This is a genomic window from Bradyrhizobium erythrophlei (genome assembly GCF_042430365.1).
Classification (GTDB): Bacteria; Pseudomonadota; Alphaproteobacteria; order Rhizobiales; family Xanthobacteraceae; genus Bradyrhizobium; species Bradyrhizobium erythrophlei.
Window position 1 is genome coordinate 1 of sequence record NZ_JBHMET010000145.1, and the last position, 43,936, is coordinate 43,936.

Below are 43,936 nucleotides of genomic sequence, written 5' to 3' on the forward strand. Positions count from 1 at the left end.
TGCAAGACCGCTCACCGCCAGCTCGGCGAAACCACTTGCAACGCACGGCCGGACCATACAAACGGGTCAATCTCGACATTCTTGCAGTTGGCTAGCCGCGTCCGATCTACCCCCGCTTTCAGACATACCGCTGCACTGCGCCAACTGAAGCGATGGGCACAAGGGCGGAAGTGGCGGTCGCAGGCTGAGGGACCGTCCTTCTCTCTGGAACCGTTGATCGCGCCTTTGGAAAAAAAGGGAAGCGCGCTGGCAATCTTCAAACCAGTTCAGAGGCGAAAGCACCGGTGCCCCGCAGGGTTCCAACCTGCAAGCAGATCGCCAGAAGTGATAGGATAGTGATAAAGGTCGGTCGCCTCGCGGGCGACCATTGCCCGTATGGGGGAGCCAACGATGCCTCCTCTTGATACTGCGGTGATCGTTCTCACTGGCATCGCTTTTCTTGCAGCTTTCGTAAATGGCGCGCTCGGCTATGGGTTTTCCTCGCTCACCGTGCCGGTGGCTCTCGTTTTCTATGCAAACCGCATGCTGAATCCCGCCGTCGTCCTGGTTGAGGTGGCCACCAACTTCTACGTTCTATTCATCAATTTGAACGGCGTTGCCGCTGTATGGAAGAGGGTGTTTCCAATCATCACCGGGCTCCTGCCCGGCATCGGAATCGGAGCCTTGGTTCTCGCTACACTTCAGCCAGGCTGGATCAAACTCGGGACCTACGCACTCATTCTGCCCCTCATCCTGATTCAGGCAGCCGGTTGGCGGAGGCCAATTCGGCAGACATGGTGGGTGGGTCTTCCCTTTGGAACTGCGCTGGGCATCCTGTATTCGGTCACCACCATCTCCGGACCGCCGCTGGCGATCCTGTTCAACAACCAAGGTCTGGTCAAAACCGAGTTTCGGGCCGGTCTCGCATTGGTTCGCGTGGCCGAGTCGAGCGTGACCGCCATCGTCTATTACCAGCTTGGCCTGTTTACGGCTGAAAGCGGGAACATCTTATGGGTGTTTGTTCCCTGCGTTGGCGTCGGGGTACCACTCGGCGCCTATGTCATCCGCCATCTGGATGCCGAGACGTTTCGTCGAATATGCATGAGCTTTGATGCATGGGTCGTGGGCTTCGGTTTCTCGCGGGTATTAATCGAGCTAAATTTGATGGAAAGCCCGTGGGCCTACGTCGTTTTGATCCTCACATTTTTGATCGACACCTATTTATTGTACATCTTTTTCACACGAAGAGCGGCCTCAAGGCGATCGCAAAGAACTTTGCTTACGCCCGCCGCTCCGAGTGGGCCGGATAATCGCATCGCTTCGGACATGACCGAACCTCCCCGTGACCCGTTTGCTCCCGCTTAGCACCTTGCTCGGTTACGTTGTCGCGATCCTCGCTGTCGCCATGCTGGTCTTCGCCGAAGCGCTTTCGCTGTCCTTCGAATGCTGGCCCTGACAGACGGCATCATTGCCGCCCGGTCCCCTCAACGAGCGGCCTCTAAAACTGGTTCCGACGCCACCTTGTCGAACCGCAGAATAAGAATGTGCGAACCGAACCGGACCTCTTCGGCGGGAATCCCGAAGGCCGACCATTTCTGCCGAAAGCCCTCCTCGGGCTCCTGCTTTTCCTGACCATGGCGCCCGTACACGATCCACGCGCGCTCCCCTTCCTCAGCGCGCTGCGCAGCGTCGTCCGAGTTGGATGCGTACACTGGAATCCTCGAATCGAGCCGAAGTCGCTCAGCATAAGAAGCGAGGACGTATTTGACCGCTTGGTTTTGCGCAACGATGACATCTTGCGGGCGTGAATTGTCCACGAGAAACGCTACCGCTCGGTCCCAGCGCGGTTTGGTCTCCGCCTTGTAATAAGGCGCAAGGCTTAGCGCGCCGCCTCCCGCAACCACCACGGCGATCAGCAGGAAAAATCTCGTCGGCAGCCTCGCCGCTCCAATACCCGCGAGCACAAAAAACGGACCGGTGCTCCACATCAAATACCGTGGCACCAACATCGGCTGGAACGCGGACATGACCGAAATCGCAACCGGCATCGCCAAAAAGGCAAGCCCTACCACCGTCAGCGAGCGCGGATCGGTCTTCAATCGCCATGCTCCGATAAGGGCAAACACCGCAACCGCCGCGCCGAATCCCGGGAACGGTGCCGGCAGCAGGTCGAAATTCATCATATCCGATATCCGAAACAGATAGAGTGCAGAGACCACCGACCAGATGGTTTCGTAACTGGCCTTGGGTATCCATCCAACGCCACTCAGCGCGGCCCCCCGATTTGATAGCAACATGATGATCAAGCCCGGGAGCCAGATAAGCAGGATGATGGCCTGCGCCCATGCCCAATTTCGCAATAACTCCCTTCGTTCGGATGCCGCGCGGTGGGCAATCACCAACAAGGCCATATTTGACGCCAAGAGCCAGGGGACCGCACAGTTGTGCACGAGGAGCGCCCCGAGTGTGCCGAGCACGTAGGCCGCCCATGCCCCCCGCTGCGCTGCCGGCCGGCTCAAGGGCAGCGCAGATGCCACAGGTGTGTGCGCGATGCGGACCAATCCCCAGATCGCAATGAGCACCAAGCAAGAGATAAGCGTGAACGAGCGAGCCTCCTGGCCGAACTGCACCTCAAATGGTGATAACGCCATCAACAGTCCCGCCACGAGGCTCGCTTGCGGCCCACGTATTTCGGCCGCCAGTCGCGTGACGAGGAATGTGCAGGCTGCTCCAAACAGGGCGGACGGGATTCGTAGTGTCCACGCATCGATGTTCGCCGAGGCGAATGGATAAAGCAGCAGAAAATAAGTTGGATAATGCTTGTGTTCGAACGCGTCGATGACGAGTCCAGCAAACGGAAGGTTTGCCCGGTTCAAAGTGATTATCTCGTCGAACCAGAGAGGTTTGTCAGAGAGGCCATAGAGCCGCAGCACCAGCGCGAGAAACGCCAACAACACGGCCAACGCGACAGTCGCTCGAACCGGTTTCACGTCGATGAGCTGTGTGGCCAACGGCCAAGCGGCGGCCCTCTGGTCGGCTATCGAGATCCGCGGCTCATTGGTGAATGCCATCCCTCTCCCCCCGCCCGGCGAGCATACCTAAAATGATATCACGCCTCGAACACGCGGCGGCAAGTGGGATCACGTTCGGGAAGGCTGGGATCGTTTCCGCCTCGGCCACGATGTCTCCTGTGGGTCACTAGCAGAGATCACAGGCTTGCCTAGCCTTGGTTCGCTCTACGCCCGAAAGCCGACGTCGAAGCCTCCGAACCGCAGAATCCAAGGGTTCGCTTTTGGTGCGTCTCCGATAGACCGGCGCCGGGCAGCGATCGATAGTCGCACTTGGAGTTACGTCGTTGTATCGAGGTGGCGCCCCTCCCCTCTACTGAATTTCGCGACACTTTTTTCAGGCGCTTGCGAGCTGCACGTCGCGCCCTGGGCTCCTGAAAATAAATACTCGCTTGTGCCCAGGGGCCTGGCCTATCGACTTCCAAACTTGCCATAAGCGCTTGAGTTATCGATCTTGTTTGTCAAGAGACGGCGACACGCCTTGCTCACTTGGAGTGAAATTCTCGGCGGGATGAGAAAAAAAAATCCCTGAATGAAGGTGGGGCCGGTCCGCTTGCTGAAAGGCCGCTAAGGAAATGACCACCCCCCACCCCTTATCAACACCAGCTACTTCGCGCACACCGATTGCTCTCGTCAGTGCTCGGCAGGTGGCTTTTTGTATTTAATTCCGAGATTTTACGTGTGAACCAGGGAGCCCGGTCGTCAGGGAGGGCCTCTAGACTTTTGGCCACCCCCGGGCCCTCCGCGTTCGCCCCATTCACGATCGTGCTGCAAGGCGCGCCGCAAGCACCGCGTTGCAAAGCGTCTCATCATCCAACCTGCCCTGGCGCTCGAGCTTCGAAAGCCGTTGACGCTGGTTGTCATTCATATCGCCTAGGACGAGCCATCCATCGTACCCAATCCTTTGAGCAATTCGATGTTGTACGACTTCCAGAGGCTCTTGCTTTGCCTGGAAAGCCCTTAGGCGTGCTTCGGCGGCCTCAAATGAGGGTTTTGCGTGTGGATGTTTATATGAAGGTTCTATGGAAGGTTTGCTCCGCAAGCTCTGCGGTGCGGCGCCTCGGCTTTTTGCGGTGTGGTCAGACCGCGAACTGCGCGAAAGCGAAGCAGCTTGTGTCCCGTCAGCTTGGTCGGTTAGCATGGCCAGGCGATAGCGATAGCCAGCATACTGGCCGCGCCGCTTGGGCATTATTTCGCGTTCCAACAGCTTCATTTTTTCAAGCGCCTGGGAGTGGCGCTGTACGGAATCAACAGACTGTTCCGTGTCGGTTGCCAAGCGCTCCTGCGACGGCCAGCATACCCCGTTCGGATCGGCATAGTTGGCGAGCGCCAGCAACATGGCTTTGCGCCTGGTCGAGCCCGTTGCCTGCTTGATCGCCCAGGCGGTCGCTTGCCAGCTCATCGGCTTTCCCCCGACGCGGCGTAAATGGCGGCAAGTACTTCCTTCCTTTTGCGGAAAGTGCCGAGAGCCTGGTCGTAGCGGTCGAACGCCTCGAACAGCCTTTTGTCGAGACGAACGAAGCGGCCAAGGCGCTCACGCCCAAAGTAGACCGAGTACTCTCTAGGCTCTTGGGCGTTGGAATGAGCGGCTGTGGTTGATCCCTTGGTCACGGCCGCCGCTCCACGGATCCGCCGCAGGTATTTGCGTTGATCCAGGCGATTAGATCGCGGCGGCGATAGCGAACAGCACGGCCTACTTGGACGAAAGGGGGGCCTGCAAGGCGGATACGCCACGACTGGAGTGTCCTGACAGATAGGCACAACAAGTCGGCCGCAGCCTGTTCCCTGAGCAGGGCGTCGGGATCTTCATTGCTGTTGAGGGGCATTGTCATAACTGCATCGGTTTCGATGCAGTTAGACTGGCTACGGTGGAGACCCGAAAATAGCCGCCGCGATTTCGAAGTGCGGTGATTAGAACTGCGACGGTTTACGCTTGGGTCCGGGGCGAGCCCACAGATAGCGCTGCTCTTCGCTTAACTTGCCAAGCGCGAGAGCCCGGCATCTGTCAAATTCCCGTTTGCTGAGCTTGTTCGGCCATCTCGCACTTGCCGTTGCCCAGAGCTCATCATTCGTCAAGGGAGCGGCCGTCGGATCTGACATGATCGACATGAGCCAATCTATGCACTCAGTCCGCGATTTACTTTTGGTTTGGATCTGCTTTCGGGCCTTCGTCGGTTCTTCGGCATACAGCTGTGAGACGACGGGTTGATCCTTCGGCGGATGCTCGTCAGGTAGCTGGAGCCAAACACCCGTCCAGACGGCTACGGGACGATGGTCCCGCATCTCGCAAATCGCACTATTCTTGACATCTATAACGAGATCCGTGCGCCTCCACTGGCCAGTGCCGACGGGTCCCTCGACGCCCGTGGCGGCGAAAGTCCCAACCGCAATGATCTCGCCGCGGGCAAGGCGACCGACAAGCGCCGCGATACGATCAGCTAGCCGCTCCGAAGCTGCGGTTTCCAGCTCAGATGGGGTCGGCAACGGTCGGTCTAAGAATACAACAGGCGAGCTCACAAACGCGTCGGCGATACTCTCAGCAGAGACATGCAAAGGCCAATGGAAGTCGACATAAGCGCCTGGAAACTGCCCCTCTAGGAACACATCCGAATTGCTCCGACGTATTTCTGAGAGTCGCCGACCTAATCCGGCAATCTCGACATCCTCCAAGACATACTTACGAAAGCCGCCAGCCAGTGTCAGGCCGTCCAATGGATCCGCCGAACCTTCGATCCCGTCCGGCGAGTTCGTTTGCTGCAACAACACCGCTTAACCCCGAATCAGAGACCAAGTGAATGAATCAGGGAAACGATATTCCAAAGTGACACGAGTGCACAGATTACGCTCCTATGCCATGCGATGCGCCTCTCTACCGTTTCATGTGAAAGGGTTGGACGAGCGCGCCCGACTACGCCGAATAGCGGCGTATGACTGTGCATCACCACGACGATCTAGCCGAAATCGCCGCCATTTTGGCCGCTGGCCTCCTGCGTGTTTTGGAGCGGAAGTCCAGTCAAATTTTACCGCGTGGGGCAAAAACTCAGCTCGACTGTGAGCCGCTGTCTCGGGGTGATGTCGCCCGTAAGAGCGAGGTTATCACCCCGTGAAAGAGACCGTTTTGTCGCAGCTGGCGGCCCTGAAAGGCGCCCCCGCCGACGTTCTGAAAGCCCGCTGGCGCGAACTCTTTGAGACCGAGCCGCCCGCCTATAACCGGCGCTTTCTGGAGAGCCGGCTGGCCTACCGGATCCAGGAACTGGCCTATGGCGGGCTCCGCCGTGAGACCCACGAGCGCCTCGAGGCGATGGCCAAGCAGTATGCCAACCAGGAGCCGGCTGAACGCAAAGCCCGGCCCGTCTTGCGCCCAATCGCCGGGACCAAGCTGATCCGGGAATGGCAGGGCGTCGAGCACTGTGTGACCGTCCGGCACGAAGATTTCGAGTACCTGGGCCGCCCCTACAAGTCTCTCTCCTCTGTCGCCCGCGAAATCACAGGCACCAAGTGGAATGGCTGGATCTTTTTCGGCCTGAAGAATCTTCAGGGCCGCAAATGAGTCTCCGCAACCGCCCAAAGAATGGCGAGAAGCGCCTCGCCAGCCCGTTTGAGGCACTCTCCTCCGGCCCCGCCTCCACTGTTCGAAAAGTTCGCTGCGCCATTTACACGCGCAAGTCCAGCGAGGAGGGCCTCGACATGGACTTCAATTCGCTCGACGCCCAGCGGGAGTCCTGCGAGGCTTACGTGATCAGCCAGCGGGCCGAAGGCTGGTCCCCGGTTTCAGACCGCTACGATGATGGCGGTTTCTCAGGAGGTACCCTCGAGAGGCCAGCCTTGAAGCGGCTCCTGGCTGACGTCAAATCCGGCCGGATCGACGTGATTGTCGTGTACAAGATCGACCGGCTTTCCCGCTCGATGCTCGACTTTCTCAACCTCGTTGAGCTGTTCGAACGCCACGGCGTCACCTTCGTTTCCGTGACCCAGTCTTTCAACACCAAAGATGCCATGGGGCGCATGGCCCTGAACATCCTGGTGACTTTCGCGCAGTTTGAGCGCGAGCTGATTGGCGAACGCATCCGCGACAAGGTCGCAGCCTCCCGCAAGCGCGGCAAATGGATGGGTGGTTGGACGCCACTTGGCTATGAGGTTCGCGACCGCAAGCTGTTCGTTCATGAGCCTGATGCGGGACGCGTGAGAGCTATCTTCCGACGGTTCGTCCAGCTGAAGTCCGCGACACTATTGGCGCGCGAGCTTGTCGCGGCCGGCGCGAGGAACCGCTATGGCCACCTGTTGGATAAGGGCGTCCTCTATAAAATCCTCAACAACCGGGTCTACATCGGCGAGGCCGTCCACAAGGGCACCTCGTACCCCGGCGAGCACGAGCCAATCATCGATCGCAGGCTCTGGGACCAAGTCCACAGCATACTGAAGGAAAGCCCACGCAAACGCGCAGGCAACGCCCGCGCCCAAACCCCAGCACTCCTCAAAGGGCTCCTCTTCGCTCCTGACGGTGCAGCGATGTCGCCGACCCACACCCGGAAATCAGGACGGCTCTACCGGTATTACATCAGTCAGACCGCTATGAAACGTGGCGGATCGGACTGTCCCGTCAGATTGGTACCGGCTGCCGAGCTTGAACGGATCGTCGTCGACCAGGTCCGTCTCCTTCTTCAGACGCCTGAAGTTATCGTTCAGACCTGGCGCGCCGTTCGCAAGCAGCGCAAAGACGTCAACGAGAATGACGTTCGCAGTGCCCTAATCGGATTTGATGATCTCTGGAGTGAGCTGTTTCCCGCAGAACAGGCTCGTATCGTCGAGCTGCTCGTCGAGCGCATTGATCTGGGGCCCGACAAGCTCGACATCACCCTGAAGATTGAAGGGTTGACCTCGCTCGCCCATCAGCTGAACGCGCAACCGATTTTCCAACAAGCCGCCGAATGACCCGACCTGCTGCCATCACGATAGGCCCGTTCGGCCGCCCAAAGCTCAGCCGCGACGGCCGGACCATGGTCGTGAGCATACCGATTTCCCTCCGCCGGCAGGGAGGCCGCAAGCAGGTCGTAACTCCAGCCGAGGCTCCGCCGTGGTCACCATCTCCAACACGCGTCGACAATACGATCATCAAGGCGCTCGTTCGCGCCCATCGCTGGCGCGGCATGCTCGAGTCAAACCTATTCGCTTCAGTGCGGGAATTGGCCAAAGCTGAGAAGATCAACGAATCCTACCTCTGCCGAGTGCTGCGGCTGACCTTGTTGTCGCCGGCGCTCACCGAAGCCATTCTCAATGGCCAACAACCAGAAGGTCTCGACCTCGCGCGATTGCTCAAGTCGCTCCCGATCGAATGGGACAAGCAAGAGGCGACGTTTCGGAAGTAAGCCGTCCTTGGCAGCCGTCTCGCCCTAATAGGCAGTGAACCCATAAATCGGCCGAGCTGACGGCTCGCGAGAGTCCGCTATGCCCCGGCAGCGATCAAAGTCCGCATCGCAGCGAAATGACGCGATGGGCCCACTTGCGGACATCGGGTGCGTGGCTGGCATGCCTGGCCTATGGTCGCGGAATCGGTAAGCTAGCGTTCCAGCAATATCCTTGCTCATCTGATTGAGCAGCCAATTCTTGGTTTCGATCCAGTCTTTGAGGTTTCGGTCTGGGGATACTTGATGGATTGTCGCAGTAGGCGACCATCTCTCCGTCCTCGGTAAGACCCCAAAGCTCGTTCAAATTTGGGCCGCAAGATTACTCGAACCATGAGTGGCCGCTCTTCAGCGATCCTTCCAAATTCTGATTTGGTGATTCTCAGATCACGTAGTGGTTCTAGGCTCTATGCAATTAGGTCCATAGTTGCGAACTCGCCAGAAATTCAGGATAATAAGGATAAGCTGACGAGGGAATGTCTTCGCAACCAACTGTTCAGCGCGCAAATAAGGGTACGGTCCCGTCGTTAGCTGCGCACAGGCGCACACACTCCGGGCGGCTACATATTGCATCGTCCTCCGCGATTATCCTGTCGCAGGAGGCAGGATGATTTTCGCACGGCGGCAACGCTTTCCATCTTGCGAGTGCCCTTCTCTTTAGGTCGAAGCATATTGCGGTGCTGGCCGTTGGTTTTTTTGCTGGCGAAAGTTGGGGCGACGGCGGCACTACAATCAGCTTACGCTTAAGCGACCCAGTTTGCGTCCTAGGAACCCGGAATTCGCACTTTGAATTAGGGTCCGGTTCAGGAGCAAAAATGCCTTTGGCAGTTTCTCTACACACCAATAGTTGATTCGCAACGTTGCAGCCTACGACATCGCCATCACGCTTTCCTTCGCACGAATTTGTCTGCGCATTAAGTGGGAGTGCACTGATTGCAGATAGAGCGAGCGCGGCCAGCCATGTAAACCGAATATTGGTCATTCGCCCCCCAGACGGCATCACGTGTGGCGATTATAGCAGGGATTTTGCACTCGACGAAATTGGCTTTAAAGGCATGTCCGTAGCAGCAAGTTTAAGATCACCGAGGTCCGCCTTGGGTCATTCGCGACGGGGCCGGGCCAGCAGCAAGTCCGGCAATGTCCCTTATGCCGCCGGAAGCGGAAGTAAATTCAGAGCATTAGCAGGACCGCGACCGGCCATTGCGGGTTGGTGGCGCTGCCCGAGACGTGATTCAAGCTCCAAACCGGAGCCTCGAAACATGCGCTACGAACTCAGCGACTACGAATGGACCGCCATCAAACCGATGCTGCCGAACAAACCGCGTGGGGTTCGGCGTGTAAACGACCCTCGCGTGCTCAGTGGCATCTTCTGGGTCCTCCGCTCAGGTGCTCCCACAAACCATGTTACTCGCGGATCGTGGATACGACGCGGACTGGATCAGGGAGCTTGCCCGCCAGCAAGGAGCATGGGCGAACATTCCGCCGAAGCGAAATCGCAAAGACCCGATCTGCTTCAGCCCGTATCTGTATCGCGCGCGGAACTTGATCGAACGGTTCTTCAACAAAGCAATGTCGGCGTGTCGCAACCCGATATGACAAACTCGCAGCCAACTATCTGGCGTTCGTCAAGCTCGCATCAATCCGAATTTGGCTGTGTGCTAATGAGTCCACGCCCTAATCGGGTCTGGATATCGGTCCGGATTCGCCCGTCGAATGTTACGGAATTCGGCCGAAGCCGCGCTGCGGGAACTGGTGCCCAGGAAAGGATTGCATAGGCAGGTGATAAAACTACTGAAATTGTTACGATAGTTCAACAGGCGCCCAACATTGTTACACACTGTCGTACCCCAGCGGTCGCCGCAGTCGAGATACTGGGCCTCCGCTAACCTTCAAGGTTCAGTCCTAGCTCGCGCGGCTTGCGGCCGACCGGTCAGGGCGCGATGAAGGGGGCCCTCGACCTAGCTCGACGATCAAAAATGGTCCGTGCCGAGTTGGACGCCATTTCTTTCCGCCACAAGGCGGACGTAGCCGCGATTTACCTTCTCCGGAAATTCATACCAAGAGTTGCGCGACTTCTCCAAAATTCGCCCGTGCCGCTGATCTGTTAGCTTGTAGAGGCGGTCGCGATATTTTTCGTAAGTCAGTGGCGCGCGCTTTTCTTTGATTTTTGGGTCAAAGCTCTCCTTACGAAGGCGGTCCTCCATCATGGGAATGTAAGAATTCTCATACATCTCGCGACTTTGTCGCTGCATATGCGTGCCCGCTGCCGCGGACCAGAGGACCTCTTCGTAATCGAGAGAATTTTTTGTTTTCTGTATTGCCAGCTTGTACGCAGTCTTCAGGGGCGACTCCGCTTGCTCCATCGCTCCCATCACAGCGACATGAAAATCGTCGGAGGTTACGCGTGGGTCGCGAGGATGCTTATCGAAGGCAAGCCAGAAAAGGTTCTGAGCAACAAGATGGATGTAATAAGGAAAACCATCGCTAATGTGGCCCACGCGAACCAAATGCTCTTTCTCGACTTGAAAGCCGAGTGCGTCGGCCGCACGCGTAACTATACGCCAACGTGCATCGTGAGATATCTGATCAAGCTCTATGGGATGTAGAGGTCGATTGGAAGAGAAGTGCCCGCTGGTAAGCTCGTCGAGCGTTTTGCCAATACCACAGAACATGAATCGGACATTGACCGCCTTATCATGGATGCGCTTGATCAGATCGGAAAACCGTCGCTTTACCTGATCATCTTTGATCCGATCGAATTCATCGACTACGATTATCGGTTCGCCGTACCCTGAAAGTTGAGCGGCTTCGCCGATCATATCTGCCGCCTCATTGATCGTTTCGACCTTCTCGGGGATGATCCAGGTGCCTCCGCCGCCCTTCACCTCGTACTTCAAGAAAGCCAAGTTGATTCCGGCCGATTGCTGAAAATCGGTCTGCCGCTTGAGTACGCTTGAACCGAGGAAGGCCCTGCAAATATCCCGGACCAAGTGATCGAAAGTCGCATCTTCGTCGCAGCCGACATAGGGCGGATAGGCTTCAATCTTCAGAAACGCCTTGGCTGCGCTGACTGCGAGGGACGTCTTGCCAATCCCGCGTTCGCCATGGATGAACGCATGCATCCCCTTTGAATTCAAGGCTCGGCTAATCTCGCGCAATTTCGCGTCGCGGCCCTGCAGAGAACTTACGTCCTCGATGGGTATACCTGGGACGATTAACCGCTTCAGAATCCCCCTAAACTCCTCTTCGTCGGCGAACTTCGTGCCTGTATCCGGCAGCGCCTTCATCGTTGTGCCCCGAGCCCATAAGAAGAATCGTGGACTAATGATGGGCATTTGGCCTGCCACCCGCAATAGGTGCCGATCCGAAGCCCTCAGCAAATAGTAAAAAAGCTCGAATCAGTTTCATCAACGCTCCCTGCTCATCAGGCGCAGAAGGCAGACCGAAGCTCGGGCAAAGCCCGCTTCGCGATTGCACTACATCTTGAAGACCGGGGCACCTTTCCTAAGACCTCTTCGGCGCTGCCGCAGAGCGCTCGCAACCGCCACGCGGCCAACAAACTTGGGCAAAAAGTTTAGCTTTAAAAACGCCTTCCGGTTGCATACCTTGACGGTCGGGGGCTCGGAGCATGTCTAACATTTCAAATGGAGCAGTACGGCCGTTTCAGCTGCTTAGAAATCCGTTTTTCGTTCTTAGAGTTGACCCGACCACGCCGTTAGACCGAATTTTTGAAGCGGTCGAAGACGCATTAGCCGACGGCGAAGTGCCCGAAGACGATATTGTGGCAGCTCGCGAGGCCCTCATTAATCCCCGTCAGCGTACCGGCGCGGAACTCTCGTATCTTTTTGATAGCCCGCCAAGTCACGTCGCTCGTCTTGTAGCCGCTCTGAATGACTCGGCACCTTCAGCAATTCTGAAAGAAGCTGAAAGAACGGCTCCGCTTTCAAGATCGAATTTTCTCGCTGAAGTTTCCGCTCGCACGTCAGCATCAAGTGACGTACTTTTTTCGATCTTGGATGCGCACGCCCAAATCTCTTCACCCGACCTCTTAGCAAAGATTCAGTCTGTGCGGCGTCAAGCCGGCATTGTGAGCCCCTCATTGGAGGCAGTCGAGGAGGCACTCAGTATACTATACGAGCAACACGTCAAAGCCATGCTAGCCGGCCTCAAGAATGCCGACAGCGCGGCCGCCCCTCTCCGTGAGTGCACGAAGCGAATTCTAGCCGTATCTGACGAAGACCGGCTGCAAGCATTAGACAGATTGTTGCGAGCATATGCTCAGTTTGCCTCGTCGGAACTGGGCGAGCTTGAAGAACATATCACCGCACTTGCTGAGCAATTAAAGACAAGGCAAGCAACGACCGGAGATATCGGCGAGCTGTTGGACCATCTTCGACGATGGCTCAATTTGGCGCAGCCTTTGATTGACTCAGAGGCTCAAAAGGGACGGGATGAAACACGTTCTCGCCAACTTTATTTCACGATTCGAAACCTCTGCATTGATCGCGCAAACGAGCATAGCGATTTTGCTTCAGCGCTCGCAATCTCCGAGGTGGCCTCTGAAATATTTAGATCGCTTCCTAGAGCGTCCGAGCAGCTGGCCGAAGATGCTCAGTTATTGAAGGAGAGAATCACCGAAGGAAAAATTGCGCCGCTCAAGAAATTTATAGACGGCGTATCGAAATGGACCATTGCCGCCGACCTTGAGAACGGCGGCTTCGGCCCCTCTGCAAAAGGAGCGGCTCACGACATTTGGAATCTGTTTCTGGCCACGTTAGCGGAACTAAAGGATTCGAATTTCGCCGATCTACCCTGGATATTGGTACGCGGCCTCGCGATCGCTCTAAACAATGAGGAAAACTCTCCAGTAGCTGCGAAGGCAATCATTGAGCAGCTTCTTCGTTTGTCCCGCGACATCATCCCCTCAACGGACCTCATTGAAAAACTTCGCGACGACCTTCGCGCCGTCACCAAAAATGCGAACGAGAAGCGAGTATTGAAGCTCGTAGAAGGCGGAAATACTTCGGCTGCGCTGCGGGGCTTAGATGAGGTTCTTCAAACCGATTTGCCGCCTGAAGATCGCGCTCTGTATAGCCAGCTCAGAAGCAAGCTACAAAGCCAACGAAATGTCCGGTTTGCGAAGTGGGGCTTCTTCGGCTTGATAGCCGTCGTTTTTATTGGCGCGAATCTGTCAAATAATTCCGGGCCCTCTAGCCAACGCCCGGTCCCGCCAACACGCCCAGTTGAAGCGCCCTTACCGCCCTATCAGGCCCCGCGCCCCAGCAGCGATACTTTTCCGGCTCCTACTAGGATACCGCCCTCCCCTGCGGAACAGACTGATCTGTCAGAAGTGAAGCCTCCGATTGGGTCGGGCAGTCTCCTCACCAGATCGAACATCCGATACTGCCGATTCCAAAAGGCCAGACTAAAGAGCATTGAAGGAGATCTACGCAATTCCTTTGAGACGGAAGAATTCAATAAGCTAGCCGATGATTACAACGCGCGTTGTTCCAACTTTCGATACTACGAAAGCGACCTACGTATCGTTGAGGAGGAAGTGAGAGGTAGGGCAGCGACGCTAATCCAAGAGGGTAGCAGAATATCGGCTGCTTGGCGCTCGCGCCCAACGCCTTCAAATGTTCTTGGACAGGACTCCTCACCGTTCGATGCGAAGACTGTCACACCGACCGCACCAACAACGCAGCAGCCTCGAGAAATCCTTGGAGTGCCCGCTTCTAGGCCGGCGACATCCCCGCTAGACGACGTAGCAACAGACTTACTCGACCTCGACATAGCGAACGCGGTTCAAAAACGTCTTCTAGAACTGGGATTCTTTCGAGGACCGGTGAATGGAGTATGGGGACCCCAATCGCGCAGTGCATTAAGAGCCTTCAAAATGGCCAACGGTCTGCCGACTGACGACATCTACGATGTTCCCACGGCCGGAAGATTAAGTTCGACCGCCGCTATCCGTGCGATGCCAGGAGGCAAACCCACGACACCCGCCGAGCCAATACAAGAATCCTACTATGCTCCGCGTGGGGGCGCGACCGTCAATCCGCTTAACCGCAACGACGCCGCGCGTATACATAACAAACTGCGCGAGTTGGGGTACTACCGCGCGAGCAATAACAACCTCTGGAGCGCCGCGTCGAGAGGCGCTCTAAGGGAATTCAAGATGAGAAATGGTCTCGAAGCGAATGACGTGTGGGATATCGACACCGAGCAACGACTCATGGCGGCCACCGCCCCGAGTACGCCTGCCGATATAGAGGCTGCTTTTTCGGCCGTCGTTGCAGGCGCCTGGACCACCGATCCTCGGGCGTGTCAGGGCGCAACTGGGGGCTCGGATGCGCTCATAGTGACAATGACGACAAAGGGCGCCGAAACGGACGGGGCACGATGTGATTTCCAATCTTTCACAGGGTCCGGCGTCACCTGGAAGGTTGCGGCGGTCTGCACAGTGTCCGGCGAAACCAGAAAAACGACCATCAGTCTCACTCGTTCGAACGATGCCCTGACGTGGTCAAGCCCTAATGGCACGACCAAATATTTGCGTTGCCCAAGCTGAGAGGATCTCATTATGCCACTCCGCGAAAATGATCTCGTCGAACTAGCGTCAGAGTATTGGAAGTTGGTGCGAGCATTTGAACGAAGCATAGCGCTGACTCCGGACGCGCATCACAATCGCCTCTGTGCGCAAGCTCGATATTCTAACGGAAGGTTAGACACGATCCTCGACCGAGCGGGGATCAGGATCGCCACATTCGATGGCGCTGAATTTGAAATCAATCTGCCCGTCACTGCGGTAAACGCTGAGGACGTGAGTTCCGAAACGACGTGCATCATAGAGCGCACTCTTGAACCCACGATTCTTGTGAATGACCAAGTCGTGCTCACGGGCAAGGTTTTTCTCGTAGAGAAGGATCAGCAATAATGTATTTAGGTATTGATCTAGGTACGTCGAACTCAGCCATCGTTGGAAATAGTGGCGGCGAACTTCGTCATTTCAAAACCCCCGAAGGCACAGATGTGCTTCCGAGCGCGATCATGTTGGATCGTCGGGGCGGAATGTTGGTTGGCAAACGAGCCTATGACCAGGCAGCCTTTTCACCCGAGAGCGTAGCGCAAGGCTTTAAGCGCTTAATGGGAACGTCGAGTCCCATTCGCTTCGCGAACGGCACCACGATGACAGCCGAGGAAGCTAGTTGTGAGGTCATAAAGACCCTATTGGCTCAGGCTCGGATGAACGCCGGTGACTTCAGTATTGAGGGCGCCGTTGTTACCATCCCCGCCGCTTTCAACCAAATGCAGTCCGAAGCGACCATGCGTGCGGCCGCTGCTGCGGGCTTAACCCAAGTAGCTTTGCTACAGGAACCCATTGCCGCCGCTATGGCTTCAATCGCCCGTTCTTCTAACAAGAATGGGCAATTCTTAGTGTATGACCTTGGTGGAGGAACCTTCGATGCTGCCATCGTCCAAACAATATCAGGGTCCGCTACCGTCATCGCGCATGCCGGTATCAACATGCTCGGCGGCCGAGACTTCGATAGGGCTATCGTAAACTCCATAGTGCGGCCTTGGCTACTTACAAATTTCGCTTTGGCCGACGACTTTCAGCGCGATGAAAAGTATCAGCGTCTTATCCGGGTCGCACACTATCGCGCCGAGATGTCGAAGATTGCGCTTTCAACCCAGACGCATGACCGAATCTTCGCTGATGAAAGTCAGATTGGCGCACGAGATCGCAATGGAGCTGACATCTATCTCGATGTCGAAATCGATCGAAGCCAACTTGAAGCAATCGTGGTCGACGAAATTGATCGCTCAATCGAGTTGTGCCGATCCCTAATTAAGGATGCAGGTTACAGCGTCGATGATATCGATCGCATCGTCCTTATCGGCGGCCCAAGCCGCATGCCGATTGTCCGCGAGAGGATCGCCTCGCAGCTCGGACTTCGGGTCGATCTTGATACTGACCCCATGACCTCAGTTGCCTTTGGAGCAGCCATTTTTGCAGAGAGCCGAGAATGGACAAGTGACGGTGCTGGTGCAAAGGGGGGCCGCGCTACCGCGCAAACGAGCGACGTACGTTTCGACTATCCCGCTCGTGTTTCATCTTCCGCTTTTCGCCTTCGCGTTCGCGTTGACAATCCGAGACAGGCTTTCGGCTCGCGTTTGCAGCTAAAGAGTGAAGGCGGATGGGTCTCAGGACAGTATGATTTAAAGAGTGTCACCGAGATTCGAGATGTTCCATTGGCCCATCGCGGTGAGAACCGCTTCATCGCGGAAATCACAGACGCCAGCGGAGCTAGCGCACGCACTGACATTCTAGTTTTTCGGACCGACGCAAGTGCGGCGGGAATGCCTATGACACATAATCTGGCGGTGAAAGTCCTGGAGAGTACGGGTGGGGCGGATCAGAACACACTTCACACGCTAGTTAAACGTGGGACTATTCTGCCCAAGCGGGGCGCAGAGCAATTCCGGGCGTCACGAGACCTGCGATCGGGAGGCGAGGGATACCTCGACTTCGAAGTATATGAGCAAGCGGACGACGTGACCGATCCGTCATTGAACCTGGCGGTAGGCGGGATTCGTATTGATGCGTCTGATTTGGCCACTGGCGACATCATCCGACGAGGCGATCCAGTGATTATTCATTGGTCGATCGACGAAAACGGCCTATTCAACTGCAAGCTTGAGTTTCCGAGGATTAGCCAGACGTACGAGACGGGGAAAATGTACGTTTCAGCGGAGGGACATCGAAGTTACGATGGTTCGGAAGGGCAACGATTAGCAACAGAATCCCTAGCAAAGGCCCGAGCGGATGTGGAGGGCCTGGAGCGGGCGCTTGGGACCGATGTTTCGGAGCTTGCTGGGAGCTTGCGATCAAGGGTGGGGAAGCTACGCGGAACGCTAGAGCTGGCTGCCGATGCTGATACTCGCAGATCAGTCTCCGAAGATGCCCGGCTGGTTCGACAGGAAGTGGCGAGAATTAAGAATCGACCAGAGTTTGTTCGCAATAGCGTTCGGGCAGAAGTTGATCAATTCGTGGAGGGGTTCGCACTCAGCGTCTCATCTGTTCTCGAAGAGCGCGTCAATACACAAGTTCAGCGGCTCGCGGCTTCGGCACGAGAGGCGCTCACTAGATCTGGACCTCACTCAGTCCTCGACGCTCAACGCTCCCTCGATGAGATTCGGAGTATTGTCTTCAGCTCGCTTGCTAAACTACCTGACTTTTGGGTTGCTCGGTTTGAGTCCCTCGCTGAAGATCGCGCTTCGGCTATAGACAAGCAGCTTCACGATGACCTTGTTCGGCGAGGGACCGCAGCGATTCAGAACAACGATCCTGATACTCTGAGAGAGATTACATTCAGACTATCTGACAACCTGGTGCAATCGTCGGAAGTTGGCAGAGGAGGGATTCTTTCGGGAATAACGCGAGATTAGACCGTGCTTCGCTCGACCCTGAAGGTTATCGCAATGTTGCGTCTTCGACATTGTCTGACCATGTCGCATTGGCTACGATCGCGAAAGAACGATTTGAAGAGCTGATACGTGACGGCGCCCTCGATCTTCAGCCAATACCGTGCGCCTGCTCAAAGTGGAAGATTGCTCACGGCAAATGCAATTACGGTCGCAAGTGTGCCATCTTATTCCGCAACGGGCGCAATATTGGAGAGAGTCTCATCGCGGAAGAGCTGGCGGTCCGATTCGTATGCAGCACGAACAGATGTCCAAAGATGCCCGATTGGCCGAAGATAATAGACAGCAATTCTCGTGGAGATGTCGGGAAGTGAACGGGGACGATTCTCGACAGCCGGTCTAGCTTGCTCCAGCGCAATTCGAAGGGCCGTCACTCTGACGGACCTGACTGCGGCAGATCCTGACGACATGGCTTTTGTCGCGCCTCGATCAGCAGAAACGTGACACTAACGAGCCGTCAAATTCTAGCGGAAGCCGTGAGGCCCTTCCCCGTAGATATTCCTTTAGGGGTCCCACATTCGAGGCGTGATCTCGTGCCGGCGGCTTGCAGCTATCCCCCTTATGGTGGGGCCAAGCCGTGTAGATTGGTTCACTTGCTACGCGGTTCTCCCTTCATGCGCCTCCCGCGTATCCCTCGTTATGTTGTTCTTCACGATGTCATGCGGCTAATGAGTCGATTTTTGACTCACGTTCTGCCCGTTGGCGAACGCTCCCATCTCACTAACAGTAGTCAACGCTCGTTGATTAGGAAAAGTGATTCCGCTTGATCTTTGCGCTTCGGCCCACGTCGGTTCGACCAGCGGCAATTCACGACCGTCGCGGAGCCAATTCCTCGAGCCCGAGCTGAGTCCAGTCCGTCCGGAGCGACCATGCAGTCGCGATAGTGACCGCGCACGCGGGGTCGCACCCGCAATTTCCTATTTTGGATGAGCGAGAGAGATTCAAAACCGGCCCCCATGAGGGCCTTGTTTTTCGCCGAAATGCCGTACCGTACCAATTTTCGGCGTTCTAGGATTCGGAGAAAAACGCCTTCTCCAGCCCCAATTCCGGCTCATTTTTAGTACGGCCGGCATTCTCCAGGGCGAAAAAATGTACGAAAACGGCCGAGTTTTCGGGCCTATCTCCGTTTCGAGGTACGAAATTTCGGGGCAAAGTGGCGGAGAGAGTGGGATTCGAACCCACGGTACGGTTTCCCGCACACACGCTTTCCAAGCGTGCGCCTTAAGCCACTCGGCCATCTCTCCGGGAGGCCCTCTCTTGAAGGGATGAGGCGGATTTTGCAAGGGAGGGCTGAGGCCAAGACCGAAATTTCCCCAATAGATTGAAATCATTGGATAATTATGTCTTGCTCGAGCCCCGTCCGGGGCCTCTGCTTGAACCGGCGACGGGCTTTGGCCGACGATTGATCATCGACCAGGGCAAATCAGCGAGGGGCACGACATGACTACCACCACGACGCTCATCGTTTCACTCGCGCTCGGCGCGGCCTGCGCCGCGGGCCCGGCGCTGGCGCAATCCTGCACCAAGGCGGGCGTCGATGTGAGCTGCGACGACGGCCGGCGCGGCTTGCTGTCGGGCGACGCGATCATCTGGAGCGACGGCACGCGATCGAACCTGACCTCACCGCATCCAAGCGTGGTGATCGGCAACAAATCGTCCGTCGTCGTCGGGCAAGGCGTGTTCGTCGGCAAAGGCAACGGCAAGGGCATGGTGCCGATGGAGAACCCGAGCGACCCGCGTCGCGCGCGCTGCCCGGTGCTCGATGGAGTGGCGTATTGTTACTGAGGGCGCGCAGGCTGACCGCTCGCGACATCATGGCCGCTAGCACTGATTTGCCCGACGGCGCAAGGTCGCCTTGAGAAAATATTCCGCTTCCGTCCCGACCCAAATCAGTGGCACGAATCCGCCCGTCTCACCCGACACGAGGGGCGGCTCGCGATCGTCACGAACGTGGTGTGAGATGCGGTGGACGCTAAGCGCGCAACTGACGAGTGCGCGTGACGCGGACGGTGAAGTCGTGTGGTCCTGACGCCCCAGTGGTTGGTGTCTCCTCGCAAGACGCGAAACGTCCTGCGAAGACGGTGGCAAACAAGCCAGGTCTCGCCGGGGAGAGCACGAAGGAAACCGTAAAACCATCGCGCAGGGAAAGCCGGGATTCCGGTTACACCTGTGGTCCTACCCCCGTGCTTTTTGTTGCACGGGACCCATGGGTGCGATCGGCGCCTGTGCTTTTTGTTGCACAGGGCCCATGGGTGCAATCGGCACCCGGCTTTCCCTGCGCCCTCTGTTCTCGATGAGGGTGACACGAGACGCAAACCTCGGGCGAAACGCGCCGCGAGAATGCGAGCGCATATCTTCTGTTTGACAATTGAATCGGAAATCTCCTCAGCGTCGTCCCGGCGAAGGCCGGGACGACAGCTGTAGGCTAGTGAAATCGCGCGGCATAATCCGCGGCGCGGCGCGGCCACAGGGATGGCGGCTCCGGCACCAGCGCGCTCGCGGGGTTCTGCGTCTCCTGCAGCGCCTCGATGAAGTCGGCGAACCATTGCTGGATGGTGTGGGTATTGAGCTTCGCCATCATCGCTTCCCAGCGCATCTGCCGTTCGGTAAGCGGCATCGCAAGCGCGGCCGCGATGGTGCGCGCCATGCCGTCGATGTCATGCGGATTGACCAGCAGCGCCGCGTCGAGCTCGTTGGCGGCGCCGGCGAATTTCGACAGCACCAGCACGCCGGGATCGGCCGGATTCTGGGCGGCGACATATTCCTTGGCGACGAGGTTCATGCCGTCCTGCAGCGGCGTCACCACGCCGACCTGCGCGGTGCGGTAGAGGCCCGAGAGCACGCCCTGGCCAAACCCCTTGTTGAGATAGCGGATCGGCGTCCAGTCGACCTCGCCATGCACGCCGTTGACGTCGGTGACGAGCCTGGCGATCTCGCTCTGCAGGTTGCCATAGGCCTCGATCGCGCCGCGCGAGGGAGTAGCGATCTGCAGCAGCGACGCCGAACGTTTCAGCGCCGGATGCAGCGTCCACATCTTGTCGAACGCCTTGATGCGATTGACGAGGCCCTTGGAATAGTCGAGCCGGTCGACGCCGATCGCAAGCTTCTCGCCGTTGAGGCTGCGCCGCAGCCGCGTCACGTCGGGATGCGTCATCGCCTTGGCCGATTGCTGCGCGAATTTTTGCGGATCGATGCCGATCGGGAATACGGCAGCGCGGGTGCGGCCGAACGCCGAGGTGACGATGCCGTCGTGAACGGCGAGGTCGAGATCCGACTGCACGTAGCTCAGGAAGTTCTCGCAATCCTCCTCGGTCTGGAAGCCGATCAGGTCATAGGCCAGCATCGCCTCGATCAGCGCACGATGATGCGGCACGCCCGAGATCACCGCGCGTGCGGGCCACGGCGTGTGCAGGAAGAAGCCGGTCGGCTGCGTCACGCCAAGCTCGCGCAGCTCGGCGCCGAGGGCGAGGAAGTGATAGTCCTGGATCCAGAACACGGAGTCGGGCTTGCGGAAGCGCAGCAGTGCGCGCGCCATGAAGGCGTTCACCTCGCGATAGCTCGCATAGTCCTCCTGCGACGCACGGATCAGATCGGCGCGCGAATGCAGCGCCGGCCACAGCGCGGAATTGGCGAAGCCTTCGTAGTAGCCGCCGTAATGCGCGGCCGGCAGGTCGAGCATCGCCAGCGCGCCGGCGCCGAGAGCTTCGACCTCTGCAAATGGTTCCTTCTGGTTCCCGTCGCGGACCCTTCCGCTGGAACCAACCCAGATCGCCCCTGTCTTTTCAACTACCGGCAACAGTGCCGCTGCAAGCCCTCCCGTCATGGGTTCGTTGGGTTTTCCGCGCGCCACGCGGTTGGATACGACGACGAGGTTCACCAGGTCCCCTCCTGTTGGTCATTCGCGTATTAACAGCCGTTCATCAAGATGGTTCCTGGTCAAGGAATCTTCGAAATGAAACCAAATTCTGGCGAAGAGGCACGGAACTCGCGGGAACTCGCAAAAAGAAAAATCCGCGCGAGGCGCGAGTCGAGACGCAAAAGCACCGCATTCAATGCGGTGCGAAAAACGCGACGATTTGATTAGGACAGGCTTGCGTGCCTTTCGTCGTCGAGCAGATGCGCAAGGAATTCGCGCACATCGCTCGGCGCATCGAAATGCGCGGCTACGCCGGTGGCGCGGCGGCCGACGGAAAAGGACAGACCATTGAGATCGGGCATGATCGCGAACACGGATTCATCGGTGACGTCATCGCCGATGAAGAACGGACGCCGACCCTTGAACGGTTCACGCGTCATCAGCTCGAGCACGCCGCTCGCCTTGGTGAAGCCGGCATTCTTGATCTCGCAGACGCACTTGCCCGGCAGCACCTCGATCGGGGCATTGGGCAGATCGGCGCGGATCAGCGACACCGCTTCAAAGATCGCCTTCTCGGCGTGCGGTGCGAGCCGATAGTGCAGCGCCAGCGAATAGCCCTTGTCCTCGAGCAGGATTCCCGGGCTGAGCCTGGCGATCGCGGCGAGGCGCCGCTTCAATTCCTTGTCCAGCGGCGGGGCATGCGCGGCCACCGCCTCGCTGTCGGCCTCAAGCCGCATCTCGGCGCCGTGGCCGCCGACGGCGGGGAATATGTCCGGCGCAAAGATCAGGTCGATGTCGTTGAGTGAACGGCCGCTGACCAGCGCCAGCGCGCCGTTGGTGCGCGCGTGCAGCCGCTTGAGTGTCTTCGCAAGTCCCGGCGGCACCCAGACCTCGCGCGGCGTCGGCGCAAAGTCGAGCAACGTGCCGTCGATGTCGAGCAGGACGGCGGTCTGGCTCAAATGCGGCACCAGCGATGCCGGCACCGGCACGCTTTCCGGCGCCGCATCGTCGTCGGGTGCGGTGTCAACCTCGTCAGTCATTTCAGCCACGTTATGCTTCATCCTAGTCTACTCCAGAAATGCCAGCGGCCGCGCGACCGTTTCGAGCGATTTTCGCTCCGCCGCGACGGCGTAACGCCACGCGACCCAGGCGGCCGCGATCATGAGCCCCGACCCCAACAGGTAGCCGACGAAAACGCTGTTGCGCGAACCGGTATCGATCAGCGCGCCGAACAGGGCGGGCCCGACCACGCCGCCGATGCCGGTGCCGATGGCATAGAACGCGGCGATCGCAAGCGCCCGCACCTCCAGCGGAAAGGTCTCGCTGACGGTGAGATAGGCGGCGCTCGCCGCCGGCGAGGCAAAGAAGAAGATCACCATCCAGGCGATCGTCTGGGTCTGCGCGCTGAGCACGCCGATCGAGAACAGGTAGCCGGACAACGCCAGCAGCACGCCCGACACGCCATAGGTCGTCGCGATCATGGTGCGGCGGCCGAGCGTATCGAACAGACGGCCGAGCAACAGCGGCCCGAGAAAGTTGCCGGCCGCAAAGGGCAGGATGTACCAACCGACATCATTGGCGGGAATGCCGAAGAAATCGGTCAGCACCAAGGCGAAGGTGAAGAAGATCGCGTTGTAGAAAAACGCCTGCGCAGCCATCAGCACGAGCCCGACCAGCGAACGCTGCCGATAGGTCGAGAACAGCGTGGTCGCGACCTCGCGCAGCGGCGTGTGGTCGCGCATCCTGAGCCTGATCTTCGGGAAGTCGTCGCCCGCCTGCTCGCGCCCGACGACGGAACTCTCGATCTCGGCGACGATCCGGTGCGCCTCGTCCGGACGGCCATGGATCATCAGCCAGCGCGGGCTCTCCGGAATCCACATTCGCATCACGAACACCACAAGGCCAAGCATGGCGCCGGTGAGATAGGCAAGCCGCCAACCGTGATCCGGTGCCAGCACCGCCGGATCGAGCAGAATAATCGCACTTGCGGCACCGATCGCAGCTCCAATCCAGAAACTGCCGTTGATGACGAGATCGGTCCAGCCGCGATAGCGCGCCGGCACCAGTTCCTGGATCGTCGAATTGATCGCGGTGTACTCGCCACCGATGCCCGCGCCGGTCAGGAAGCGGAACAGCGCGTAGCTTGCGACATTCCACGACAGCGCGGTCGCTGCGGTGGCGGTGAGATAGACCGCGAGCGTGATGAAGAACAGCTTCTTGCGTCCGATCCGGTCGGTGAGCCAGCCGAACCCGAGCGCGCCCAGCACGGCACCGGCAAGATAGGCGCTGTTGGCAAGGCCGACGTCGAAGTTGGAGAACTTCATCGCCGGGCTCTCCTTCAGCGCCCCCGACAGCGCGCCCGCAAGTGTGACCTCGAGACCATCGAGGATCCAGGTGATGCCAAGCGCCAGCACCACACGGGTGTGAAAACCGCTCCAGTGGAGACTGTCGAGACGCAGCGGGATCGAGGTCTCGATAATGCGATCATCATGCTGCGCGACCGGCATTGTTGCGTCGTCGGGCGCGGAGCTGCGCTGCTTCGGCTGTGGGTTCATCGGAACAGACCAATGGCAAAAACCCCGGAACGAAGCGCCCCAAGGTTCTCACGCCCAGGATTGCGGCAAACGGAATGCCCGCCACCTCAGGGTAACGCCGGTACCGCGCGAGGGTTCCCGTATTGCAGAATAGGAACCGGGCTTGCCGCAAGTTGTTCTCGAGCGAAACCTGGGAGCCCGCAAGATGACGCCGAAGCGATGGTCACAACGGGTGACAAGGGAGAGCGATGCGCTCGACCTCGAGCGCGGCGTCTTCAAGCTGACAAGTGCAAAGAAAATCGCGGCATCGCTGAAGCGATCCGCCGAGCACAGCGCGCGCCGCAAGAGCGGCGCCTATCGCTCAGCGCTGTCGATGCTGACCTTCTACATCAACCGCGCCGGCAAGAATTTGCCGAGAGCCGAACGCGCGCGGCTGGAGCGCGCGAAGGTGGAGTTGAGGCACCAGTTCGGGCGGGATTAGCTGCGTCGTCCCGGCGCAGGCCGGGACGACCTCCGGTCGGCTTACGCCGCGCGGATGTTGGCCATGAAGCGGTCGAGCTCTTCGCGCAGCCGCGTGCTCTCGACCGATAGCGTGCGTGCGGAGTGCAGCACCTCTTCAGACGCCGCGCCGGTCTCGGTCGCACCGCGATTGACCTCGGTGACGCTGGTGGCGGCTTCCTGCGTGCCGACGGCGACGTTCTGCACACTGCGGGCGATCTCCTGTGTCGCCGAACTCTGCTGCTCGACCGAGCTCGCGATGGTGGAGGCGATCATCGAAATCTGGCCGATGGTGCCGCCGATCTCCTTGATCGCGGCGACCGATTCCTGCGTCGCGGCCTGCATGCCCGAGATATGGTTGGAGATCTCGTCGGTCGCCTTCGCGGTCTGGCTCGCCAGCGACTTCACCTCGGAGGCGACCACCGCGAAGCCGCGGCCGGCATCACCGGCGCGCGCCGCCTCGATGGTGGCGTTCAGCGCCAGGAGATTGGTCTGTTCGGCGATCGCGGTGATCAGCTTGACGACGTCGCCGATCTCTTGCGCGGCACGCGACAGCTTGCCGATGCGGGCATCGGTCTGTTCGGCCTGGCGCACTGCGGCATCCGCGATCTGGCTCGATTCCTTCACGCGCCGACCGATCTCGTCGACCGACGTGGAGAGCTCTTCGGTGGCGGAGGCCACCGACTGCATGTTGCTCGATGCTTCCTCGGAGGCGCCGGCAACCTGGCTGGAGAGGTTCTGCGTGGTCTCCGCGGTCCGCGTCAGCGTGCCTGCCGCCGATTCGAGCTGCACGGCGGAGGCCGACACGTTGGAGACGATCGAGCCGACGGCGGATTCGAATTCATCGGCGAAGCGGATCAGCTCGGCGCGGCGCGCAGCGGCACTGGCCTTGTTCTGCGCCTCCTGGGTTGCGGCATCGCGCTCGGCCTTGGCGATCGCCTGGAGCTTGAACTCTTCGACCGCGCCCGCCATCTCGCCGAGCTCGTCGCGGCGGCCGAGACCCGGCAGCACGACGTCGAAATTGCCGGCGGCGAGCTCGCGCATCGCACCGCACATCGCCGCGATCGGCCGGGAAATGCCCTTGCCGAGCAGGAACGCCCAGCCGAGGCCCAGCACGAAGCCGCCGGCGGCGAGCATCAGGATCAGCCGCTCGGTCTCGCCGATGGTGGCATGGGATTCGTTCTCGAACCGCTTCTGGTCGGCGAGCAGGTCGGATTTCATCGCGGCCGACCCCTGGCCGATGGCCGCCGCGGACTCCGTCATCTCGACGGTCAGCTCATCGATCGATTTGGCGTTCTCGACCAGCTTGGCAAGTGCCTGGCGGTACTCGTCGAGCAGCTTGCTGATCTCAACGACGCTCTGCTTGATGCGTTCTTCGCTCGAGGAGATCGCCTTCACCAGATTCTCGGCAAACTTCAGTCGCGCGAGCGCGCTGGTGGCGACCGACTTGTCGCCGTTGACGAGGAAGGTACTGGCGGCCGAGGTGACCGCCGTGAGCTGGTCGGCCACCTTCTTGGCGCCGAACTGGATCGACTGCAGCTCCGAGTCATCCGCATTGCTCGGGAGGTCGTCGAGCTTGTAGCGCATCGAGGTCGCGCTGCGGGCAAGCTTGTTCTGCGCGATCATCGCGCTGTCGTCCTTGAGCTTGACGATCTCGGCAAAGATCTTGGTGAAGGCGCGGAACTCGCGCTCCAGCTTGGTGATCTGATCGAGCCGGGCGGGGTTGGTGGTGCCCTTCATAGCCGCCAGAATGGCGTCCTTCAGGCTGGCCTCGGCCGCGAGCGCCGCCTTGGCGTCCTCCTCCTTGCCGGTCGCCACGAAATAGCGGGCCAGCGAGCGGTAGGAAATCAGTTCGCGATCGATGTTGCGGGCAAGGTCGGCTTCGGTGACGCTCTGGCGATAGGACCCGACCCCGGCAGAGACCCGCTCGAAGCCCATATAGGCGAAGCCCATGCTGGCGGCCGAGATCGCCAGGGTCACGGCAAAGCCGAGCATGATCTTGGCGCGGAATCTGAGGGTTGGGAGTTTGATCGACCACGATCGCTTCAGCCCTGGCATTCCAACCCCCGTCTTCATTCTGAAAACCACGCGGGGTCCGGCAGCGCCCTGCCCCAGACCCCGGCAGGCAAAATTAAGGCAGAATCGATAAAGGTACGTAAATGGATACCAACTTCAACGACGACCGGCGGTACTACCTTGGTCGGGCGATGGCGCTGGGCTTGGCGATTGACGCGCGGTACCGGCTCGATAGGTTAGAACCAATCAAACCTGACCCTGCCCGGGCCAGGAGACCACATCGGGAGGCGTCCCATGTCATCGCTTCGAGCAGCGCCACTGGCGCGTGCGGCGAAGATACCGGCCGGCGATACCGCCGGGCCAACGACGTTTCCCGCCACCCCATACACTCGGACGAGCCGAACGGCTTGCCGTCGCCGCGCGGGCTGATCGCCCCGACGGTGCTCGCGTGGGTCGAGATCGCCCGCGCCAAGAAAAACAAAAAGCTTGGTCAGGGAGATCGCCTTTGGCGGAGAAGCAGGGCAGCAGCGCCGACAGCATCGTCGTGGCGCAGGCAAAGACCGACGGGCCGCGGGAAGCCGCGGACGAGATCGCGCGCCAGTTGGCGTCCGCCGATCTCGCGATGGCCGTGGTGTTTGTCTCGCCGTTCTACGACCCCGAGACCTTCATCGCCGAACTGTCGCGCCGGATGCCCGACGTCCCGATCTTCGGCTGCACGACGGCCGGCGAGCTTTCGCCGGGCGGCTGGGAGGAGGACAGCGTCGTCGCCATGGGCTTCAACGCGACGGACTTCGTGATAGCGGCGCGCCCGCTGCTCGGCCTCTCGACGTTCCGGGTCGATCATGGCCGCTCGATCTGCACCGAACTGCAACAGGAGTTCTCGCAGAAGACCGAACATTGCGATCCCGCCCATGAATCCTTCGGCCTGTTGTTCATCGACGGCCTGTGCCAACGCGAAGAAACCATCATGTCGGCGATCTACGCGTCGCTGGAGGACATCCCCGTGGTTGGCGGCTCCGCCGGCGACGGCCTGCGCTTCGAGAAGTCCTGGGTCTTCCACGGCGGCAAGGCGTACACCGACGCCGCCGTCCTGATCCTGATCAAGACCCGGCTGCCGTTCCGTCTCTTCAAATGCGATCATTTCGAGCCGACCGCGACCAAGATGGTCGTGACGGAAGCTGATATCGAGCGGCGCATCGTCAAGGAGCTCAATGCCGAACCCGCGGCGCTGGAATACTCCCGCGCCGTCGGTCTCAGCGACAGCAAACTCGAGCTGTTCTCGTTCGCCGCCCACCCCGTCCTGGTCCGCGTCGGCGGCGCTTACTATGCACGGTCGATCCAGCGCACCAACCCGGACGGCTCGCTGCAGTTCTTCTGCGCCATCGACGAGGGAATGGTGCTCACGGTGGCGCAGGAGCGTGACCCGATCGACGCGACCAGCCGCATGTTCAAGGAAATGACCGACGATCTGGGCGAGGTCTCGATCTTCATTGGCTTCGAATGCGTGCTGCGCCGGCTCGACGTCGAGCAGCACCAGCTGTCGCGGGAGATGTCGGAGCTCTATCGCCGCAACAATGTGATTGGCTTTCAGACCTATGGCGAGCAATATCGCTCCATGCATGTCAATCAGACGCTGACCGGCGTCGCCATCGGCAAGCGAGCCCTCGCTCCGCAATGACGGATACGAAGACCAGTCAGATCGCATCGCTCGAGCGCGAGGCGGCGAAGCTGCGGAAGATCAACGCGGCGCTGATGTCGCGCGTCGAGCGGTCGACCGACCAGCAGCTCAATGCATTCTCGCTGTTCGAGACCGCGATCGCGCTCGACCAGCAGGTCCGCGAGCGGACCCAGCAGCTCAAGCACGTGCTGCAATCGCTCGAGAAGACCAACGGCCGCCTGCTGCAGGCCAAGCAGCAGGCCGAGGCGGCGAGCTCGCTGAAATCGTCGGTGCTGGTGTCGGTCACCCACGATTTGCTGCAGCCGCTGAATGCGGCGCGGCTGACGCTTTCGGCGCTGACCGAGATGGTCACCGAGCCCAAGGGCGTCATCCTGACCGAACAGATCGACCGCTCACTGGCGACGCTCGAGGACATGTTGCGCACACTGCTCGACATCTCCAAGCTCGATGCCGGCGTGCTCAAGCCCGAATTCGGCCCGGTCGCGATCGCCTCGTTGTTCGAACCGTTGCAACATGAATTCAGCCCGACCGCGGCAAAACGCAACCTCGCGCTGAAGATCGTGCCATCGTCCGGTGTGGTCCGCTCGGACCCGCTGATGCTGCGCCGGATCCTGCAGAACCTGCTGGCCAACGCGCTGCGCTACACGCAGCGCGGCACCGTGATGATGGGATGCAGGACGCGCGGCGACGATATCTGCATCGAGGTGCACGACACCGGCCCCGGAATTTCGGAGGCGCAGCGAGAGGCGATCTTCGTCGAGTTCCAGCGCGGCGAGGCCAGTGCCGGCGACAACGCCGGTATTGGGCTTGGCCTTTCCATCGTGCGGCGATTCGCCGGCGTGCTCGGCCACGATGTCCGGTTGACCTCGCGTCCCGGCAAGGGCTCGGTGTTCTCCGTCACCGTGCCCCGCACCACCGATCCGGTCGCGATCCCCGTGCGCGAGCAGGCCAGCGTCGACTACCGCTATGGCGGGATGGAGGGCGCCAAGATCCTCCTGATCGAGAATGACCTCTCCAGCGCGGAGGGCCTTGCCAGCCTGCTTGAGAAATGGGGCTGCGACGTCGCGGTGACGATTTCCAAGACCGAGGCGCTCGAACGCATCCGCGCGCTGGATGGCATTCCCGACGCCATCATCGCCGACCTTCATCTCGACAATGGCGAAACCGGCATCGAGGCGGTCGACGTGATCTGCGATGCGATCAAGACCAACGTTCCGGCGATCATCGTCACAGCCGACTATTCCGCCAGGGCCGCTTCCGACGTTTCGGCGTTTGGCCATGAACTGTTGAAGAAACCGATCAAGCCTGCCGAGATGCGCTCGCTGCTCTCGTTCCTGCTGGCATCGGAGCAGCCGAGCGCCCGGCTATGAATCGCCGTCGCCCGGCGCCGGTGCGGCCGACACGGGCGCGTGGTCCTGCTTGCCGAAGTCGAGCTTCGACAGCGCGATGATGGCCTCGGTCCGGCTCCGCACGTCGAGCTTTCGCAAGATCTCCGACACATGCACCTTCACGGTCGTGACGGAGATATCGAGTTCGTAGGCGATATGCTTGTTCTGCAAGCCGTGGCAGATCATGTCGAGCACGCGCAGCTGCTGCGAGGTCAGCTGGCCGAGGTGCCGCAATAGTTCACGGGTGTCGGCCTGGCCTTTCCGGGCCGCAGCGGCGTCGCGGAAGCGCTTGGGCAGGCAGACGGCGCCTTCGAGGATGCCGCGCAACAGCCGCGCCAGCTCCGCCTTCGGCGTGGACTTCGGGATATAGCCGGAAATGCCGAGCGAGATCGCGCTGCCGATGATTCGGGAGTCGTCATGTGCCGAGACGATGACGAGGGCGCTGCGCGGCGCGGCGGCCCGCACGCGATAGGCCCCCAGCAGCCCTGTCGTCCCGGGCATCGAGAGGTCGAGCAGGATCAGATCGAGATCGTCGCGCGCGGCGACGACGTCGAGGGCGCCGTCGATCGAGGTCGCCTGCAGCACCTCGGCATGCGGGAACTCGGCGCCGATTACCCCGATCAGGGCGGCACGGAACAGCGGGTGATCCTCGACGATGAGCAATCGAGGCGCATTCGCCGCGGCGACCGGCGGTTCGTGATCCGCCAATGGCGTTGTCGTCGTCAAAGCTGCGCAGCCCTCTCCCTGGTGACCCAAGACAGCCATGGCGACAACGAGGTTATCTCAAAGGCTGGGTACAGCCTATAGGCCGGACGCGCGATACCGTTCGCTTGCAGTGCAGCAAGGGGTGCCTACGGCGCCTTGTCGGGCTTTGTGCCGGGACAAGCCTCCACCATCGGCAGCGGAATCTTGGCCAGCTCGATGATCGCCTTGTTGCGGCTGAACAGCTTCAGCTTGCGCAGGATCTCCGTCACATGGGCCTTCACCGTGGACTCCGCGAGCTTCAGTTCAGCCGCGATCTCGCGGTTTTGCAGGCCACGCGTGATCAGGTGCAGCACCCGGATCTGCTGCGGCGTGAGTTTCTGGATGCGTTCGCGCAGCGTGCGCGCTGTCTCGGATTGCTCCAGCGCGCCGACCGCGACGAAATCGCGCGGCGCCGAGACCGAGCCGCTCAGCACCCGCGCGATCGCCTGCGACAGCTCGCCGAGCGAGGTCGATTTCGGCAGGTAGCCGACCGCTCCCATCTCCAGCGCCTCGCGGATCGTGTGCTTGTCCTCCTCGCTCGACACGATCGCAATCGGCAGGCGGGGATAGCGATCCCTGATCTTCTGGAAGCCGGAGAATCCGACGACGTCGGGCAGCAGCAGGTCGAGCAGCGCCAGGTCGATGTTCGACTCGGTCGCGAGGATGCCGAGCGCGCCCTTGATCGAGGTCGCTTCAAAGATGCGGGCGTCCGGATGCGAGATGCGAATGGCGTTGCCGAGCGCCTCGCCGAACAAGGGGTGATCGTCGATGATCAGGAACCCCATCATGAGGACCCTCGCACGGATGTTCCAGACGCCCTTAGCTTGTTCTAGTCGCCGGTGCCCTGCACGGACTCCAGATAGACATATACGTTTTTGAGCTCGTCGTCGCTAAAAACGTCCTTCCATGCCGGCATGCCCTTGGCCGGCCGCCCGTCATGGACGGTCTTCCAGAACGTCGATTCCATGTCGTCGGCATAGCGCTTCTTGAGCAGCCTGAGGTCGATCTTCCGTTCGGCCTGCACCGCATCCGGGCCGTGGCAATGGGCGCAGGTGCCGTTGAAGACCTCCCGCCCGGCCTTGGCGTCCCCTGTAGCCGCAGCGGTCTGCACCGGCTTGTCGGCCGCGGCCGCCTGCCCCACCGTGACGGGCTCGCTCGCGACGACGGGCGACGTCGCTCGATCCGCCTGGCCGAACTTCACCGGCGCGCCACTCGGCACGCCATACTTTGCAAACAGGGCGGAAATCTCCGACTGCAACGACGGCAGCACGCCATCGATCTGATCCCGCAATGCGCTTGATCCCTTGGCAAAGCCAATCGCGGTCTCCCAGATCAGCCCATCGCCTTCGGCCGCGACGACCTGATATTTGTCGGCGTAGGCAGTCTTGTTGAGCCAGCCCGCCACCGGCGCCCAGATGAAAGCAGCGTCGACCTTGCCCTGCGCCAGCGCGGCCATGCCCTCGTCCGGGCTCAACACCGTGACCTTCTGGATCTCCTCGCGCAGCGCGAGCAGATTTTGCGGCGTCGACTGGTACTGCACGGCGACGCGCAGGCCCTTGAGGTCGTCGATGCCGGCAAGCTTGCGGTCCTTTGCCGCGACCAGCGCGTAGCCTTCATGGGCGATCGGCTTGGAGAAGATCACCGCCGGTCCCATGAAGTCGTCGACCAGCGGCAGGCCGACCATCGCGTCGCATTGCTTGCTGAGCAGCGTTTCCCGGACCGTCCGCTTGCCGAAATAGGACTTGTACCAGTTGGTGCTCACCGCACGACCGAGCTTCTCGGCCACCGCCTGGCCGATCTCGAGATAGAGGCCAGGCTTGGCCGGATCGTCGCTCGAGAACGGCAGGTTGGTCGGGTCGGCGCAAAGCCGCAGCGGCTTGATCTCGTCGGCGCCGGCCGACAGGGCCGGCACCGCAAGCATTGTGGAGAGCAGCACGGTCCGGATTGCCGTTCCCAGCCGCGCGTTACGCGAACATTTGCGCATTTCGTTTCGGGTCATGCCAAACGCGAACAATGCTGCCTCCGTTTGTCGACGATCGTCACTGCAGGGCGAACACGAACAGCGAGCCACCCTCGGGCGCCGCGGCGACCATCTTCTTGCCGATGTCACCGAGGAAGGCCGGCAGCGCGGCGGTACGTCCGACCACGATCGCGACATACTGCTTGCCGTCGACCGAGTAGGTCACGGGACCGGCGCCGATGCCGCTGCCGAGGTTCTTGCTCCACAGCACCTTGCCGTTCTTGGCGTCGATGGCGCGGAAATCACCGTGCAGATTGCCGGCGAACACGAGATTGCCCGCGGTCGTCAGCGTGCCGCCGTTGAAGGGCAGGTCTTCCTTGATGCCCCACACCTTCTTGTTGGCGATGGGATCCCAGGCCACGAGTTCGCCGAGGAAGCCGCCCGGACCTTCCTTGGTCGGGAATTCGGCGCCGAGATAGAACACGCCGCGCTTGTAGTTCACGTCGCTGACCGACCAATCCATGCAGACATTGTTGGTCGGGATGTAGACCAGGCCGGTCTGCGGGTTGAACGACATCGGCTGCCAGTTCTTGCCGCCGATCAGGTTCGGGCAGATGTCCTTGGCGGGATGGCCGGGACCCGGACGCTTGTCGGCATCCTCTTCGGCGCGCATCGTGTTGATGTCCCACTTCTTGGCCCAGTTCGAGTAGACGTACTTCTCGGCCGAGAGCACCTTGCCGGTTTCGCGGTTGGCGACGAAGAAGAAGCCGTTGCGATCCGCCTTCATCAGTACCGGCGTATCGGCGCCCTTGATCTTGAGGTCGGCGAGCAAGAGCTCATTGACGCCGTCATAGTCCCAAGCGTCGGCCGGCGTGCCCTGGATGTGCCACTTGATCTTGCCGGTGTTCGGATCGATCGCGAGCGTCGAGGCGGTATAGAGGTTGGTCAGCTTGCCGAAATTGCCGTCGCCGGTGGAGCGCACCGCGGTATTCCACGGCCCCGGATTGCTGGTGCCCCAATAGACCGTATCGGACTTGGCATCGTAGGAGCCGACCAGCCAGGCGGCGCCGCCGCCATGCAGACCGGTATCGCCCTTCCAGGTGTCGCTGCCGGGTTCGCCGGGCGCCGGCACGGTGAAGGTCTGCCACAGCAACTTGCCGGTGTTGAGATCGAAGGCCTGCAGCGAGCCACGAACGCCATACTCACCGCCGCCGAAGCCGGTGATGACCTTGTCGCGCACAATGAGCGGCGGCGAGGTGATCACCGAGCCCTGCTTGTAGTCGACCACGGTCGAGGTCCAGAGCTCCTTGCCGGTGTTGGCAGCGAGCGCGGTCAGCTTGCCGTCGAGCCGGCCGACGAAGATCTTGCCGTCGGCATAGGACACGCCGCGGCTGTTGACGTCGCAGCAGGCATACTGGAGCACGTCATCTGGAATATCTGGCTGGTAGGTCCACTTTCGCGCACCGGTCGCGGCATCGATCGCATAGACGTATTTCGGACCCCATGAGGTCGACACGTAGAGCGTCTTTCCGATCACGACCGGCGAGGACTCGTTGGAGCGCAACGAGGCCAGCGACATCGAGTAGACCAGCTGCAGCTTGCCGGCGTTCTCGGAATTGATCTGCTTCAGGGCGCTGAAGCGGGTGTTGCCGTAGTCGTGGCCCGCGATCGCCCATCCGTTGGGATCGGACACGGCCTTTGCGACCGAGTCATTGGCTATTGACGGACCGATACCGGCCATCAACATGGCGACCAGCGATACGCCGGCAAAGAAACTCCCGCTCCTCAGCTTCATCTGTCTCCTCCAAAGTGGTTTCGTTGCCGCGACGAGCGCATCGCGCGCGGTTCTCTACCCAATTTACGGACGCGCGATCTTTCGTCGCTGCACCGGCGATGAAAATGACAGCAACGCTTTTTGGTCGTTATAGGCGGAAGGTAGTAGCAAGCGCGGCGCTGGATTCCGCTGCATTGCGATGGTCGCTTCGGCCGGACGCTGGCGTCGTTACGGCAGCAAATCGGACGCGCTTCGGGCGATCGGCACGCGCTTGCAAATTGCCGAGGCAACAACAGCCTGCTAGGATTGGAACACAGCCCGGCGCCTTCATGACAAAGCCGCGACTACGACTTTGATCGCGGTTACGTCCCCAGTGAAGCGTGGTCTACTGGGCCCATAACGAGACTTTTGGGAGGAACGCGTGTCTACAGTCAAACTGACGGTAAACGGCAGGGCGGTCTCGGTCGACGTTGAGGACCGGACCCTCCTCGTGCATCTGTTGCGCGAAAACCTGAACCTGACCGGCACCCATGTCGGCTGCGATACCAGCCAGTGCGGCGCCTGCGTCGTCCATGTCGATGGACGGGCGGTCAAATCCTGCACCATGCTGGCCGGACAGGCGGCGGGCTGCAACGTCACCACCATCGAAGGCCTCGCCAAGGGCGACGAGCTGCATCCGATGCAGGCGGCATTCCGCGACAATCACGGCCTGCAGTGCGGCTATTGCACCCCCGGCATGATCATGTCGGCGGTCGATATCGTGCATCGCCACGGCGGCAAGCTCGACGAGGAAACGGTCCGCCACGAGCTCGAAGGCAACATCTGTCGCTGCACCGGCTACCACAACATCGTCAAGGCGGTGCTGGATGCGGCCGGTCGCATGAAGGTCGCGCAGGCCGCCGAATAGTCGGCCGCGCGCAAACAGCATCACCAAACTCATCACCGCCGGCTTCGATGGGAACGGCGGCAAATCGAAATCTCCGGTCGGGAGGACAAGAACATGGGCGTTGAAGGCATTGGCGCAAGCGTCGTGCGCAAGGAAGATCGCCGCTTCATCACAGGACAAGGACGTTACGTCGACGACGTGAAAATGGTGGGCATGACCTATGCTCACTTCATCCGCAGCCCGCATGCGCATGCCAAGGTCAAGGGCATCGATTCATCCGCGGCCCTGAAGATGCCGGGCGTGGTCGCCGTGCTGACCGGGCAGCAGATCGTCGACGACAAGGTCGGCAACCTCATTTGCGGCTGGGCCATCACCTCAAAGGACGGTTCGCCGATGAAAATGGGCGCGTGGCCGGCGATGGCGCCGGAGACCGTGCGCTTCGTTGGACAGGCGGTCGCGGTCGTAATCGCCGAGACCAAGAACCAGGCCAGAGACGCGGCGGAAGCCGTCGTCGTCAATTACGAAGAACTTCCCGCGGTGCCCGACATCAAGGCCGCGATCAAGCCGGGCGCGCCGCAGCTGCATCCCGAGGCTCCCGGCAACGTCGTGTATGACTGGCATCTCGGCGACGAAGCCGCGGTCAAGGATGCCTTCAGCAAGGCCGCCAATGTGGTGACGCTCGAGCTCACCAACAACCGCCTGGTGCCGAACGCGATGGAGCCGCGCGCCGCGCTCGCCCATTACGACCAGGCCGAAGAGCACTTCACGCTCTACACCACCTCGCAGAACCCGCACGTCGCCCGCCTCGTGCTGTCGGCGTTCTACAACATCGCACCGGAGAACAAGCTGCGCGTGATCGCGCCCGACGTCGGCGGCGGCTTCGGCTCCAAGATCTACATCTATCCGGAAGAGATGGTGGCGCTGTGGGCCTCGAAGAAGGTCAACCGCCCGGTGAAATGGACCGGCGACCGTTCGGAAGCCTTCCTCACCGACGCGCATGGCCGCGACCATGTCTCCAAGGCCGAGATGGCGTTCGACAAGGATAACAAGATCCTTGGGCTCAGGGTGAAGACCCACGCCAATTTCGGCGCCTATATGTCGCTGTTCTCCTCGGCAGTGCCGACCTATCTCTACGCGACGCTGCTGTCCGGGCAGTACGTAATCCCGGCGATCTATGCCGAGGTGATGGGTGTCTACACCAACACCACGCCGGTCGACGCCTATCGCGGCGCCGGCCGACCCGAGGCGAGCTACCTGATCGAGCGCATGATGGAGACCGCGGCGCGGCAGTTGAAGGTCGATCCGGCCGAGCTGCGCAAGAAGAACTTCATCACCCAGTTCCCGTATCAGACGCCGGTGATCATGGCGTACGACATCGGCGACTTTAATGCCTCGATCGACGCCGCGATGAAGGCGATCGACTATGCCGGCTTCCCCGCCCGCAAGGCCAAGGCCAAGGCGGACGGCAAGCTGCGCGGCATCGGCGTCTCCTGCTACATCGAGGCCTGCGGCATCGCGCCGTCGAAGGCGGTCGGCAGCCTCGGCGCCGGCGTCGGCCTGTGGGAGTCGGCGGAAATCCGCGTCAACCCGGTCGGCACCATCGAGGTGCTCACCGGCTCGCACAGCCACGGCCAGGGCCACGAGACGACGTTCTGCCAGATCATCGCGGAACGCCTCGGCGTGCCGCTCAGCCAGGTCTCGATCGTCCATGGCGACACCGACAAGGTGCAGTTCGGCATGGGCACCTACGGCTCGCGCTCGCTCGCGGTCGGCGGTACGGCGATCGTGAAGGCGATGGAGAAGGTCGAGGCCAAGGCCAAGAAGATCGCAGCGCATGCGCTCGAAGCCTCCGAGAGCGACATCGTGATCGAGAACGGGGAGTTCAAGGTCACCGGCACCGACAAGTCGATCGCGCTGCCGATGGTCGCGCTCGCGGCCTACACCGCGCACAATCTGCCTGAAGGCATGGAGCCCGGCCTGAAGGAGACGGCGTTCTACGATCCAAGCAACTTCACCTTCCCGGCCGGCGCGTACATCTGCGAGCTCGAGGTCGATCCCTCTACCGGCAAGACCTCCTTCGTGAACTTCGTTGCGGCCGACGACTTCGGTCGGCTGATCAACCCGATGATCGTCGAAGGCCAGGTCCATGGCGGCCTCGCGCAGGGCATCGGCCAGGCGTTGCTGGAAGGTGCCGTCTATGACGGTAACGGTCAGCCCGTCACGGCGTCGTTCATGGACTACACCATGCCGCGGGCCGATGACCTGCCGTCGTTCAAGCTCTCCCACACCACGACGCTGTGTCCGGGCAACCCGCTCGGCGTCAAGGGCTGCGGCGAGGCCGGCGCAATCGGCGCCTCGGCAGCCGTGATCAACGCGATCACGGATGCCATCGGCAACAACAAGCTGGAAATGCCTGCGACGCCCGATCGCGTCTGGCACGCCATTCACGGTTGAGGAGGACGAGCCATGTACGAGACAAATTATCACCGCGCTTCCTCGGTCGCTGATGCCGCGGCTCTGTTCGCCAAGGGCCAGGAACCGAAATTCATTGCCGGCGGACAGACCCTGCTCCCCGTGATGAAACAGCGCCTCGCCGCGCCCTCCGACGTGATCGACCTTTCCAAGATCCAGGAGCTGATCGGCGTCGAGGTTTCGGGTGACACCGTGACCATCAAGGCCGCGACGCCGCACTTCGACGTGGCGCAGAGCGACGCGGTCAAAAAAGCGATCCCGGCGCTTGCCGATCTGGCGTCGATGGTCGGCGATCCCGCCGTGCGTTATCGCGGCACGATCGGCGGCTCGCTCGCCAACAACGATCCGGCGGCGGACTATCCGGCCGCGGTGCTGGCGCTGGGCGCAACAGTCAAGACCAACAAGCGGTCGATTTCCGCGGAGGACTTCTTCAAGGGTCTGTTCGCAACCGCGCTTGAAGACGGCGAGATCATCACGGCGGTCTCGTTCCCGATTCCGGCGAAGGCGGGCTACGCGAAGTTTCCCAATCCCGCCTCGCGCTTCGCGCTGACCGGCGTGTTCGTCGCCAAGACCAAGGCCGGCGACGTCCGCGCGGCGGCGACCGGCGCGTCGCAGAGCGGCGTCATGCGGGTACCGGCGATCGAAGGGGCATTGAAGGCGAACTGGTCGGCCAGCGCACTGGACAGCGTCAAGATCCCGGCGAGCGGATTGCTCGCCGACATCCACGGCACGGCGGACTATCGCGCCAACCTGATCAAGGTGATGGGACAGCGCGCGGTGACGGCTGCCGGCTGATAGCGCCTAAACACAAGTGCAAGAACGGCGCGCAGCGATGCGCGCCGTTCGTTTTTTGCGGATGAGCGCGGACAAAAAGCAGCTTGCCACGGGGCGCATTCGGCGAGACAATTTAGCTAATCAGCTAATTAAAAATACCGTCACACGGACGGGGCGAGGACACGCATGACATTCAGCATCACCGACGCAGACCATTTGCTGTGACCATGACTCCGACGTCAGGTCACGCTCGGCGATCTCGCCGCGACCGCATGGCCTCAACCAACTTTATCCAAGCAACAACGGAACCAAAACGTGCTCGATAAACCCGCCACCCAGTCCGCCGCCCGCGCCTCCGGCCCGCTCTCAGGTTTCCGCATCGTCGAATTCGCCGGCATCGGCCCGGGCCCGTTCGCCTGCATGCTGCTCGCGGACATGGGCGCCGAGGTCATCACACTGGACCGCGTCGGCGCCGGCAAGAACCTGAAGGCGGTCGCGGTGCGCGGCCGCAAGGTGATCGAGCTCGATCTGAAGAACAAGGATGCGATCGCGCAAGTGCTCGACTTGCTGAGCCATGCCGACGCGCTGATCGAAGGCTTTCGCCCCGGCGTGATGGAACGGCTTGGCCTCGGCCCTGACGTCGTGCTGGCGCGCAATCCGAAGCTGGTCTATGGCCGCATGACCGGCTGGGGCCAGGAAGGCCCGCTCGCGAACGCCGCCGGCCACGACATCAACTACATCTCGATAACAGGCGCGCTGGCCGCGATCGGCACGAAGGAGAAGCCGGTGCCGCCGCTCAATCTGGTCGGCGATTTCGGCGGCGGCGCGCTCTATCTCGTGGTCGGCGTGCTCGCCGCGCTGCTGGAGGCCTCGAAGTCCGGCAAGGGCCAGGTCGTCGACACCGCGATGTGCGACGGCGCGGCGTCGCTGATGTCGATGTTCTTCGATATGAGCGCGATCGGCCGCTGGACCGAGGGCCGCGACCAGAACTTCCTCGACGGTGGTGCGCATTTCTACGGCGTCTATGAATGCGCCTGCGGCAATTTTATCTCGATCGGTTCGATCGAGCCGCAGTTCTATGCGCTGCTGCGTCAGCACGCCGGCCTGACCGACGCCGATTTCGACGCGCAGATGGACCGCAAGGCGTGGCCCGCGCTGAAGGAGAAGCTGACCAAGGTATTCAAGGGCAAGACGCGCGAGGAGTGGTGCAAGATCATGGAGGGCACCGACATCTGCTTCGCGCCGATCCTCACCATGGCGGAAGCGCCCAAGCATCCGCACATGGCGGCGCGCAAGGTGTTCGTCGAGCGCCACGGCGTGACCCAGCCCGCCCCCGCGCCGCGCTTCTCGCGCACCCCGTCCGCGATCCGCGAGCCCGAGGTGGCGAAGATCGGTGATGTGACGGCGGCGTGGAAGGCGGGAAGTTAATTTCGCTGTCGTCCCGCATCGGAATGCGTAGGGTGGGCAAAGGCGCGCAGCGCCGTGCCCACCTTCTCACGTTCGGTGCAAGAAAAGGTGGGCACGCTTCCGTCTTCGCCCGCGGACGGGCTACGGCGGACAAGTCGCTTTGCCCACCCTACGGGGTAATCACGCCGCGTGATCGACCTTCAGCACGCCGCGGCGGATCTGGTCTTCCTCGATCGACTCGAACAGTGCCTTGAAATTGCCTTCGCCGAATCCGTCGTCGCCCTTGCGCTGGATGAATTCGAAGAAGATCGGCCCGATCGCGTTGGCCGAGAAGATCTGCAGCAGCACCTTGGTCTGGCCGCCGTCGACGACACCCTCGCCGTCGATCAGGATGCCGTTCTTCTGCAACCGCGCGACGTCCTCGCCGTGCTTGGGCAGCCGTCCATCGATCCGCTCGAAATAAGTGTCGGGCGGTGACGGCATGAACGGCAGGCCGGCCTCGCGTAACGTCTCGACGGTGCGATAGATATCGCGCGCGCCGCAGGCGATGTGCTGGATGCCCTCGCCGTGATAGGTGTTGAGATATTCCTCGATCTGCCCGGAATCGCCGGCGTCCTCGTTGATCGGAATCCGGATCTTGCCGTCGGGGCTCGTCAGCGCGCGCGAGAACAGGCCCGAGGCGCGGCCCTCGATGTCGAAGAAGCGGATCTGGCGGAAGTTGAACAGCTTTGCGTAGAAACCGGTCCAGACATCCATGCGGCCGCGATGGACGTTGTGGGTGAGGTGATCGACATAATAGAGGCCTGAGCCGACGGGACGCGGGTTCTCCGCACCGAGCCAGTCGAATTCGGCGTCGTAGGCCGAGCCCTTGGCGCCGTAGCGATCGACGAAATAGAGCAGGCTGCCGCCGATGCCCTTGATCGCGGGCACGTCGAGCGTCTTCTGCGCGGACGATTGATCCGCGGGCTCCGCGCCGAGCGCGATCGCGCGCTCATAGGCGCGCTTCGCGTCGACCACCCGGAACGCCATCGACGGCGCGCACGGCCCGTGCGCCGCGACGAAGTCGAAGCCGTGGGTGCCCGGCTCCTCGTTGACGAGATAGTTGACGTCGCCCTGGCGATAGACCGTGATCGTCTTGGTCTTGTGGCGAGCGACCGGCACGAAGCCCATCAGCTTGAACAGGGCATGCAATTCTTCCGGATGTGGGTGGGCATATTCGACGAATTCAAAGCCGTCGGTGCCCATCGGATTGTCGGCGCTGACCTCGGCCGGCGGCGCATCGTGCGGAAACGGACCCATGGCGAATCTCCCTGATCTGGCTGGAGGGGAGTCTCAGCCGCCTGACGCGCAAAGTGCATGCAAAATGGCCCGCCATCGGCTATATTCACGCACGGTTTGTGCATGATACGGGTATTTGACGCATGATCGACGTCGACGCCTTCGACCTCAAAATGCTGGCGGCGCTGCAGGACGACGGCCGGCTCACCAACCAGCAGCTCGCCGACCTGGTCGGCCTGTCCGCCTCGCAATGCTCGCGGCGGCGGATGCGGCTCGAGGAGGAGAAGGTGATATCAGGCTACCATGCCGACCTCGCCGGCGAGGCGCTCGGCTTCGGCCTGATCGCCTTCATCCACATCACGCTGGCGACGCATTCGCCGGACAACGCGAAGAAATTCCGCGAGCTGGTCAACCGCGTCGACGACATCCAGGACGCCTATTCGCTGACCGGAGACGCCGACTATCTGCTCAAGGTGATGCTGCGCGACCTGAAAAGCCTCTCCGACATCGTCAACAACGTGCTGATGCCGCACCAGAGCGTCGCGCATGTCCGCTCCTCGATCGTGCTCGACCGGCTGAAGGAGAGCAGCAAGCTGCCGCTGAAGGCGCTGGGGTAGCGTGGCGCAAATCGAGGGAAATACGACATTCGCTTTCGCGGGGTGATCTGCGATCATTCCCGCGACACCCGATACGAGAGAGCGCCATGGCCCTGCAGCTACGACCGAACTGCGAATATTGCGACAAGGACCTGCCGCCGAATGCGACGGACGCGCGGATCTGCTCGTATGAATGCACGTTCTGCGCTGATTGCGCCGAGACCAAGCTCGGCAATGTCTGCCCGAACTGCGGCGGCGGCTTCGAGCGGCGGCCGATCCGCCCCTCGAAGCAGTGGCGGCCGGGCGTGTGCACGGCAAACCAGCCGCCGTCGGACAAGCGGGTGCATCTGAAGTACAGCCTCGAGGACGTCGCCGCGCATTCGGCGCGGCTGAGGGATATTCGACCGGAAGAGCGGTGAGGCTTGCCCGGCTGTCGGTCGCCCTCCCCCTGAAAGGGGGAGGGCGGGGTGGGGGTCTAGCCGCGGGCGCAGTGTTCGTGGGAGGAGAAGATCCCCACCCGGTTTGCGCTTTCAGCGCAAACCGACCTCCCCTTTTCAAGGGGAGGTGAACGAATGCGTTGAGCCCAGAGCTATTCCGCCGCGACGATCGTCCCCTCGACCTCGCCAAAGCCGACGCGATAGCCGTCGCCCTGGCACCAGCCGCGCATCACGAGCGAATCGCCGTCCTCGAGGAACGAGCGGTTGACGCCGCTGGCAAGCTCGACCGGCTCGCTGCCGTTCCAGCTGATTTCCAACAGGCTGCCGCGCTGATGCTTCTCGGGGCCGGAGATCGTGCCGCTGCCGAGGAGGTCACCGACGTTCATCGCGCAGCCGGATGAGGCGTGATGCACGAGCTGCTGCACCGACGACCAGTACATGTACTTGAAATTGGTGCTGCAGATCGTCTTCGCCTCGTTCATCGCACCCGCACGAAGCGCAACGTCGAGCGCGAGATCGTAGTTGTTCGGCTGCGTCTGCTTCAGATAGGCGAGCGGCGCGGGCTCCTGCGCCGGCCCTTGCATGCGGAACGGCTCTAGAGCCTCGCGCGTCACCACCCACGGGCTGATTGAGGTCGCGAACGCCTTGGCCTGGAACGGGCCGAGCGGCACATATTCCCACTGCTGGATGTCGCGCGCGCTCCAGTCGTTGAGGATCACGAAGCCGAAGATCATCTCCTCGGCCTGCTTCTCGGTCAGCATCTCGCCCATCTTCGACGCCTGGCCGACCACCACACCCATCTCGAGCTCGAAATCGAGCCGCTCGCACGGACCGAAGCTCGGCACCTCAGCGGTCGGCGGCTTCAACTGCCCGCGCGGGCGCCGCACCATGGTGCCGGACACAACCACGGTCGAGGCGCGGCCGTTATAGCCGATCGGCATGTGCAGCCAGTTCGGTTGCAACGCATTGTCCTTGCCGCGGAACATGACACCGACATTGGTGGCGTGCTCCTTCGACGAATAGAAATCGGTGTAGCCGGACACCGTGAACGGCATGTGCAGCTTCACATCCGCCATCGGCACCAGCGCGCGGGCGCACAGCTCCTTGTTGTCGCGCAGCTCAGGATTGTCGTGACGCAACAGCTCGCTGATCCGCGCCCGCGTCTTCGACCACACCTTCGGTCCAAGCGCCATGAACGGATTGAGCGACGGCTGCGAGAACACGCCGAGCGGCCCGACATCAAGGCGGGAGTCCTGCTCGAGCTCCCAGAGATCGAGCACGTAGTCCCCGATCGCGACACCGACGCGCGGCGCAAGTCCGTCCTTGGACGAGAACACGCCGTAAGGAAGGTTCTGGATCGGAAAGTCCGAGGTCGGGGCGACGTCGATGAAGGAGCGGAGCTTGGGGTCGTTGGGGTGGGGCATGGGTTTCCCGATGTGCAAATCGAAACGCAACGGCTGATGTTCTTCACCCTCCCCTGGAGGGGGAGGGTCGGTTCGCATGAAGCGAAGCGAAATGCGAAACGGGGTGGGGTGATTTCTCCCCTCGGGCACTGTTCCGGGTGGAGAGACCTTCACCCCACCCCGCCGCTCATTACATTCGCGTCGACCTAAGAGCGAGCTTCGCTCGTCTCGACCCCTCTAGGAGCCTGTCCAGTTAGCTCCGGGAAGGCGGTTTTATCCTAATGATAGCGGTTCATG

The 43,936-nt window shown here is 60.9% G+C and carries 33 protein-coding genes, 1 tRNA gene and 1 pseudogene; 18 read left to right on the forward strand and 17 right to left on the reverse strand.

Annotated features, from left to right (window positions below):
- Window positions 1-390: 390 nt before the first annotated feature.
- Window positions 391-1,344, forward strand: coding sequence for a sulfite exporter TauE/SafE family protein (locus ACFFWD_RS22805; RefSeq protein ID WP_376968745.1), 954 nt, complete (start codon window positions 391-393; stop codon window positions 1,342-1,344).
- A gap of 119 nt (window positions 1,345-1,463) precedes the next feature.
- On the opposite strand, the gene ACFFWD_RS22810 is transcribed toward ACFFWD_RS22805, so the two are convergent.
- The 4 genes from ACFFWD_RS22810 to ACFFWD_RS22825 all read right to left on the reverse strand — a co-directional run bounded on the left by ACFFWD_RS22810 (window position 1,464) and on the right by ACFFWD_RS22825 (window position 4,879).
- The gene (locus ACFFWD_RS22810) at window positions 1,464-3,050 is read right to left on the reverse strand and encodes a glycosyltransferase family 39 protein (RefSeq protein ID WP_376968747.1); all 1,587 of its coding nucleotides are present in this window, start codon (window positions 3,048-3,050) and stop codon (window positions 1,464-1,466) included.
- Window positions 3,051-3,804: 754 nt separating this feature from the next.
- Complete coding sequence (locus ACFFWD_RS22815) at window positions 3,805-4,449, reverse strand: helix-turn-helix domain-containing protein (protein ID WP_376968749.1); 645 nt, start codon at window positions 4,447-4,449, stop codon at window positions 3,805-3,807.
- Entirely contained in the window at window positions 4,446-4,658 is a 213-nt protein-coding gene (locus ACFFWD_RS22820) for a hypothetical protein (RefSeq protein ID WP_376968751.1), read from the reverse strand. Before ACFFWD_RS22820 ends, ACFFWD_RS22815 begins: the two co-directional genes overlap by 4 nt.
- Window positions 4,655-4,879, reverse strand: a complete 225-nt coding sequence (locus tag ACFFWD_RS22825) for a helix-turn-helix transcriptional regulator (protein ID WP_376968753.1) — start codon at window positions 4,877-4,879, stop codon at window positions 4,655-4,657. The genes ACFFWD_RS22820 and ACFFWD_RS22825 overlap by 4 nt, the downstream gene beginning before the upstream one ends.
- A gap of 439 nt (window positions 4,880-5,318) precedes the next feature.
- Between ACFFWD_RS22825 and ACFFWD_RS22830 the strand changes: the two genes are divergently transcribed.
- From ACFFWD_RS22830 to ACFFWD_RS22850, 5 genes and pseudogenes are all read left to right on the forward strand, one after another.
- Window positions 5,319-5,489 carry a hypothetical protein gene (locus ACFFWD_RS22830; protein WP_376968755.1) on the forward strand — a complete coding sequence of 57 codons (171 nt, stop codon included), beginning with the start codon at window positions 5,319-5,321 and terminating at the stop codon, window positions 5,487-5,489.
- Window positions 5,490-6,150: 661 nt separating this feature from the next.
- Entirely contained in the window at window positions 6,151-6,597 is a 447-nt protein-coding gene (locus ACFFWD_RS22835; protein ID WP_376968757.1) for a DUF2924 domain-containing protein, read from the forward strand.
- Entirely contained in the window at window positions 6,594-7,979 is a 1,386-nt protein-coding gene (locus ACFFWD_RS22840; RefSeq protein ID WP_376968759.1) for a recombinase family protein, read from the forward strand. The genes ACFFWD_RS22835 and ACFFWD_RS22840 overlap by 4 nt, the downstream gene beginning before the upstream one ends.
- 65 nt (window positions 7,980-8,044) lie before the next feature.
- On the forward strand, window positions 8,045-8,413 hold the full coding sequence (locus ACFFWD_RS22845; RefSeq protein ID WP_376968761.1) for a hypothetical protein: 369 nt from the start codon (window positions 8,045-8,047) through the stop codon (window positions 8,411-8,413).
- A gap of 1,295 nt (window positions 8,414-9,708) precedes the next feature.
- Window positions 9,709-10,127, forward strand: a pseudogene (locus ACFFWD_RS22850) (transposase).
- Between the two features lie 292 nt (window positions 10,128-10,419).
- On the opposite strand, the gene ACFFWD_RS22855 reads toward ACFFWD_RS22850, so the two are convergent.
- A complete protein-coding gene (locus ACFFWD_RS22855; protein ID WP_376968763.1) occupies window positions 10,420-11,736 on the reverse strand; it encodes an AAA family ATPase in 1,317 nt (438 codons plus the stop codon).
- Between the two features lie 341 nt (window positions 11,737-12,077).
- Here ACFFWD_RS22855 and ACFFWD_RS22860 point away from each other — a divergent pair, with 341 nt between their 5' ends.
- The gene (locus ACFFWD_RS22860; RefSeq protein ID WP_376968765.1) at window positions 12,078-15,020 is read left to right on the forward strand and encodes a peptidoglycan-binding domain-containing protein; all 2,943 of its coding nucleotides are present in this window, start codon (window positions 12,078-12,080) and stop codon (window positions 15,018-15,020) included.
- 153 nt (window positions 15,021-15,173) lie between these two features.
- On the opposite strand, the gene ACFFWD_RS22865 is transcribed toward ACFFWD_RS22860, so the two are convergent.
- Entirely contained in the window at window positions 15,174-15,383 is a 210-nt protein-coding gene (locus ACFFWD_RS22865; RefSeq protein WP_376968767.1) for a hypothetical protein, read from the reverse strand.
- A gap of 2 nt (window positions 15,384-15,385) precedes the next feature.
- Between ACFFWD_RS22865 and ACFFWD_RS22870 the strand changes: the two genes are divergently transcribed.
- Window positions 15,386-17,902, forward strand: coding sequence for an Hsp70 family protein (locus ACFFWD_RS22870; protein ID WP_376968769.1), 2,517 nt, complete (start codon window positions 15,386-15,388; stop codon window positions 17,900-17,902).
- A 1,190-nt stretch (window positions 17,903-19,092) separates the two neighbouring features.
- Here ACFFWD_RS22870 and ACFFWD_RS22875 read toward each other — a convergent pair.
- Window positions 19,093-19,182 (reverse strand) — tRNA-Ser (locus ACFFWD_RS22875).
- A gap of 196 nt (window positions 19,183-19,378) precedes the next feature.
- Here ACFFWD_RS22875 and ACFFWD_RS22880 point away from each other — a divergent pair.
- Window positions 19,379-19,723: a hypothetical protein gene (locus tag ACFFWD_RS22880; RefSeq protein WP_376968771.1), complete on the forward strand. Its 345-nt coding sequence runs from the start codon at window positions 19,379-19,381 to the stop codon at window positions 19,721-19,723.
- 640 nt (window positions 19,724-20,363) lie between these two features.
- On the opposite strand, the gene ACFFWD_RS22885 is transcribed toward ACFFWD_RS22880, so the two are convergent.
- From ACFFWD_RS22885 to ACFFWD_RS22895, 3 genes are all read right to left on the reverse strand, one after another.
- Entirely contained in the window at window positions 20,364-21,815 is a 1,452-nt protein-coding gene (locus ACFFWD_RS22885) for a trehalose-6-phosphate synthase (RefSeq protein ID WP_376968773.1), read from the reverse strand.
- Window positions 21,816-22,018: 203 nt separating this feature from the next.
- Window positions 22,019-22,855, reverse strand: coding sequence for a trehalose-phosphatase (otsB, locus tag ACFFWD_RS22890; protein ID WP_376968775.1), 837 nt, complete (start codon window positions 22,853-22,855; stop codon window positions 22,019-22,021).
- Window positions 22,856-22,861: 6 nt separating this feature from the next.
- Window positions 22,862-24,301 (reverse strand): MFS transporter, encoded by a 1,440-nt coding sequence (locus ACFFWD_RS22895; protein WP_376968808.1) that lies wholly within the window; start codon window positions 24,299-24,301, stop codon window positions 22,862-22,864.
- A gap of 232 nt (window positions 24,302-24,533) precedes the next feature.
- Between ACFFWD_RS22895 and ACFFWD_RS22900 the strand changes: the two genes are divergently transcribed.
- A complete protein-coding gene (locus ACFFWD_RS22900; protein WP_376968777.1) occupies window positions 24,534-24,809 on the forward strand; it encodes a DUF3175 domain-containing protein in 276 nt (91 codons plus the stop codon).
- Between the two features lie 41 nt (window positions 24,810-24,850).
- Here the strand turns inward: ACFFWD_RS22900 and ACFFWD_RS22905 are convergent, their stop codons facing one another.
- The gene (locus ACFFWD_RS22905; RefSeq protein WP_376968779.1) at window positions 24,851-26,884 is read right to left on the reverse strand and encodes a methyl-accepting chemotaxis protein; all 2,034 of its coding nucleotides are present in this window, start codon (window positions 26,882-26,884) and stop codon (window positions 24,851-24,853) included.
- Window positions 26,885-27,347: 463 nt separating this feature from the next.
- Between ACFFWD_RS22905 and ACFFWD_RS22910 the strand changes: the two genes are divergently transcribed.
- The gene (locus ACFFWD_RS22910) at window positions 27,348-28,520 is read left to right on the forward strand and encodes an FIST N-terminal domain-containing protein (protein ID WP_376968780.1); all 1,173 of its coding nucleotides are present in this window, start codon (window positions 27,348-27,350) and stop codon (window positions 28,518-28,520) included.
- Complete coding sequence (locus ACFFWD_RS22915) at window positions 28,517-29,890, forward strand: ATP-binding protein (RefSeq protein WP_376968782.1); 1,374 nt, start codon at window positions 28,517-28,519, stop codon at window positions 29,888-29,890. Before ACFFWD_RS22910 ends, ACFFWD_RS22915 begins: the two co-directional genes overlap by 4 nt.
- On the opposite strand, the gene ACFFWD_RS22920 is transcribed toward ACFFWD_RS22915, so the two are convergent.
- From ACFFWD_RS22920 to ACFFWD_RS22935, 4 genes are all read right to left on the reverse strand, one after another.
- Window positions 29,885-30,616, reverse strand: coding sequence for a LuxR C-terminal-related transcriptional regulator (locus tag ACFFWD_RS22920; RefSeq protein WP_376968784.1), 732 nt, complete (start codon window positions 30,614-30,616; stop codon window positions 29,885-29,887). The two genes, ACFFWD_RS22915 and ACFFWD_RS22920, sit on opposite strands and share 6 nt — an antisense overlap.
- A gap of 143 nt (window positions 30,617-30,759) precedes the next feature.
- Window positions 30,760-31,440: a response regulator gene (locus ACFFWD_RS22925; RefSeq protein ID WP_376968786.1), complete on the reverse strand. Its 681-nt coding sequence runs from the start codon at window positions 31,438-31,440 to the stop codon at window positions 30,760-30,762.
- A gap of 41 nt (window positions 31,441-31,481) precedes the next feature.
- Window positions 31,482-32,636, reverse strand: coding sequence for a c-type cytochrome (locus ACFFWD_RS22930; protein ID WP_376968788.1), 1,155 nt, complete (start codon window positions 32,634-32,636; stop codon window positions 31,482-31,484).
- Between the two features lie 55 nt (window positions 32,637-32,691).
- The gene (locus ACFFWD_RS22935; RefSeq protein WP_376968790.1) at window positions 32,692-34,407 is read right to left on the reverse strand and encodes a PQQ-dependent dehydrogenase, methanol/ethanol family; all 1,716 of its coding nucleotides are present in this window, start codon (window positions 34,405-34,407) and stop codon (window positions 32,692-32,694) included.
- 400 nt (window positions 34,408-34,807) lie between these two features.
- Between ACFFWD_RS22935 and ACFFWD_RS22940 the strand changes: the two genes are divergently transcribed.
- From ACFFWD_RS22940 to ACFFWD_RS22955, 4 genes are all read left to right on the forward strand, one after another.
- Complete coding sequence (locus ACFFWD_RS22940) at window positions 34,808-35,293, forward strand: (2Fe-2S)-binding protein (RefSeq protein WP_376968792.1); 486 nt, start codon at window positions 34,808-34,810, stop codon at window positions 35,291-35,293.
- 93 nt (window positions 35,294-35,386) lie between these two features.
- Complete coding sequence (locus tag ACFFWD_RS22945) at window positions 35,387-37,726, forward strand: xanthine dehydrogenase family protein molybdopterin-binding subunit (RefSeq protein WP_376968794.1); 2,340 nt, start codon at window positions 35,387-35,389, stop codon at window positions 37,724-37,726.
- 12 nt (window positions 37,727-37,738) lie between these two features.
- Window positions 37,739-38,539, forward strand: coding sequence for an FAD binding domain-containing protein (locus ACFFWD_RS22950; RefSeq protein ID WP_376968796.1), 801 nt, complete (start codon window positions 37,739-37,741; stop codon window positions 38,537-38,539).
- A gap of 294 nt (window positions 38,540-38,833) precedes the next feature.
- Complete coding sequence (locus tag ACFFWD_RS22955) at window positions 38,834-39,946, forward strand: CaiB/BaiF CoA transferase family protein (protein WP_376968798.1); 1,113 nt, start codon at window positions 38,834-38,836, stop codon at window positions 39,944-39,946.
- 159 nt (window positions 39,947-40,105) lie between these two features.
- Here the strand turns inward: ACFFWD_RS22955 and hppD are convergent, their stop codons facing one another.
- The gene (gene hppD, locus ACFFWD_RS22960) at window positions 40,106-41,224 is read right to left on the reverse strand and encodes a 4-hydroxyphenylpyruvate dioxygenase (RefSeq protein ID WP_376968800.1); all 1,119 of its coding nucleotides are present in this window, start codon (window positions 41,222-41,224) and stop codon (window positions 40,106-40,108) included.
- Window positions 41,225-41,346: 122 nt separating this feature from the next.
- Here hppD and ACFFWD_RS22965 point away from each other — a divergent pair, with 122 nt between their 5' ends.
- Both ACFFWD_RS22965 and ACFFWD_RS22970 read left to right on the forward strand, forming a co-directional pair.
- Complete coding sequence (locus ACFFWD_RS22965) at window positions 41,347-41,820, forward strand: Lrp/AsnC family transcriptional regulator (protein ID WP_376968802.1); 474 nt, start codon at window positions 41,347-41,349, stop codon at window positions 41,818-41,820.
- Window positions 41,821-41,906: 86 nt separating this feature from the next.
- Entirely contained in the window at window positions 41,907-42,218 is a 312-nt protein-coding gene (locus tag ACFFWD_RS22970) for a DUF1272 domain-containing protein (RefSeq protein WP_376968804.1), read from the forward strand.
- Window positions 42,219-42,388: 170 nt separating this feature from the next.
- On the opposite strand, the gene fahA is transcribed toward ACFFWD_RS22970, so the two are convergent.
- The gene (fahA, locus tag ACFFWD_RS22975) at window positions 42,389-43,660 is read right to left on the reverse strand and encodes a fumarylacetoacetase (protein WP_376968806.1); all 1,272 of its coding nucleotides are present in this window, start codon (window positions 43,658-43,660) and stop codon (window positions 42,389-42,391) included.
- Window positions 43,661-43,936 lie beyond the last annotated feature (276 nt).

Excerpts from the sequence above, each read along its gene's own strand:
- ACFFWD_RS22805 (WP_376968745.1), top strand. The coding sequence starts at position 391 with ATGCCTCCTCTTGATACTGCGGTGATCGTTCTCACTGGCATCGCTTTT.
- ACFFWD_RS22810 (WP_376968747.1), bottom strand. The coding sequence starts at position 3,050 with ATGGCATTCACCAATGAGCCGCGGATCTCGATAGCCGACCAGAGGGCC.
- ACFFWD_RS22815 (WP_376968749.1), bottom strand. The coding sequence starts at position 4,449 with ATGAGCTGGCAAGCGACCGCCTGGGCGATCAAGCAGGCAACGGGCTCG.
- ACFFWD_RS22825 (WP_376968753.1), bottom strand. The coding sequence starts at position 4,879 with ATGACAATGCCCCTCAACAGCAATGAAGATCCCGACGCCCTGCTCAGG.
- ACFFWD_RS22830 (WP_376968755.1), top strand. The coding sequence starts at position 5,319 with ATGGTCCCGCATCTCGCAAATCGCACTATTCTTGACATCTATAACGAG.
- ACFFWD_RS22840 (WP_376968759.1), top strand. The coding sequence starts at position 6,594 with ATGAGTCTCCGCAACCGCCCAAAGAATGGCGAGAAGCGCCTCGCCAGC.
- ACFFWD_RS22845 (WP_376968761.1), top strand. The coding sequence starts at position 8,045 with ATGGTCGTGAGCATACCGATTTCCCTCCGCCGGCAGGGAGGCCGCAAG.
- ACFFWD_RS22855 (WP_376968763.1), bottom strand. The coding sequence starts at position 11,736 with ATGAAGGCGCTGCCGGATACAGGCACGAAGTTCGCCGACGAAGAGGAG.
- ACFFWD_RS22860 (WP_376968765.1), top strand. The coding sequence starts at position 12,078 with ATGTCTAACATTTCAAATGGAGCAGTACGGCCGTTTCAGCTGCTTAGA.
- ACFFWD_RS22870 (WP_376968769.1), top strand. The coding sequence starts at position 15,386 with ATGTATTTAGGTATTGATCTAGGTACGTCGAACTCAGCCATCGTTGGA.
- ACFFWD_RS22880 (WP_376968771.1), top strand. The coding sequence starts at position 19,379 with ATGACTACCACCACGACGCTCATCGTTTCACTCGCGCTCGGCGCGGCC.
- otsB (WP_376968775.1), bottom strand. The coding sequence starts at position 22,855 with ATGAAGCATAACGTGGCTGAAATGACTGACGAGGTTGACACCGCACCC.
- ACFFWD_RS22895 (WP_376968808.1), bottom strand. The coding sequence starts at position 24,301 with ATGCCGGTCGCGCAGCATGATGATCGCATTATCGAGACCTCGATCCCG.
- ACFFWD_RS22900 (WP_376968777.1), top strand. The coding sequence starts at position 24,534 with ATGACGCCGAAGCGATGGTCACAACGGGTGACAAGGGAGAGCGATGCG.
- ACFFWD_RS22905 (WP_376968779.1), bottom strand. The coding sequence starts at position 26,884 with ATGCCAGGGCTGAAGCGATCGTGGTCGATCAAACTCCCAACCCTCAGA.
- ACFFWD_RS22915 (WP_376968782.1), top strand. The coding sequence starts at position 28,517 with ATGACGGATACGAAGACCAGTCAGATCGCATCGCTCGAGCGCGAGGCG.
- ACFFWD_RS22925 (WP_376968786.1), bottom strand. The coding sequence starts at position 31,440 with ATGATGGGGTTCCTGATCATCGACGATCACCCCTTGTTCGGCGAGGCG.
- ACFFWD_RS22930 (WP_376968788.1), bottom strand. The coding sequence starts at position 32,636 with ATGCGCAAATGTTCGCGTAACGCGCGGCTGGGAACGGCAATCCGGACC.
- ACFFWD_RS22935 (WP_376968790.1), bottom strand. The coding sequence starts at position 34,407 with ATGAAGCTGAGGAGCGGGAGTTTCTTTGCCGGCGTATCGCTGGTCGCC.
- ACFFWD_RS22945 (WP_376968794.1), top strand. The coding sequence starts at position 35,387 with ATGGGCGTTGAAGGCATTGGCGCAAGCGTCGTGCGCAAGGAAGATCGC.
- ACFFWD_RS22950 (WP_376968796.1), top strand. The coding sequence starts at position 37,739 with ATGTACGAGACAAATTATCACCGCGCTTCCTCGGTCGCTGATGCCGCG.
- hppD (WP_376968800.1), bottom strand. The coding sequence starts at position 41,224 with ATGGGTCCGTTTCCGCACGATGCGCCGCCGGCCGAGGTCAGCGCCGAC.
- ACFFWD_RS22965 (WP_376968802.1), top strand. The coding sequence starts at position 41,347 with ATGATCGACGTCGACGCCTTCGACCTCAAAATGCTGGCGGCGCTGCAG.
- ACFFWD_RS22970 (WP_376968804.1), top strand. The coding sequence starts at position 41,907 with ATGGCCCTGCAGCTACGACCGAACTGCGAATATTGCGACAAGGACCTG.
- fahA (WP_376968806.1), bottom strand. The coding sequence starts at position 43,660 with ATGCCCCACCCCAACGACCCCAAGCTCCGCTCCTTCATCGACGTCGCC.